Source organism: Vagococcus salmoninarum (assembly GCF_003987495.1).
In the GTDB taxonomy this organism is placed as follows: domain Bacteria; phylum Bacillota; class Bacilli; order Lactobacillales; family Vagococcaceae; genus Vagococcus_D; species Vagococcus_D salmoninarum.
In genome coordinates, this window is the sequence record NZ_NGJU01000024.1 from 1 (window position 1) to 40696 (window position 40696).

General features: G+C 38.9%; 38 protein-coding genes, 1 pseudogene and 1 riboswitch. All 39 genes and pseudogenes read right to left on the reverse strand.

The window, feature by feature from the left end:
- Window positions 1–147: 147 nt before the first annotated feature.
- Complete coding sequence (locus CBF35_RS13050) at window positions 148–849, reverse strand: Crp/Fnr family transcriptional regulator (RefSeq protein WP_126781936.1); 702 nt, start codon at window positions 847–849, stop codon at window positions 148–150.
- A gap of 53 nt (window positions 850–902) precedes the next feature.
- Window positions 903–1847, reverse strand: a complete 945-nt coding sequence (arcC, locus tag CBF35_RS13055; RefSeq protein WP_126781938.1) for a carbamate kinase — start codon at window positions 1845–1847, stop codon at window positions 903–905.
- Window positions 1848–1871: 24 nt separating this feature from the next.
- Window positions 1872–3308 carry an arginine-ornithine antiporter gene (gene arcD, locus CBF35_RS13060; RefSeq protein ID WP_126781940.1) on the reverse strand — a complete coding sequence of 479 codons (1437 nt, stop codon included), beginning with the start codon at window positions 3306–3308 and terminating at the stop codon, window positions 1872–1874.
- 39 nt (window positions 3309–3347) lie between these two features.
- Entirely contained in the window at window positions 3348–4361 is a 1014-nt protein-coding gene (argF, locus tag CBF35_RS13065) for an ornithine carbamoyltransferase (RefSeq protein WP_126781942.1), read from the reverse strand.
- Window positions 4362–4385: 24 nt separating this feature from the next.
- Window positions 4386–5620: pseudogene (gene arcA / locus CBF35_RS13070) on the reverse strand (arginine deiminase).
- 256 nt (window positions 5621–5876) lie between these two features.
- Window positions 5877–10214 (reverse strand): PolC-type DNA polymerase III, encoded by a 4338-nt coding sequence (locus CBF35_RS13075; protein ID WP_126781945.1) that lies wholly within the window; start codon window positions 10212–10214, stop codon window positions 5877–5879.
- Between the two features lie 190 nt (window positions 10215–10404).
- Window positions 10405–12120 carry a proline--tRNA ligase gene (locus CBF35_RS13080; RefSeq protein ID WP_126781947.1) on the reverse strand — a complete coding sequence of 572 codons (1716 nt, stop codon included), beginning with the start codon at window positions 12118–12120 and terminating at the stop codon, window positions 10405–10407.
- Between the two features lie 46 nt (window positions 12121–12166).
- Window positions 12167–13453, reverse strand: coding sequence for an RIP metalloprotease RseP (gene rseP / locus CBF35_RS13085; protein ID WP_126781949.1), 1287 nt, complete (start codon window positions 13451–13453; stop codon window positions 12167–12169).
- Window positions 13450–14610, reverse strand: coding sequence for a 1-deoxy-D-xylulose-5-phosphate reductoisomerase (dxr, locus tag CBF35_RS13090; RefSeq protein ID WP_126781952.1), 1161 nt, complete (start codon window positions 14608–14610; stop codon window positions 13450–13452). Before dxr ends, rseP begins: the two co-directional genes overlap by 4 nt.
- Before the next feature lie 57 nt (window positions 14611–14667).
- A complete protein-coding gene (locus CBF35_RS13095) occupies window positions 14668–15474 on the reverse strand; it encodes a phosphatidate cytidylyltransferase (protein ID WP_126781954.1) in 807 nt (268 codons plus the stop codon).
- Between the two features lie 6 nt (window positions 15475–15480).
- Window positions 15481–16299 (reverse strand): undecaprenyl pyrophosphate synthase, encoded by an 819-nt coding sequence (locus tag CBF35_RS13100; protein WP_126781956.1) that lies wholly within the window; start codon window positions 16297–16299, stop codon window positions 15481–15483.
- Between the two features lie 212 nt (window positions 16300–16511).
- Window positions 16512–17069, reverse strand: a complete 558-nt coding sequence (gene frr / locus CBF35_RS13105) for a ribosome recycling factor (protein WP_126781958.1) — start codon at window positions 17067–17069, stop codon at window positions 16512–16514.
- Window positions 17070–17071: 2 nt separating this feature from the next.
- A complete protein-coding gene (gene pyrH / locus CBF35_RS13110) occupies window positions 17072–17794 on the reverse strand; it encodes a UMP kinase (protein WP_126781960.1) in 723 nt (240 codons plus the stop codon).
- Between the two features lie 141 nt (window positions 17795–17935).
- Window positions 17936–18814 carry a translation elongation factor Ts gene (tsf, locus tag CBF35_RS13115; protein WP_126781962.1) on the reverse strand — a complete coding sequence of 293 codons (879 nt, stop codon included), beginning with the start codon at window positions 18812–18814 and terminating at the stop codon, window positions 17936–17938.
- 126 nt (window positions 18815–18940) lie between these two features.
- The gene (rpsB, locus tag CBF35_RS13120; protein ID WP_126781964.1) at window positions 18941–19726 is read right to left on the reverse strand and encodes a 30S ribosomal protein S2; all 786 of its coding nucleotides are present in this window, start codon (window positions 19724–19726) and stop codon (window positions 18941–18943) included.
- 326 nt (window positions 19727–20052) lie between these two features.
- Window positions 20053–21363 (reverse strand): SNIPE associated domain-containing protein, encoded by a 1311-nt coding sequence (locus CBF35_RS13125; RefSeq protein ID WP_126781966.1) that lies wholly within the window; start codon window positions 21361–21363, stop codon window positions 20053–20055.
- 104 nt (window positions 21364–21467) lie between these two features.
- Window positions 21468–23381 (reverse strand): P-loop NTPase family protein, encoded by a 1914-nt coding sequence (locus CBF35_RS13130; protein WP_126781968.1) that lies wholly within the window; start codon window positions 23379–23381, stop codon window positions 21468–21470.
- 547 nt (window positions 23382–23928) lie between these two features.
- Window positions 23929–25014, reverse strand: coding sequence for an ethanolamine utilization protein EutH (eutH, locus tag CBF35_RS13135; RefSeq protein ID WP_126781970.1), 1086 nt, complete (start codon window positions 25012–25014; stop codon window positions 23929–23931).
- A gap of 43 nt (window positions 25015–25057) precedes the next feature.
- Complete coding sequence (locus CBF35_RS13140) at window positions 25058–25318, reverse strand: EutN/CcmL family microcompartment protein (RefSeq protein ID WP_126781972.1); 261 nt, start codon at window positions 25316–25318, stop codon at window positions 25058–25060.
- A gap of 9 nt (window positions 25319–25327) precedes the next feature.
- Window positions 25328–25927, reverse strand: coding sequence for a hypothetical protein (locus CBF35_RS13145; protein ID WP_126781974.1), 600 nt, complete (start codon window positions 25925–25927; stop codon window positions 25328–25330).
- 5 nt (window positions 25928–25932) lie between these two features.
- Window positions 25933–26565, reverse strand: a complete 633-nt coding sequence (gene pduL / locus CBF35_RS13150; protein ID WP_126781976.1) for a phosphate propanoyltransferase — start codon at window positions 26563–26565, stop codon at window positions 25933–25935.
- Window positions 26566–26639: 74 nt separating this feature from the next.
- Window positions 26640–26918: a BMC domain-containing protein gene (locus CBF35_RS13155; RefSeq protein WP_126781979.1), complete on the reverse strand. Its 279-nt coding sequence runs from the start codon at window positions 26916–26918 to the stop codon at window positions 26640–26642.
- Between the two features lie 32 nt (window positions 26919–26950).
- On the reverse strand, window positions 26951–28441 hold the full coding sequence (locus tag CBF35_RS13160; RefSeq protein ID WP_126781981.1) for an aldehyde dehydrogenase family protein: 1491 nt from the start codon (window positions 28439–28441) through the stop codon (window positions 26951–26953).
- Window positions 28442–28453: 12 nt separating this feature from the next.
- Window positions 28454–28867: a BMC domain-containing protein gene (locus CBF35_RS15080; protein WP_126781983.1), complete on the reverse strand. Its 414-nt coding sequence runs from the start codon at window positions 28865–28867 to the stop codon at window positions 28454–28456.
- Between the two features lie 54 nt (window positions 28868–28921).
- The gene (eutL, locus tag CBF35_RS13170) at window positions 28922–29578 is read right to left on the reverse strand and encodes an ethanolamine utilization microcompartment protein EutL (RefSeq protein WP_126781985.1); all 657 of its coding nucleotides are present in this window, start codon (window positions 29576–29578) and stop codon (window positions 28922–28924) included.
- On the reverse strand, window positions 29568–30512 hold the full coding sequence (gene eutC, locus CBF35_RS13175) for an ethanolamine ammonia-lyase subunit EutC (RefSeq protein ID WP_126781987.1): 945 nt from the start codon (window positions 30510–30512) through the stop codon (window positions 29568–29570). The genes eutL and eutC overlap by 11 nt, the downstream gene beginning before the upstream one ends.
- A gap of 18 nt (window positions 30513–30530) precedes the next feature.
- Window positions 30531–31895: an ethanolamine ammonia-lyase subunit EutB gene (locus CBF35_RS13180; RefSeq protein WP_126781989.1), complete on the reverse strand. Its 1365-nt coding sequence runs from the start codon at window positions 31893–31895 to the stop codon at window positions 30531–30533.
- 18 nt (window positions 31896–31913) lie between these two features.
- On the reverse strand, window positions 31914–33347 hold the full coding sequence (gene eutA, locus CBF35_RS13185; RefSeq protein ID WP_126781991.1) for an ethanolamine ammonia-lyase reactivating factor EutA: 1434 nt from the start codon (window positions 33345–33347) through the stop codon (window positions 31914–31916).
- Between the two features lie 40 nt (window positions 33348–33387).
- Complete coding sequence (locus CBF35_RS13190) at window positions 33388–33951, reverse strand: ANTAR domain-containing response regulator (RefSeq protein ID WP_126781993.1); 564 nt, start codon at window positions 33949–33951, stop codon at window positions 33388–33390.
- A 24-nt stretch (window positions 33952–33975) separates the two neighbouring features.
- Window positions 33976–34323 carry a BMC domain-containing protein gene (locus CBF35_RS13195; protein WP_126781995.1) on the reverse strand — a complete coding sequence of 116 codons (348 nt, stop codon included), beginning with the start codon at window positions 34321–34323 and terminating at the stop codon, window positions 33976–33978.
- Between the two features lie 232 nt (window positions 34324–34555).
- Window positions 34556–34700, reverse strand: a riboswitch (adenosylcobalamin (AdoCbl) riboswitch).
- Between the two features lie 150 nt (window positions 34701–34850).
- Window positions 34851–35408 (reverse strand): cob(I)yrinic acid a,c-diamide adenosyltransferase, encoded by a 558-nt coding sequence (locus tag CBF35_RS13200; protein WP_126781997.1) that lies wholly within the window; start codon window positions 35406–35408, stop codon window positions 34851–34853.
- A gap of 18 nt (window positions 35409–35426) precedes the next feature.
- The gene (locus tag CBF35_RS13205) at window positions 35427–35873 is read right to left on the reverse strand and encodes a EutP/PduV family microcompartment system protein (RefSeq protein WP_126781999.1); all 447 of its coding nucleotides are present in this window, start codon (window positions 35871–35873) and stop codon (window positions 35427–35429) included.
- Between the two features lie 25 nt (window positions 35874–35898).
- A complete protein-coding gene (locus CBF35_RS13210; RefSeq protein ID WP_126782001.1) occupies window positions 35899–36237 on the reverse strand; it encodes a BMC domain-containing protein in 339 nt (112 codons plus the stop codon).
- A 142-nt stretch (window positions 36238–36379) separates the two neighbouring features.
- On the reverse strand, window positions 36380–37399 hold the full coding sequence (tsaD, locus tag CBF35_RS13215) for a tRNA (adenosine(37)-N6)-threonylcarbamoyltransferase complex transferase subunit TsaD (RefSeq protein ID WP_126782003.1): 1020 nt from the start codon (window positions 37397–37399) through the stop codon (window positions 36380–36382).
- Between the two features lie 27 nt (window positions 37400–37426).
- Window positions 37427–37885: a ribosomal protein S18-alanine N-acetyltransferase gene (rimI, locus tag CBF35_RS13220; protein WP_126782005.1), complete on the reverse strand. Its 459-nt coding sequence runs from the start codon at window positions 37883–37885 to the stop codon at window positions 37427–37429.
- The gene (gene rimI, locus CBF35_RS13225) at window positions 37885–38436 is read right to left on the reverse strand and encodes a ribosomal protein S18-alanine N-acetyltransferase (protein WP_228026026.1); all 552 of its coding nucleotides are present in this window, start codon (window positions 38434–38436) and stop codon (window positions 37885–37887) included. Before rimI (CBF35_RS13225) ends, rimI (CBF35_RS13220) begins: the two co-directional genes overlap by 1 nt.
- Window positions 38420–39148, reverse strand: coding sequence for a tRNA (adenosine(37)-N6)-threonylcarbamoyltransferase complex dimerization subunit type 1 TsaB (tsaB, locus tag CBF35_RS13230; protein ID WP_126782007.1), 729 nt, complete (start codon window positions 39146–39148; stop codon window positions 38420–38422). Before tsaB ends, rimI (CBF35_RS13225) begins: the two co-directional genes overlap by 17 nt.
- A 90-nt stretch (window positions 39149–39238) precedes the next feature.
- On the reverse strand, window positions 39239–40378 hold the full coding sequence (locus tag CBF35_RS13235; protein WP_126782009.1) for a hypothetical protein: 1140 nt from the start codon (window positions 40376–40378) through the stop codon (window positions 39239–39241).
- A gap of 145 nt (window positions 40379–40523) precedes the next feature.
- Window positions 40524–40696, reverse strand: a 173-nt coding sequence (locus CBF35_RS15145; protein ID WP_148112177.1) for an IS3 family transposase, incomplete at its 5' end; no start/stop codon positions are given.

Here is a 40696-nt window from a genome sequence, read left to right on the forward strand (position 1 = left end):
GACTGACACCTCAAAAATATTACGAAACATTCAAAGTATAAAAAAGATGATCCCCAAATTTTGGGAATCATCTTTACACAATTCATACCACTTTTTTTATTATGTCCTTGACATGGGGTACACTTTACCACTGGAACTGCCGCCTTTTTAATTTACTTTTTGAAAATAGCTAGGATCAAGAATCACAAATTTTTTATACTGATACGTGATCTTTTTTTTAGCTTTCAACTCTTTTAAAATTTTCCCTGCAGTTTCTCGACTCGTACCACTTAAATAAGCAATTTCTTTTATTGTTAAAGGATAAGGTAAGGCAATTTCTTGGGAATTAAGAGGTTCACCTAACTTAGTCATTAACATCTCTAGAGTTTGTTTAACTCGTAAGTTCCCACTTGAAGTTAAACTACTCTTTAACCGTTTCTCATGTTCCATCAATAACTCTGACAGTTTTTTTAATAATGTCAAAACCGATTGAGGGTTATTGCGAAGAATTTCCTCAAACAAAGCCATAGGGAAATAAAGTAACTCTATTTCCGACAAGGCAATCGCCCTGTAATGATAACTTTCATTTACGAAAATGCCACTTAAAGGAAATAACTCTGGTCCTTTTAAGTAATTAAAGTAATTGTAACTTCCTTCGAAATCAAAACGTTCAATCCGAATTCCCCCACTTAGTAAGAAGTACATCTTTTCTCTTTTATCTCCTTCATCAAATAAAACCTGACCTTTATTGTAAGTACGAATGTAAGCATGGGCGATTAAAACATTAAGCTCCTCTGCCGTTAATAATTTAAACAAGTCATGACTTAACAAAGCGTTTTTCTTTTCAATCTCAAGTTGTCTTTTATCCACTTAGCCATGCACCTACTTTCACTTTCAGGCTAATACACCCCTTGACTAAAGGCCTAATTACTTGAAATCAACGTTCCACTTTCACCTTTAAGGGCTGGCTGAAGATTATCCAAGGAAGTAATTATTCCTTGGCCTTGAGGATTTTCTTGCAAGAAATTAATAACAGCTGCTACTTTCGGTTCCATGCTCCCACTAGCAAAATGCCCCTCTGCCTGATACTTTACTAACTCTGACAGCGTGACTTTTCCTAGTTGCTGCTGATTTTCTTGTAAGTAATTTAAGTAAACATGGCTGACATTCGTTAATATGACTAAGCGATCAACAGCTAAGTCGGAAGCTAACTTTTGAGAAGACAAGTCTTTATCAATGACCGCCTCAACCCCTTCTAAGCCTTCTGCACTATTAATAACTGGAATGCCACCACCACCTAAAACGATTGGAACAACTTCTTGGTTCATCAATTGACGAATGACTGGCCCTTCAATTATTTCTAGAGGCTGTGGCGAAGGGACTACTCGGCGCCAGCCTTTGTTAGGTTGTTCTTTAAAGACTACTTTTTCTTTCGCCATCTCTTTTAAAGCTTCTTCTTTTGAGATAAACGGACCAATCGGTTTTGTTGGCTTTTGAAATGCTGGATCAGTGGCTGCCACAAGGACTTGAGTTAAAGATGTTAGAGCTTTAAGTGGCAAGCCTTCCTTGATGAGCTCCCTCGTTAAATTTCTTTGTAACCAGTAACCGATACTCCCTTGAGTCATGGCTACACAACTGTCTATCGGTAAAGCCGGGTTCTCTTGACTAGGCCTAGCTAGTTGTTGGAGATGTAAGTTCCCAACTTGGGGACCATTCCCGTGAGTAATGACTAGTTGAAAACCAGCCTTTATCAAGGGAATTAATTGCTTCACAGTCTCTTGAACGACTTGATTTTGGCCCTCAGCACTCGGGTCCCCTTTTAAAATACCATTGCCACCTAAGGCAATCAGGATTTTCTGATGATTCATCGACTTGCCCTCCTTTTTCTTCCCTTATAAAATAGTTACGTCTAATTTACCGATTATCATTTGATAAATACAAAAGATAAACAATAAAATAATTCCGAAGGCACTTACAGCTTCGCCTTTTGTAAACAATCGCTGACGATTTTCCTTTTGAACCCAAGCAAATAAAATAATCCCTGGTCCATAAAGCAGCATCGTTAATAAAAAGTAATCCATGCCTCCAGCATAAATCAACCAGAGACCGTAAAGGCTAGTTAAGGCTCCTAACAAAATGTTTTTTTGGCGACTATGGTCATCTTCAGCTAATGAATATTTTAATTGGTAAAACCCTGTAAAGGCGTAGGGAATTAAGATCGCCGATGAGGCCAAAGAAAAGGCTAAGCGGTAGGCACTGTCATTAATTAAAAAACTAAACAAAAACAATTGGATTAAACCATTTGTAAAGAACAAGGAATTAACAGGGGCCCCTTGCTGATTTTCCTTTTTGAAAAAAGCTGGAAACGCCCCTTGTTTCGCTGCTTGATAAGGCAGTTCTGCTGCAAACATCGTCCAAGCTAACCAGGCTCCTAAAACTGAGATGATGACCCCTATATTAATAACTACCGCCCCCCATTTACCAACGACTTCTTCTAGTAGATAAGCCATGGCTGGTTGGGGTAGTTCTGCTAAATCACTTCTTAACATTACCCCCATAGATAAGATAGTAATTAATAAATAGATGCTAATAACTGTCACTAAGCCGAGAATCGTTGCTTTCCCCACATCTTTTTTATTTTTCGCTCGACCTGAAAAAACAACGGCTCCCTCAATCCCAATAAAAACCCAAACCGTTACTAACATCGTTCCTTTGACTTGCTCTAATAAACTACTAAATTCAAAATTACCAGAAAGGGTGCCCCAAACGTCCGCTGTAAAAATATTCAGTTTAAAAGCTAATAATAAGCTGACTAAAAAAATAAACAGAGGCACTAGCTTACCAATCGTGACAATGATATTAATATAAGAAGCTGTTTCAACCCCTTTTAAAATCAAACAATGGACTAGCCATAACATGATCGATGCACCGATGACCGAAGCTAAGTTTTGACCTTCCCCAAAGACTGGAAAAAAATAACCAACAGAGCTAAACAACAAGGTGCCATAAGCTACATTCCCTAATAAGGCTGACAACCAATACCCCCACACTGCATTGAAGCCCACAAACTTCCCAAAGCCAGCTTGGGCGTAACTATAAATTCCCGCATCTAAATCCGGTCGTTTTGCTAATAAATTTTGAAAACAAAATGCTAACATTCCCATACCTAATCCAGTAATAAGCCAACCGACAATCACACTTCCAAGGGAAGCTTCTTGTGCCATGTCACTCATTAAGTTAAAAATACCGCCGCCAATAATTGAGCCAACAACAAGAGCTACTAATGAGACTAAGCCTAATTTTTTTTGAGTGGTTCCCTTCTCTGCCATTTCTTGACCTCCTTAACAAGGTTCTAATGTGACTAATTGTTAAAGCTCGGGAATAAATAAGTGACCTAATGTTGCTGCCATCACACTTTTAATTGAGTGCATGCGATTTTCAGCTTGTTGAAATTGACGACCAAAATGACTATTAAAAATATCATCACTTATTTCCATCTCTGACAACCCATATTTCTCTTTGATTTCCTGGCCATAAGCCGTTTCAGTATTATGAAAGGCTGGTAGACAATGTAGCACAATGACTTGAGGGTTATTCGTCAAATTAACCATTTGGCGATTGATTTGGTAGTCTTGAAGTAAAGTAAGCCGGTCATTTATCTTGTCTTCTTCCCCCATGGAAAACCAAACATCAGTGTATAACACATCTGCCCCGTTAACAGTTGGTTCGATGTCGGCTGAGATTGTCACTTGACTACCGGATTCTTTAGCAAAACTCTCTGCTAACTCACGGATTTCCCCAGTTGGTTGAAGGGCGGCTGGCGCACAAATACTAACATTAACCCCTAAGATTGCCCCAGTCACTAATAAACTACTGGCCACGTTATTCCGACCATCCCCAAGGTAAACTAAGTTAATCCCTTCTAAATAGCCGAAGTTTTCTTTAATCGTTAAATAATCAGCTAGCATTTGAGTCGGGTGCCAATCATCAGTTAAACCGTTCCAAACTGGTACGCCGGCATAACTAGCTAATTCTTCCGCATGGCCTTGGCTAAATCCTCGAAATTCAATCCCATCAAACATGCTCCCTAAGACTTTTGCCGTGTCTTTGACTGATTCTTTTTTACCAAGTTGAATGTCATTTTTACCTAAGTATTCAGGATGGGCCCCTAAATCAATCGCTGCTGTCGTAAAAGCTGCTCGGGTTCTAGTGGAAGCCTTTTCAAAAAGTAGGACGATATTTTTACCTTTTAAATACTGGTGGGGTAGCCCCGCTTTTTTTAACTCTTTTAAATGGGCTGAGAAATCGATCAAATATTCTAATTCTGCCTTACTAAAATCTTTTTCCGCTAAAAAACTTCTTCCTTGAAAATGTTGATTCATCATTTCACTCCTTTAACTTGCTCCTTAAGTGACAGACATTGGCTCACGGTGTAAAGGCATACTCATACAGCGGGGACCGCCACGTCCTCGGGAAAGTTCTCCTGAAGGGATTTCCAAAACTTTAACACCGACACTCCGTAAAAGGTTATTAGTAACATAATTCCGATCATAAGTAATCACTATCCCTGGGGCAATTGCTAAAGTATTTGAGCCATCGTTCCACTGTTCCCGGGGACCAGCAATAGGATCACCACCGCCACAAGGAACGAGAACGAGCTCACTCAAGCCTAAGACCCTTTTTAATAACTGTTGTAAATCACGTTCAGAAGTAATTTTAACTCCTGGGGCTTCAATAGTTGGTTCGAGTAAATAACAATCAATCTCCCCGTTCTGAGATAAAATATCTGGATGAATCGTAAACTTATCTACATCAACCATCGTAAAGACAGTATCTAAGTGCATCATTGCTCGTTGGTTAGGAATTTTGATAGCAATGATTTTCTCCACCCCTTCTTTCTTGGCAAATAACTTTTTAGCTAAAGCTTCTACCCCTTGAGCTGAGGTTCGTTGGGAAATTCCCACAGCGATAACTTTTTCATTTAAAATTAAAATATCACCACCTTCGATTAAAGATTGACTGTTAATCTGGTCGTACACTAAGATATCAAAAAAACTGGATGTGCGGTCATCACTAGTTTGATAAAGAGACTTTCTCGTCGTCGCGCCGTAAAGGTCATGCGATTAACTACTACGCCGTCACCGATGACTGCCCCTGGGTCCCGAGTAAAGTATAAATTAGGTAAGGGGTCTAACAAGAAGGGATAATCCTTTGACTGACTGTAATCTGCTAATTGTAACTTGCCTAAGTTCAGTTCTTCCTTGCGAATGCCAGACATCAGCTTTTCGATAGTTTCTTCCAAACTTAAACTTAATAAATACTCTGTCAACGCCTCTCGTAAGTTAGTCGAACTGAGCTGGGCCAAACTTAACATCTCTTGGACAAAACTCAAGATTCCTTGGTTACTTTTCAAGGCTTCTAAAACTAGTTCCTCTAGATAGAGAACTTCCGTGCCATTTTCCTGTAGGACTGTTGCAAAAGTGTCGTGTTCTGTCTGAATGACTGGCAAATATGGGATATCATCAAATAACAATCGTTCCATAAATTCTGGAATAATGTTTTCAACTTCTCTGCCTGGTCGTTTTAACAAAACGGTCTTGAGTTTGCCGATTTCCGAGTTAACTGTCACAATTTTTTTCATAACGTCCCCCTTAAAATCTTTTACTTTCCTCTATCATACCGACTAAATTAAAACTTTTATTTGAAAAACTTCTCTTTTGAAAAGAAAAGTTTCTCTCATTATAAATAAAAATCGTATAATTATACTGATTTCTCTTTTTAATTATTTGTCGAACGAAAGTTAATCAATTTTTAGTTATTTTTATTCACACTTTTCGGCAAAAAAAAGAGGCATGACTCTCGTCACACCTCTCTGTCGCTATTTTCTCACAAACATCTTACAACATGTCGAATAATGACAATTGGTTTTCATCTGGTAAACCATCTAAAACACCGTTTTCCGTCATATATTCAATCAAAGTTTTTGAGACTTTGCCTCGTGTTGCCACATCTTCTTTTGAAAGAAATTCTCTTTCTTCCCGAGCGATAATAATTTGTTTCGCCACGTTTTGCCCTAAACTTGGGACTGCTCTAAATGGGGCAATTAACGTATTACCCTCAATCACAAAGTTTTCTGCATCGGACTTATAAAGATCAATCATACTAAAGTTATACCCACGTTCAATCATTTCATTACATAGTTCAAGGACTGTCAGTAAGTTTTTCTCTTTAGCTGAAGACTCCATCCCTTTATCCATAATTTCTTTCATCCGCGCTTTAACAGCATCTTTCCCTTGTGCCATTGCCACTAAGTCAAAATCATCGGCCCGAACGGAGAAGTAAGCGGCGTAATAAAGAATCGGATAGTAAACTTTAAAGTAGGCTACCCGCAAGGCCATTAACACGTAAGCGGTGGCATGGGCTTTCGGGAACATGTACTTGATTTTTAGACAAGAATCAATGTACCATTCAGCAATTCCAGCGGCTCGCATCTCGACTTGCCAATCATCAGGAATCCCTTTACCTTTACGGACACTTTCCATAATGTTAAAGGCTAAGCCATCTTCTAAGCCGTTATGAATTAAATAAACCATAATGTCATCACGACAACCAATTACTTCTGCTAAGGTTTGTTTGCCTTTACGAATTAATTCTTCGGCATTGCCTAACCAAACGTCAGTCCCATGTGACAGTCCGGAAATTTGAACTAATTCTGCAAAGGTCGTTGGATGGGTTTGTTCTAACATTCCTCGGACGAACTTCGTACCGAACTCAGGAATCCCAAAGGAACCAGTCTTAGAATGAATTTGATCTGGTTCCACTCCTAAAACTTGTGGACCAGAGAAGATCCGCATAACTTCTGGATCATCCGTTGGAATAGTTTTTGGATCAATCCCTGATAAATCTTGCAACATTCTAATAACTGTCGGATCATCATGACCTAAAATATCTAATTTTAAGACGTTATCATGAATTGAGTGGAAATCAAAGTGAGTCGTCTTCCAATCAGCATTTTGATCATCTGCTGGGTATTGGATCGGTGTAAAGTCATAAACATCCATATAATCGGGAATAACAATAATTCCCCCTGGGTGTTGACCAGTTGATCGCTTAACTCCAGTTGAGCCTTTCGCTAAGCGGTCAATTTCGGCATTACGTAAGTTCATATTGTTGTCACGTTCGTAGCCTTTAACGAAGCCGTAAGCTGTTTTATCAGCTACCGTTCCAATCGTTCCCGCTTTATACACGTACTCTTCTCCAAACAAGTCTTTCGTATAATCATGGGCTTTCGCTTGATAATCACCAGAGAAGTTTAAATCAATATCGGGAACTTTATCCCCGTGGAACCCTAAGAACGTTTCAAAGGGAATGTCATGACCGTCTTTAAACAAACGCGCCTCACATTTTGGACACGCTTTTTCCGGTAAATCATAACCTGAACCGACGGAACCATCTTCAAAGAACTCTGAATATTGACAGACTGGACAACGATAATGAGGGGCTAAAGGATTAACTTCAGTAATCCCAGTCATCGTCGCTGCAAAGCTGGAACCAACGGAACCCCGGGAACCAACTAAGTAACCATTTTCTAAACTCTTATGAACGAGTTTTTGGGAGATTAAGTAAATTACTGAGAAACCATTGCCAATAATACTATCTAATTCTTTTTTCAAACGTTTTTCAACAATCTCCGGTAAGGGGTCACCGTATAAGCGTTTCGCTTCGTTGTAACTTAAGTCGGTAATCTCTTGTTCCGCCCCTTCAATCTTCGGCGTGTATAGTTCCGTTTTAACTGGACTAATTTCATCAAACCAAGAAGAAACTAACTGACTGTTATCGACAACAACTTTTTTAGCTAAGTCTTTGCCAAGAAAGGCAAACTCATCTAACATTTCATTTGTCGTTCTAAAGTGGACATCTGGTAAAGAGTGACGATTTAACGGATTGGCTCCACCCATTGAGTTAACTAAAATCTTCCGGTAAATGGCATCATTTTTATTAATGTAATGGACATTCCCAGTAGCAACGACAGGTTTGTTTAAGTCATCGCCAATTTTAACTAAGTTGCCAATAATTTCTTCTAAAGCGGCTTCGCTTTTTACAAGCTCTTGCTCAATTAAATGGGCATAAACTGGTTTCGGCATAATTTCAATGTAGTCATAGAAAGCTGCCCGATTTTTGGCTTCTTCTAAGCCTTTTTGCATCATCGCTTCAAAGATTTCACCGTTATTACAGGCGGAACCAATGATTAAGCCTTCCCGTAATTTACTCAGTTGGGAACGGGGAATTCGTGGCACACGATAATAAAAATCAATGTTGGACATTGAAATTAACTTAAAGAGATTTTTTAAACCGGCTTGGGTCGTTGCCATAATCGTGGCGTGGAAAGGTCGGGCCCGTTTGTAAGAGTCCCCTTCCCCTACATGTTCGTTTAACTCATCGTGGTAGTGAATGTCATGCTCTTCTTGGGCCTTTTTAACGAAAATCCAACATAAGTGACCTGTTGTTTCAGAATCATAAACCGCTCGGTGATGTTGTTCTAAGTTAACGCCGTATTTTTTAGCGATCGTATTTAAACGATGGCTCTTCCATTCTGGATGTAAGAAGCGGGACATCTCTAAGGTATCAATGACTGAGTTAGGTGCTTCGGGTATCTCATACTTACCATAACTAGTGTTCAAGAAGCCCATATCAAAACTGGCATTGTGGGCAACTAAAATATCTTCCCCACAAAAATCTCGAAAGCGTCTCAAAACCTCTTCTTCAGACTTGGAATTTCGAACCATATCATCAGTAATCCCTGTTAAATTAATTGTTGTTTGGGAAAGGGGATGACCGGGATTAATAAATTCTTCAAACTGTTCAATCACATTCCCTTTATGCATCTTAACGGCAGCTAATTCAATAATTGAATCGTAAACCGCCGAAAGTCCGGTAGTCTCCACGTCAAAAACCACATATGTGGCATCAGTTAATTCAATGTGCCGTGGGTTGTAAGCAATTGGTACGCCATCATCAACGATGTTGGCTTCAATCCCGTAATGGATTTTAATGCCATGTTTTTTACCAGCACTGTGAGCGTCAGGGAAACTTTGAGCCCCTGCGTGATCGGTAATTGCCACAGCTGGCATCCCCCATTTAGCCGCTTGAGTAACTAAATCAGTGGCACTACTAATGCCATCCATCGTACTCATATTCGTGTGTAAATGTAATTCCACTCGTTTTTGATCAGCTGGGGCAGTATCTTTCCGACCAGCCTTTTTAACTTCCATAAAGTCCCGAGCATTCATGACTAAGTCTTTCATGAAAGTATCTTCTTGGACACTTCCTCGAACTTTCAGCCACATGCCCGCTTTAATTGCTGCGAAGACCGCTTCGTCTTGAGGGCCATTAGAGAACTTTTTAAAAGCAAACGATGAAGTGTAATCTGTTAATTTGACGACTAAAATTTGTCGACCTGAACGTAAGTCCCGAACATCCACATCAAAGATAAAGCCTTCAATAATGACACTCCGTTCCTCATCAAGAATCGCACTCATCGGCATTACCGGTTCATCGTTATTAATTTGACGACCCATTTGAACAGGCCCTTCTAGGGCAACTGGATCATTTTTCTTCTTCTCTTTTAATTGTTCATTTTTTTCCATCGCTACGGCTGCTTCTTCCATCATCCGAGCTTGTTGTTCTTGTTGGCGCAAAGCGAAGGCTTCTTGGTTCGCAGCGGCTTTTTGTTCATTAACTAAGGGCTCGATTCTAAAACGGGGAAAGCCAAATTCTTGGTAAGCGACTTCCACTGCAGGTAAGTACTGTTGTCTTAAATACTCGATGATCCCTTCATTATCAACTAATAAAGCAATCCGATCCCCATCGATATGAGGCAATTGATCTTTTAAAGCACCATTGACAATCGCTTTATTACATTGGGCATTTTCAACTGCTAAAGCCCAATAATCTTGGAGTTCACGATCAGTAAACTTAGCTTCTGGCACAGTCACATACAATTTAATTCTTGCAATGGCTTCAAAAGCAGTTACTAACCGTGTGCCTATTAAGTGATATAAATTAAAAGGCAATATTTCTGGAAATTCTAAATGAAATTCCCATAGACGGCTTTGCTTATGGACAACAACTTTACTGACTTGCCCTTGTTTTAACAAAGGTTCAGCTTTTACAGAATCATCTAACTGCATTTGATCCATTAATTTTTGAAAAAGTTCTACTGGATTCAACGACACACGATTCCCTCCTTATTTCTTTACAAACGGCTATGTAGAAAAGCTGAACAAGTTTTCCTCTAACAATAAAATGACTGGCAGACGTTAATCTGCCGATAGTGACTTTATTATTAGATGGGACTTGTCCAGCTAGTTATTTGTCTGTCATAGCTTCATTATACGCTTTCGCGCCTACTTTTTCCAATCAGACTTATTCAGTTGCTTCAGGATTTAATAAAATACTCAAAGTGCTAGCTAACTCTTCTTTACGCACTTCTAAAGTTTCACCTGTTTGACGAATTTTCACTTCAACAATTCCATCAACAGCTTTTTTACCAATAGTAATCCGAATTGGTAAACCAATCAGATCCGCATCAGTAAATTTAACACCGGCACGTTCTTTACGGTCGTCAATTAAGACTTGGTAACCGGCATTAACCATACCTTCTTCAATTTCTTGGGCTAATTTCATTTGGTATTCATCTTTAACGTTAATTGGTACGATGTGTAAGTCAAATGGCGCAATTCCTTTTGGCCATTTCATGCCTGATTCATCTGCGTATTGTTCAACAATCGCTGAAACTAAACGGCTGACGCCGATGCCGTAACAACCCATAATAACTGGAATATCACGTCCGTTTTCGTCTAAAACAGTTGCGCCCATTGACTCACTGTAACGTGTGCCTAATTTAAAGATATGACCGATTTCGATCCCTTTAGTAAATTTCAGAACCCCTTCGCCATCAGGAGCTAAATCCCCTTCTTGGACGAAACGGAAATCTTCATAAGCTAAAGCCGTAAAGTCACGACCTGGGTTAGCATTAATTAAGTGAGCACCCGTTTCATTCGCACCAACTACAGCATTTTCCATGTCTTCCACGTATAAATCAGCATATAATTTAACTTCTTCTGGTAAGTTCACTGGTCCGATTGAACCAAATTCAGCTCCAAAGTACTTAGCAGCTTCTTCTGGTGTTGCTGGCTCTAAGAAATCAGCATTTAAATAATTTTTCAATTTAACATCATTGACTTCATGATCGCCACGGACTAAAACTAGTACTGGCTCTTCATCGGCCATAAATAAAACTGACTTAATAATTTCTTTTGCTGATACGTTTAAGAAATCAGACACTTCTTCAATCGTTTCAACTGCTGGTGTCGCAATTTTTTCTAACTCTAAAACCGTAGCATGAGAATTATTTGGTGTGTAGAAACTAGTTGCCATTTCTAAGTTAGCCGCATAATCTCCCGTTGATGAGTAACAAATAGTATCCTCACCTTTTTCAGAAATCGCCATAAATTCTTTCGAATCACTGCCACCCATTGCGCCACCGTCACCGATGATGCCACGGAATTCTAAGCCACATCTTTCAAAAATACGGTTATAGGCTTTTTCATATTCACGGTAACCTTCGTCTAAACTTTCTTCTGTTGCGTGGAAAGAATAACCATCTTTCATAATAAACTCACGGCCACGTAATAAGCCAAAGCGAGGACGTTTTTCATCACGGTACTTCGTTTGAATTTGGTAAAGTGAAAAAGGCAAACGTTTGTAACTAGTTATTTCATTTTTGATTAACTCAGTAAAGGTTTCTTCATGAGTTGGGCCTAATAAGTAGTTACGGCCATGACGGTCTTTTAATTTCATTAATAATGGACCGTAAGTATCGTAACGACCAGATTTTTCCCATAGTTCTGCGGGAATTAAAGCTGGCATTAGCATTTCACTCGCATTAATCGCTTCAAACTCTTCACGCATGATTTGTTTGATTTTTTCTAACACTCTTACTGCTAAAGGTAAGTAGCTGTAGACACCACTTGAAACTTGGCGAATATAGCCTCCTCTTAATAACATTTGATGACTGATAACTTCTGCGTCAGTTGGTACTTCACGCAAAGTTGGTATTAACATTTTTGACTGTTTCATTTATAAAAATCTCCTTTTCAAACCCTAACTTTTTCTATCTATTTAATTATCTAAAGAAAAAACGCATAATATCATTCCAAGTAACTAAAACCATTAAAATCATCATAAAAGCGAAACCAAAAATCGTGATTTTCCCTTCACTTTCTGGACTTAAAGGTTTTCTTCTAACCCCTTCGACTAAGTTCAGTAATAACTTACCGCCATCTAAAGCAGGAATCGGTAATAAATTCATAATTCCTAAGTTGACACTTAAAGTTGCCATAAAGCCTAAAACAACCATAAAGCCTTGTTGCGCAACTTGGGAAGACACTTGGAAAATCATGACTGGTCCACCTAGTTTGTTTAAACTAAAGCCTGTTAACAAGCCTTTTAAAGCGACAAAAATCGTCATAGCACTAGTGATTGTTTGGCTTACCGCTGCTTTTAACTTACCGCTAAAAGACAATTTCTCTAACTTATAGCTAGAATAAATCCCTAAAACAACTTGTGTTTTACCATCATCGGTCTTTTGCGTTTCTGGTGTTAACGTAATCGTTTCAGTTTTATCTCCACGTTGAACTAACAACTTTAGTTCTTGGTCTGCCGAACTTTGAATTTTTTTAGTTAATGCCTCAAATGTGGCAATTTCTTGACCGTTAACTTCTAATACCCGATCGCCTGGTAGAATCCCAGCTTTCTCAGCTACGCTGTCAGGGACTAAACTGCCAATGGTGCTACTAGGATCCGCCGTCCGATTTCCCCCTTGAGCAAACAAGATGACGATAAAAATGACAAATGTTAACAAAAAGTTGAACATTGGACCGGCAAAGTTTGTCAGCATCCGCTTGTATAGTTTCGCCGATTGGAACTGGACGTCTAAGGGCGCAATCCGAACTTCAGTGCCGTCACTTTCAATGATTGTTGCATCATGATCGACTTGGTAAGTCACTTCTTTCCGCTCATCACCATAAATATTGCCTTTAATAAACAAGTCCTTTTCTAAATCAAAGGCTGTCACTTCAATTGGGATACTATTGGCTAACTGAACTTTACTACTAGTGTTGATCCGTTTAACGATTTGGTTTTCGTCTAATTCTAAAGACAAAGGTTGGCCTGGATTGATTTCAACTTCCTCTTCACCTAAGCCGGCCATCCGGACATATCCGCCAATTGGCAGCATGCGGATCGTATAAGTTGTACCAGCTTTTCCTTGATGAGCAAATAATTTTGGCCCCATCCCAATCGAAAATTCTCTCACTAAGATCCCTGACCATTTTGCAAACAGAAAGTGCCCTAATTCGTGAACAATCACGATCACACAAAAAACAAAAATAAAAGTTAAAATAGTTTTCATTTGCACTCTCCTTTTTTAATCATCCCTAGTACATAGTCACGTACTTTTTGATCGACAGCATTTAGCTGCTCTAAGCTTGTGACCTTTTCCGATGGGATGTCTTGAACTGCTTGTTGAACGTAGGTTTCAATTTCTAAATAACCAATCTGTCCTTGAAGAAAGCTGGCAACTGCCACTTCATTGGCTCCATTGTATACAGTTGGCAACGTTCCCCCGGCTGCCCCAACTTCATAAGCCAAAGCCATTAATGGGTAGCGCTGGTAATCCATCTCACTAAAAGTCAACTGACCTATTTTCCCTAAATCAAACCCTTGTGGCTTTTTAATAGCAATCCGATCAGGGTAAGTTAAGGCCCCTTGAATAGCGCCCCGCATATCATTAGGACCTAATTGAGCTAAGTAGCTACCATCTTTGAACTGGACTAAGGAATGAACCAAACTTTCTCGATGTAAAACAACTTTTATTTTATCATAATTCATGTCAAACAGCCATCTTGCTTCAATAACTTCCAACCCTTTGTTCATCATCGTCGCTGAATCAATCGTGATTTTCGCTCCCATTGACCAATTGGGGTGTTGCAAAGCGGCTTTAACTGTGACATGTTTCAGCTCTTCCCGACTTAAATCCCGAAAACTACCACCTGAAGCAGTAATCAATAAACTGTCGACGTTCTCCCGTCGTTGCCCTTCGAGACAGTGAAAAATAGCAGAGTGTTCACTATCAACCGGTAATAACTGGACTTTATGACGAGCCACAGCTGCCATGACTAATTCTCCACCCATGACGAGGGTTTCTTTATTCGCCAAAGCGATGTCTTTACCCGCTTCAATCCCAGCTAAAGTCGGCTCTAAACCAACACTGCCAACAAGGGCTGTTACAACTATCTCAGTTTCTGATAAGGTACTCGCTTCAATTAGCCCTTTTACGCCATAACCGAAAGTAATTTCTGGAAACTCCCGACTAAAAATCAACGCTTCCTTTGCTGATTTAACTGCCACATAGAGTGGTTTCACGTCTTTTATGATTTGCCGACCTTTGCTTAGATTGTCGTAAAAAGATAGGGCGACAACTTTAAATTTATCTGGGTAAGCAGCCACAACAGCTAACGTATTGCTCCCTATCGAGCCAGTTGCACCTAGTAACGTAATCTTTTTCATAGCTGTCCCTCCCAACTGTTGAATCTTTTTGATGCTAAGTAGTTAGTCTGAGAGGTTTTAAAAGATGCCTAATAAATGCATCACCGGAAAGACAAACAGCAAGCTGTCGAAACGATCTAAGATACCACCGTGCCCTGGCAAAATTGTGCCAGAGTCTTTGACACCGTAATGACGTTTATAGGCAGATTCGACTAAATCTCCCATTTGACCAACCATTGAGAAAATGACGGTAAATAATAACATGACCCAAGTTTTATAACCAAATGTTGCCATTGTCGGGAAAAAGATAAAGAAAATACCGGCAAAGACTACAGCACAGACAATCCCACCTAATGAGCCTTCAATGGTTTTATTTGGTGAAATCGCTGGTGCTAGTTTTCGTTGACCTAATTTACGGCCAATCATGTAAGCCCCAATATCTGTCGTCCAGACAACTAATAAAGCGTACATTAAAACCGTTAAATCTGAGGTTGTTCCTCGGGCTAATAAGAAGCTCTTAAAGCCCATGCCGACATATAAACTAACTAAGACTGGAAAAGCAGCCTCGTCAAGAGTATAAGTGTTCTTTGAAAAAACTGATAATGCTAAGACGATCATAACTACGACATAAAATAAGGCGTATGTATCAGACTTAGCTGGTAAAAAGAAAAACCATTCTTTCATTGGTAAGACTAACACGACAGCCCCAACGGCTGCTAATAAGCCTTCAATACTAACTAATTTTAAACCTTTCATGCGGAATAATTCATAAACTCCAACGACTGCTAAGGCAGCTGCTGTTAATTGGATGATAATACCTCCATAAATAATAACCGGAATAAATAGTGCCAAAGCAACTACTGCGGTAATAACTCGTTGTCTCATTTTTCTTTAATCTCCTTCTATTGTTGGTTCAATCTTAACTTCTTCAACTAGGCCGCCAAAACGACGGTTACGGTGTTGATAAGAAGCAAGGGCTTGTTCTAAATGATCTTCATCAAAATCTGGCCAAAGAGCCGGTGTGAAAAATAGCTCACTGTAAGCAATTTGCCACAATAAAAAATTACTAATTCGTTCTTCGCCACTTGTTCTAATTAATAAATCTGGGTTTTGGAGTTCTTCTCCTAAAGTTGCCGTCATTAAATAATTAGAAAAAAGCTCTTCGGTAATTGGCGTTTCAGCCAGTTCGCCAGCTTTAGCTTCAGTTACTAATTGATTGACTGCTGTTAAAATTTCAGCTCGACTACCATAGTTCAAAGCAAAGTTCAAAATCATGCCAGTGTTGGCTTTCGTTTGTTCAACCGCCTCTAAGACTGCTTTTTTAGTATGCTCTGGCAAATCATCAATATAACCAATCACTGCTACTTTGACATTTTCAGCAATTAGCTCAGGTACAAAGGTTTCAAAAAACTCAACTGGCAACTGCATTAAGAAATCAACTTCACTTGTCGGTCGTTTCCAATTTTCAGTTGAAAAAGCATACAAAGTTAAAACTTTGACTCCTAAACGGCTGGCTTTTTTCGTGATTTTTTTAACATTATTCATACCTTCTTGATGTCCTGCCACTCGCGGTAAGCGACGGTTTTGGGCCCAACGACCGTTTCCATCCATTATGACTGCCACATGGCCTGGAATTTCACCAGTTGCTTCAAAGCTCCATTGGCTTTCATCTTGAGTATATTTATCTTTTTGAGGAAATAAACGAAACATCATGTGCCTCCCTTTACTCTTAATCTATCTTAACCATTGTAGCAAAAACTTGCCTAAAAGCCTATAAAAAGCGTATATTCTCATAAAAATTCAGGGAAGTTAAAGTTATTCTTAAGATTAATTTGCTTTTGGGCCAGTTATCTGGAAGACAAGTCCTTTTTCTTAGCTTTTACTACAAAAAAAAGAGCCTCTTTAGGCTCTTTTTGACATGCTTAAACTTCTAACAATTCTTCTTCTTTAGCAACAGTAATTTTGTCAATTGACTTAGTACTATTATCTGTTAAAGCTTGAACGTCTTTTTCTAATTTGTGTAATTCATCTTCAGAAATATCTTTCGCTTTTTCCATTTTTTTCAATTCATCAATGGCATCACGACGGATATTACGGACGACAACTTTCGCACTTTCAGCATATTTGCCGACTTCTTTAGCGAGTTCTTTACGACGATCTTCGGTTAATTGTGGAATGACTAAACGAATCACAGTTCCATCATTAGCTGGTGTAATACCGATTTCACTTTGCGAAATAGCTTTTTCAATGTCTTGAATTGAGCCTTTATCAAAAGGTGTAATCATTAAAACCCGAGCTTCTGGGATTGTAATAGACGCTAAAGCATTCAATGGTGTTGGAGCACCGTAATAAATTACTTGAATGCGGTCTAAAAGGCTGGCATTGGCACGGCCGGCACGGAGTTGTCCTAACTCACGTTGTAACCCTTCTTCTGCTTTAATCATTTTATCTTTGGCTGAATCTAATACTTCTTTGACCATTCTTATTTCCCCCTAACTGTAGTTCCGATATTTTCACCAAGACAGACACGTTTGATATTGCCAGTTTGGTTTAAATTAAACACAACTAGTGGAATATCGTTATCCATACTTAGTGAACTTGCGGTAGTATCCATAACTTGTAAGCCTTTAGAAATAACATCTAAATGTGTTAATTCATCAAATTTAGTGGCATCAGCATTGTGTTTTGGATCAGATGAATAGACTCCGTCAACATTGTTTTTCGCCATTAAAATAACGTCAGCACCAATTTCAGCAGCTCTTAAAGCGGCTGTCGTATCAGTTGAAAAGTATGGGTTCCCTGTTCCAGCTGCAAAAATAACTACGCGTCCTTTTTCTAAGTGACGAACAGCTTTGCGGCGAATATATGGTTCAGCGATTTGACGCATATCAATCGACGTTTGAACTCGTGTCGGTACATTTAAATTTTCTAACGTATCTTGCAGGGCTAAGGCATTCATGACAGTTGCTAACATTCCCATGTAATCGGCTTGGGCACGTTCCATTCCCATTTCAGCGCCAATGTTGCCACGCCAAATGTTCCCACCGCCAACAACGATGGCAATTTCCACACCTAATTCATGAACTTCTTTGATTTCTTTACCGATTTCTTCGATAACAGGTGGTTTAATACCAAAGCCTTCATTGCCGGCTAAAGCTTCTCCACTGACTTTCAAAATAACGCGTTTGTATTTTGGTTTAGACATCAATTTTCCCTCCATTATGGTACTACTTATATTTTAGCATAGTTTCCCATGCTTATCAGTTGCTTTTACCTTAAAATTGCCTAAAAAAAGGGAGCGCAATCCACAAAAAATTGCGTTCCCACTGTCTCGGAAGACAGTTATTTATTTCATTTGGTTTGCTACTTCTTCAGCAAAGTTTTCTGATTTTTTCTCCATGCCTTCGCCAACTTCAAAACGGACAAATGACTTAACTGTTGCGTTTTTAGCAGCAACAAATTTAGCAACTGTCATGTCTGGGTCTTTAACGAAAGGTTGGTCAACTAAACAGATTTCAGCTAAGAATTTTTGCATACGTCCAACAACCATTTTTTCAACGATGTTAGCAGGTTTGCCTTCATTTAAAGCTTGCTCTGTTAAGATTTCTTTTTCTTTTTCTAATTCTTCAGCTGGTACTTCATCTTTAGTGATGTAACGAGGGTTGATTGCTGCAACGTGCATCGCAACGTCTTTAGCAGTTTCTTCGTCAGTTGTACCGTCTAAAAGAGTTAAAACAGCAATACGGCCACCCATGTGTAAGTATGAACCGAAAGCTTGAGCGTCAGTTTTTTCAACTAATTCAAAACGGCGGAAGCTTATTTTTTCACCAATAACAGTGTTAGCTTCAAGAATGTCTTTTTCAAGAGTTTCGTTGTCTGTTTTGATTGCAAGTGCTTCTTCCATTGTCGCTGGTTTGTTATCAACAATTGCTTTAGCAACTTTTTTAACTAATTCTTGGAACATTTCATTTTTAGAAACGAAATCTGTTTCAGAGTTAATTTCAACGATAGCAGCAAAGTTGCCATCGATATGAACGTTAGCTAAACCTTCAGCAGCAACACGGTCGCCTTTTTTAGCAGCTTTCGCCATACCATTTTCTCTTAAGTACTCAACAGCTTTCTCCATTACACCTTCAACTTCAACTAAAGCTCTTTTAGCATCCATCATACCAACGCCTGTTGCGTCACGTAATTCTTTTACCATAGCAGCAGTAATTTTTGACATAATCTATATTCCTCCAATTATAATTGTTCGATTTTTTTAGAAAAAACTGCCCCAAAGGAAATCTGGGCTACTTATTTTCGCCAACGGATCAATAGCCTTTGAGACAGTTTCAGTTTTTAATGTTAATTAAGCGTTTTTGCCTTCAACGACTTCAACGATTTCTTCGATTGAAGTTGCTTCTTCTGCAACAGCTTCTTCTTTAACAAATGTTTCTTCAACGACTTCATCTTCACCTTGACGGCCTTCGATGAAAGCATCAGCCATTTTGCCAGCAATTAATTTAACGGCACGAATAGCATCATCGTTTGATGGGATAACAACGTCGATCTCATCTGGATCACAGTTAGTATCAACCATAGCTACGATTGGAATATTTAATTTGTGTGCTTCTTGGACTGCAATACGCTCTTTACGAGGATCCACGATGAAGATTACATCTGGAATTCTTGGCATATCAGCGATACCGCCTAAGAATTTTTCAAGACGTTCGCGTTCTTTGTTTAAACCAGCTACTTCTTTTTTAGGAAGTACTTCAAAGATACCGTCTTCTTCCATTTTAGTGATGTCTTTCAAACGACGGATACGTTTTTGGATAGTATCCCAGTTAGTTAAAGTTCCACCTAACCAACGGTGGTTTACGTAGTATTGACCAGCGCGGATAGCTTCATCTTTAATAGCTTCTTGAGCTTGTTTTTTAGTACCTACGAATAAAGCAACTCCGCCGTCTTCAGCGATGTTCTTCATGTAGTTATAAGCGTCATCTACTAGACGTACAGTTTTTTGTAGGTCGATGATGTAGATTCCGTTTCTTTCTGTAAAGATGTATTTCTTCATTTTTGGGTTCCAGCGACGAGTTTGGTGTCCGAAATGTACACCAGCTTCTAATAGCTGTTTCATTGAGATTACTGCCATGATTTTGTTTCCTCCAATTGGTTTTTTATTTTCCTCTCTCAAATTCAACTGTATGAAGAACTTTAGTTGCCTAAAGCACCGCTCCACGCATCCTTTGAGATGTGGTTTTGTAGTTATACGATTCGCATAACCTTTAACAGTATACAATAGGGGGGAGGGAAATGCAAGAGTATTTTGGGAGTTTGTGTGTGGAAGATTCGTTTTAATAAGGTTCAGCAGATTATTCCATGACACCCCCATTTGATAAGTTAATATAAATACTCTTGCTAGTGATTTAGTAGTGATAATGGTTATGAGGAAAATAATCCCTTTTTCGTGTAGAAAAATCACTTCACCGCAAGCGATTCACGATATTCCTCAGCATCGACATCAGCTCTAAAATCAATTGTTAGTTCTCCATACTCATCCAGTTTCTTTTGGACCTTATCAATTGGCACCTTAAAAAACTCTTTTCTACTGTTAACTTTATTAATTCGATATGAATCAAAATATCGATGTAATTCTGACTCCAGTTTATATGCATCATAACTAAATATTAACGCATGGACATCAAATTTGAACGGAACAGAAGCACTACTCAATTCACTAATGCGTTCTAAAGGATCTATACGTCGTGTGACACCAATCTTAACAACCTCCTTACCAAAAGCGCCAATATTGCTAATCACATATACATAACCAGCCAATGCATGTGCTGTTCGATAATCTAGCTCTTCTTTTTCATCTTCACGTTCTTGTACTTTAACACCTAAATCGATAATTTGATTTTCAATTGATTGCTTTTCTTCGTCGGAAGTTGCTGTTTCTAATTTTAGTTGTAAATCAACGATTAAATTTTGATAATGCTTTATGTCCTTGTCAATTAATTTCTTCTTGCTCTGAATTTCCTTCTGCAAAGCTTTTTCTTCTCTTTCACGTTCGCGTTGCTCTCTCAATTCTTCTTTTTCATCTTGTTTTTTTCGTTCATATTCGTAAGCTAAATACAATTCTTCTAATTTTAAAGTTAAAAATTGGTTCGTCAGTGAGAGTCGATTTGAGTGATTCAATTTGTTTAACTGTTCAAAAGATTTATTAATTCTATTTTCAACTGATTGTATATTATTATATTTGATTTTGTTTATCGAAGCTTCACATTCGTTATTAAATGACCTAAGAATTTGTTTTACATTATCATTTGTCATTTTTTTACCTTTTGCTTTACTCCCATCTACAGTCCAATTTTCAAAATAGTTCACTGCACTTTTGTCCTTTATCATCTGCTTTTGGTGAGAACGAACTTGAGCTAATTTATCTTTATATCCTAATGAACTAGCAAAATTATACTTTGGTAGATATAATCCAAATGACTCCATTAAAAGATCGTCTTCCGCTACTATAAACTGTCTTCTCAGATTGTTTAACTTTTCTTGTTCCGTACTAATATCATTAGTAATTTGTCGTGACTTACTTTCATGATTTTTAAAATCTTCTTTAATTTGTTTTAAATCTTTTTCTTGATTTAAAATTTTTTCCTGTAATTCCAACACCGTCATTTGTTCTATTGTCATTTCTTTTTTTCTTAGTTCATCTAAATCATATTTTAGTAATTCAATCTCTCTTTTATAATCATTTACTTTCAAAAAATCAAATATCCCCATCAAAATTCTCCTCTTCACTGAAATTCGAGTAAAAATACATATTAATTTAAAGTTATCTTAAAAAAAATCTCTTAATACATTTAAAATTATATTGAGCAAAAAAATTAATCGCTACTCTCATGGAGTTCTCCTGCATACTCATTATATTGTTTCAAAACAAGCGAGCCTTCTTTATTTTCGATGTATTTAATTTTTGTAGTCTCATAAATAAGCTCTATCCATTTACTATAAAAATCTAAATAAAACGCTCCACCCAGTGATTCATCAAGAGAAAGTAAAAACAATTTTGCATCATTCATTAAATTGTCCGATTCAGACAATATTTTTACTAAGTCCGATACACATTGATCAATTACCAAGTTTAACTTCTCTGACCGTTTTTTCAAACTAATATGAGCTTCTTTTTTTATTATATATAAAATATGCGCAAAATATAACTGTTCAAAATCTAACCTACTATTCTCAAAATCCGTTAGTTGACATTCCAATAAAACAAAAGGATAGTCGAAATAACTTCTACTTATTTTTTTTATATTCTCTGGATTTGACATATTAAGTAACCAATATCCTGATAACGAAATTCCTAACCATTTTAACTCATTAACATACTTACTTTTTTTTATCGCTTCCGCTTCTTTATCTTTACCATAAAGCTCTAAATGAAAAAGCAAGTGTCCTCCGATTGGAAAATGTTGATATTTATCAACATTAGATTCTGACTTAGAAATCGAAATAACGTAGATACTGTAAAATAAAGACAGCATGTTTTCTAAATTTATTTTAAAATATCCTTCAACCTCATTGACAGTATCAAGAAATGCTTGAAATATTGATTTTGCCTCTCTAAGATTATTCGTTCCTTCTGAAAACCAGATAGACTCAAAGTCGTTAATAATAGTATTCATTATATCTAGAAGTTTTATTTTCGTATCGTTATTCTCATATATCTGATTTTCTAAACTTTTATTAAAAATGTGAATTAGTGATTTCTTATCTGCATTTTTACGATAAGTTATACAATCAAGTTTTCCACGAAAAACCTTATCCATATAGTTATTTCCTATTATATCTGTGTTACAAATTATTATTACCTTTACATTATTATTTTCTATTAATTCATTTATAAGTCCTGTTACAATATTATATTTTTGTAAATTAAAATTTATAATTTCATTATTTCTTTGTGATAGTATTTTAATAAAAGTGTCTTGTATTTTTTTAAATTCATCATCTACGTTTTTAAGCTCAGGCTCAGATGAAAGCCCTTTAATCCCTTTAGTAATCTTCTTTCTATCGTAATAGTTTTTTCCATCCAACGATGTAACTATCCCTGATGGTGTTATTCTTTCAAAATCATCAAAAATAAAAATCGAGTCAGATGATATATTTTGTAAATTATATGTTTTTTTTAAAATGCCAAAAATTGGTAATCCCACCACCGGTATATACTGAACCCAATTAAATACAGAATTATCATTTACTTCAATTTGTGTTTCTATCTCTTTTAAAACTAGCTCCCTAGAGTCTAGTCCAAAACAAGATATTTTGTAAATTGGGCGCTTATTGAATCTGAAATGTTTATCAAAAAAATCTTCGATAAGGTATGTTTTCCCACTTCCCCATTCTCCAGAAATTAAATAGCCTTTGTTAGAAAATTTTCCAGTTGTATCCATTAAATAATTTGAAAGACTTTTCTCAAAAGAAGTTACTGGATTTACTTTTGCTAACTTTTCAAACCAAGGTCTGAATAAATAGTGTAATACAAAAATCACAATACAAAAAAAAATAATAATGATCGAAATACTTCTGCTCACAGTATAAATAAATGTATATTTTCTTATTGAAAAGCCAAATAATAATTTTTGTTCTTCTATGAAACTTAAAATATTGATAATTACTTTTTTAAAAATAGTAATTTCTGTTACCAAAACTATGGCAACACAGGTCACAAATATTTTTTTTAGTTTGTTTCCATAATTTGAAAACATCTTAGATAAATCTGTATAAACCTTATTCATTTATGCCATTGACCTCATCTCTTTTTTTTTATAACATCTCACGTACTTTCCCATAGATTACACGCTTTTGCTTATCTACTGAGCTAGCACTACAAGCCAAAGGTTCGTCCCTTATCCTTTCCCTTTTTCTTGTTAGCCTAAACACCTTTTATTTGCTTATCAAACATCTGCTTAGGCTCATTTTCAGCTGTATCTTTAAACAATTCAATAATTAGATTATTTAAAACTGTCGTCCTATATATCACTTTAAAAATCCCGATCAGGAACCTCTAGTATCTAATTTCTCCCTATATCAGATTCATGATATAAGTGACTTCATCGTCATTGAGTACTATACAGCCCATCCTAGTCACAACTATTATATCACTTTCTCCGATATAGTTTAACAACTCTTTTAATTATGGGTGTCTATTATCTTTTCCACTCAATTTATCCGAAACTGCCTTTGTTACCGCCTATTGCGATTCATCTATTAGGTACACTACAACGCAAAAAAGAAGACGAATAAATCCGCCTTCTACCTTAACAACTTCTTATATTATCAATCCTAAACCTTCCGATCAATCTTCCGGGTAATTAAAATCGCCACCCAGACAGCAGTAATCCCACCGACTAACTTACCAGCGATCATCGGGACAATCATCTCTCTGGCAACCCCAGCGGTAAAGCCTAAGTGATCACCTAAGACAAAGGCTGCCGAAACGGCGAAGGCAATGTTAATAATCTTCCCACGTTCGTCCATTTTTTTCAGCATTTGAAACATCGGAATACTATTAGCTAGTGTCGCGACGAGTCCCGCGGCAGCAATTTCGTTAATACCTAAAATTTTACCAAGACTTAACAAAGGTTTTTTGGCTACGCGAGTAATTAGCTCAACTAAGACAAAGGCGCCTGATAAGGTTAAGGCAATTTCTCCGACAATTTCTAGCCCTTCCGTTACTGGGGTTGTGCCAGGAATTAAGGTAATCCCGACTAGTAGTTCTAAGGCTCCCACAATCAAGCCAAATATTGCCACTACGACGACACCTTTACCAAAGATAGTAAAGCCTTTAATCATCTGATTAGGAATAAACCATAAGCCTAACATAATTAAGACAGAAACTAAGACAATCGGAATTAAGTTCGTCAAAATCATAGTTAAATCAAAGCCTGCCACTACACCACCGACAAATGTTCCTAAAGGAATCGTAATCATCCCTGAAAGAATCCCTTTAGCTAAATAAGGTTGGTCACTTTTATCAATAATGCCTAAAGCCACAGGAATCGTAAAAACAATCGTCGGTCCCATCATCGCTCCGAGAATCGTCCCGGCAAAAAGACCAGCTTCTGGCGTTAAACTCATTTCCATCGCTAAAGGAAACCCACCCATATCATTGGCTAAAATCGTTGTGGCAAACATCGCTGGATCAGCATTTAACATTGTATAGATGGGAACGATGACTGGTTCTAAAATAATTGCTAAAATCGGGGCTAGAGTAATAATTCCCACCATCGATAAGGCTAAGGCACCCATGGCCATTAATCCTGCTTCAAACTGACTGCCGAGTTTCAAAGGTCCGCCTAATGCATAATCAATGCCACCAACAATTAACATTAGGACAATGCCATACATCACTAATTCGTTAATGTTCATTTCATTACCTCCATTTTTAACTTGTTCATTACAGCTTTTTTACTTAACTTTCCAGATCGATAATGCCGACAATCAAGGCATCAATCGGAACATTCCCTTTAGCTAAACCAACTCTCGCACTGTTACCGACTGTGACTAAGACACGGTCACCTAGGCCTGCTCCAATATTATCTACAGCAACTAACCTTTGTGTTCCAGTTCTTCCCTCACTACTTTCAATGTCAACTAATAAAAACTTTAAACTATGGAGCTGATCGTGTTTGCGAGTTGCCCAGAGCTTATCGACTACTTTTCCAACTAACATCCTGATCCCTCATTTCTGATTCCTGTTTAAACGGTGATAATCGGCGATTAACTCCCGGGCCAAAGGAGTGACAATTCGCTGAGGTTCGCCTTCAAAATTAACATTCCCTTTTTTTAACTGCTCTTGGACTTTTGCCGCCGTTAAGACGTTAGCTTCCTTAGGCACTTTAGTTTCTTTTAAGAAAATCACACCAAAAGCTTCCAAATTAGCTTCCCATTTACGAATTTTTTGTTGCAACTTAAAGGGGGCTGCCCCTAACTGTTGCCGGTATTGACAGCCTTTGCGACTAACAAATACAGGGTTTTTCGACCACAAATGGGAAATAATTAGCTCTTCTTGCCAATCTTGTGGAGCTAAGTTTGCCACTCGACTAAGTCTCCCAAAAGTCAATTCAGTCAAACAAAGTCCGTGGCTAGGGCCGCCTTTAGAACTTAGCTGAAAGCCTCTGCCTTTTAGATCCTTAGTAATTGCTAGTTCCTCCTTGCCAAGGAGTTGCAACGGAATTAATGATGACTCTTTAGCTTTGACTTTTGCCAGTCTTCCTTCTTTTGCCAAAATATCGAGAATTTCAAAGAGGAGCATCTCTCGTAAGTCTTCAAAATTAGTCATCTTTCTCACCTACTTGGCAAAACAGTGCCTAGATCGCCTGGTTCAAAACCACAGGCATTCGCCTCATCATAATCAATATGCAAGACACTTCTGAACTGAGAACTTACCCGAACCTGCACGTCTTCAAAAATCACCGGTCGCTGACTTGCCATTTTAACTCGTACCTTCTGGCCCGTCAGGAGTTGATGTTGCTGGGCATCTTCTGCCGAAACATGAAGATGGCGTTGAGCAATAATCACCCCTTGAGGTAGACTAACTACCTTTTCCCCTACAGCAATAATAATTCCTGGAGTATTGGCTAAATCACCACTTAGTTTTACTGGTAACCTTAAGCCTAGTTTAAGAGCGTCTGTCTTCGATAACTCGACTTGGCTTTGTTCCCGAGGTGGGCCTAAGATTGCCACATTTTCCAAGACCCCTTTCGGACCGATTAGACTGACTCGTTCTCGGTAACGGTATTGACCAGGTTGAGATAACTCTTGGACAGGTGTTAATTGGTAATCTTTACTAAACAGTTCATCAATGGTCTTTTGACTAAGATGGACATGTCGGCCACTGGCTTCAACTTTAATCTGCCAAGTCCTTTTAACTTGTTGGACTAATTGGCTGACTAGTTCATCAAATAGTTGCTCTGTCATCTTTCCCCCGCCTTTCCCAAACCTTTTTATAAGAGAAAGAGGTCAGTCCAGTTGAACGACCTCTCTTCTCTAAGCTATTTCGTTTTCGGTAAAATTTCATCGACTTCAGAATGGGGTCTTGGAATAACGTGAACTGATAATAAGTTACCTACCCGTTCAGCAGCTGCCGCCCCAGCATCTGTTGCAGCTTTAACAGCCCCAACATCCCCACGTACCATGACTGTCACTAACCCGCCACCGACATGTTCTTTCCCAATCAACGTCACATTGGCCGCTTTAACCATGGCATCGGCTGCTTCAATCGCTCCGACTAATCCTTTTGTTTCAATCATTCCTAATGCATTGGCATTCATTTATTTTCCTCCTAATATGATGTTCTTGATTTTTACAACTTAGCTAAGACTGCTTTGACAATTTTGTTAATAATTTCTTCACTAATTTCCGGCGTTAGTTCTTTAACTGGGCCTTCTTCCATGATTTCTTCAATAGTTTCACTGGCCATTAAGTCCCCTTGTTCAACTAAGCCATATGCCACTCGCCGCCGATTAAACAAATGTTCTGGGCCGATGTTGTCACTGCTCGAACTGCCACCTACTGCCCCACAACCTAAAGTCATAGCCGGCATTAATGCCGTTGTCCCACCAACTGCGCCTAAAGCACTACCGGCATTGACGATAATTCTAGAAACAGGCATTTTCAAACTAAACTTCTTAACCACTTCTGGCTGTTCCGAATGAATCGCCATCGTATGACCTTGCCCTTGGAAAGTTAGTAACTTAAAAGCTAACTCACTCGCCGCCTCTTCATCAGAGACAGTATAAAAGGCTAAGATAGGTGCTAACTTTTCCCGAGAGAAAGTAAACTCCCAACCAACATCACTTTCTTCCACCATTAAAACTTTTGTCCCTAGTGGTAACGTAATATTAGCCAGTTCAGCAATTTTCAAGGCAGATTGACCGATGACTTGCCGGTTGAAATGACCTTCCTCGTTAACTAAAAGATTCCGTAAACGTTGGCTTTCATTGCTACTTAAAAAATAACCTCCTTGCCGTTCGAAAGCTTTAATGACTGTAACTTTACTGCTTTCTTCAACGATGACTGATTGTTCTGAAGAACATAGTAAACTATTGTCAAAGGTTTTCGAGGCAATAATCCGTTCGACAGCTAAGGCGATATTCGCTGACTTTTCAATAAAAGCGGGACTATTCCCTGGGCCGACACCAATCGCTGGGTTCCCAGAAGAATAAGCAGCTTTCACCATGCCAGCACTACCTGTGGCTAAAATCAATTTAGTTAAGTCATGATTCATCAAAGTGGAAGTACTTGCTAACGTGGGCTTCGTTAAAACACTAATACTATTTGGTGGCCCCCCTGCTGAAGCGATCGCTTGACGTAAAATTTTAACTGTCGCAATCACGCAGTTCACTCCTTGAGGATGGGGGGAAAAGACGATACTATTCCCACTTTTCAAAGCAATTAACGTTTTATAAATGACTGTCGATGTTGGATTAGTGACTGGTACTAAGGCTGCGATCACACCAACTGGCACTGCGATTTCAGCGACTTTTTTTTCCTCGTCAACAGCAATCTGACCGACCGTTGGCAACTCGCTAATCTCAGCAAGTAAATCTTTCGAAGCAAAGGTATTTTTAATAACTTTATCTTGCCAACGGCCGTAATTCGTTTCTTCCTGGGCTAACTTAGCTAATTTCACCCGGTTGTCATAGGCAGCGTGACTGACAGTTTTACAAATTCGATCAATTTTGTCTTGAGAATACGTTCCTAATTCCGCCTGGGCCAGCTTAGCTTGTTCTAACAGTTCAGTAACAACTTGCTCTTCAGCACCTTGGGCTCTTTGAGTAACCTCACTACTCACTTGTCATTCCTCCTATCTTTTGCTCTTTTTTTTACTAGCTTTTGATGGACTAGACTGACTTTCCGCTGGTTCAACTGCAACGGTTTGGCTGTCTTCGGCTGTTTTAAAGTTAACAGCTTCTGGCAATTTTTTGACCTTTTTCTTAACTAAAGGTTCTTGCCAAAGCATGGCTTTCGCTTCATTCGCAACTCGAGGAATCACGTGACTACTAATTAAGCAGCCTAACTCTTCCGCCAGCCCTGCTCCAGCTGCCACAGCGACTTTGACCGCACCAACATCACCGCTTAATTGAATCGTCGTTAATCCACCTTGAATTTTTTCGGCATTCAGTAACTCGACATTGGCGGTTTTCAAAGCCGTATCGGCGACGACAACTGCTCCTAAAAAACCACGAACTTCTATTAAACCGAGGGCTTGATTATCCAAATAATAACCTCCTTGTTTTTTGACTTTAATAATAACTCTCGACTACGAAACTAATTAAAAGCTCAGAGGTCGGCTAGCAACTTCCTTAACTCCTTGGGCGAAAGCCTCACAAGCCACTTGGCAGGCACTTTGACTGCCAGTTAATAAGCCGCCACCAAAATTCGTCTCCGATGGTGGACCGTAAAAACTAACTAATTTAACATCTGCTGCTTTGAGGGCCACATCTAAGGCGTAAATACTTTCTAAAGGTGGGGCAATTAAATACGCTAACGGTTGCCCTTCTGGAATCTGGGCTAACTCAGCTAAATAAGGGCCACTGCGAGAAATTAGTTGGGCGTAGTAAGGAATACTATCATCTTCATTGGCACTAATGAAGCCAGTACTTTGACTAACTGACTGCTGGATAATCTCTAAACCACTTTTAACTTCTGCTGGTGTCGGGCCGGCAATAATTCCAATAACTTCCCCGGCTAGTTTAGTTGAAGCGTTCCCTGCCCCGGCATAGAGACTTTTAGCATACACAACGACAACATCTGTTTTTTTCGTCGCCTCATCTAAAGCAACGTACAACACATCGTCACAATCCGCAGTGACTAACCCAAAACTTTGATGCTCTTGAGTCTTAAGGTTAAAAGCTTCAAGCAACCCTTCGTCACCTTTAGCAATCAACTTTAAACTTAAAATTTTCGCTCCTAATGGATCATTCAACATCGTTACTCACCTCCTGCTCTTCTTTTAAGGCTACGCCGGATTTCTTTTTAGCAACAATCGTGGCAATCACTTCTGCAATATAAGCCCCGGCTTCAACAGCCGGTGTTCCGCCTTTTTGAATATTGGAAATAACTGTGCGACGGGCTTCTGGCATCCCACTAGTTGGACGGTAAGCAATGTAAGCACTCATCGATTCTGCCGTGACTAAACCAGGGCGCTCACCGATTAACATGCAGACACACTCGGCTTCCGTTAACTCGCCAATGGGGTCCATTGCTCCTACTCGGGAATATTTAATAAAGAGAGTTTCGGTATAAGCTAAATCAAAGAGTTTTAGCCCTTGCTTAATCGCTGGTAAGATCGTCGCTAAGTTGGCTTCAATTGCCGCCGAACTCAAACCATCTCCAACAACAATTTGGACTGGTTGCTGCCCTTTAATCCGCTCCTTAATTTCAGCTTGAACCTCTTCACTAAACTCACGTCCAAGGTCTGGACGAGTAACGTACTCGTCTTTATCCTGACATTTCGTTTGAATCGGAATCAAATCGAGTTCTTCAATTAACTTCGTTGAAACGTCTGAGAAAACAGCATCTTGAGCTGCCGCATGATCTGCCCGGAAACGCAACATTGACTGGGTTTTATATCGTGGACCAGCTCGCCACAAACCTAAGCGGGCTGGGGTAAAAGCTTTCATCCGTAAATAGCCTTCTTCATCTGAAGCTTTTGGCACAAAAAATTGTTTTTTAATATCGACTTCCGTAATATCCGGTAAATAAGCTTCCTCGCCTTCGGCCTCTTCTAGTGGGAGGACTTCCTGTTGATTGCCAGTTTCTAAGCCTTCACCTAAGCTTTCTAAGATCGTTTGCCGTTCCTCAGGCGGTAATTTAGCAAAGTAGTCACGAATTAAGGATTCAACTTGACCTGCCTTTTCCATTCTTATTCCAACCCCTTTCTATTTTAAGAAGATTGAGCCATCGCCAGCTCGTTCCGTTAAGCGACCATCAGCCATAATGCCCATTTTTTCTAACCATGTTTCAAATTCCCGAATCGGTCGTTTATCCAGCAAGTGGCGCATCGTCGCCGTTTCATGAAAACCAGTTGTTTGATAATTAAGCATGATGTCATCTGCGTGAGGGATTCCCATAATAAAGTTAACATTGGCAACACCTAGTAAGGTCGTTAAGTTTTCGGCATCATTTTGATCGGTTTTCATATGATTCGTATAACAAATATCACAACCCATAGACAAGCCAGAAAGTTTCCCCATAAAGTGATCTTCTAAACCTGCTCGTAAGACTTGGGGTGAATCATACAAGTATTCTGGCCCGATAAAACCAACAACGGTATTGACCATAAAAGGATCATAGGCTTTAGCAAAACCATAACACCGCGCTTCCATTGTGACTTGATCCGTATCATAATGGGCATTTGATGACAGTTCTGACCCTTGGCCGGTTTCAAAGTACATCACATTAGGCCCAACAACGGCACCAGTCTCTAAGGCTAAGGCTTGGGCTTCGACTAAATCTTGACTATTAAACCCAAAGGCCGTGTTGCCTTTTTCAGAACCAGCAATCGATTGAAAGACTAACCCAGTTGGACTCCCCCGACGCATCGCTTCAATTTGCGTTTTAATATGAGCTAAGACACAGGTTTGCGTTGGGATTTCCCACTTATTTTTAAAATCATCAAATTTATTTAAAATCCGCATCACACTTTCCGTTGAATCATCCACTGGGTTTAAACCAATTAGAGCATCCCCAATTCCAAAAGAAAGACCTTCCATCACCGTGGCCATAATGCCATCGATATTATCTGTCGTGTGATTTGGTTGCAGGCGGACAGACAAGCGACCTGGTTCGCCGATTGTTGTATTCGCTGTTTTAATGACAATTATTTTTTGAGCGCAGTAAATCAAGTCTAAGTTCGACATGATTTTAGTGACTGCAGCTACCATCTCTGAAGTTAAGCCCCGAGCCAGCTGCTTAATATCGTAATCTGTCGTCTTGAAATCGAGTAAATACTCCCGTAACTCCTCTACTGTCCAATGTTTAATTTTTTCGTAGGCCCGGCGATTGACACCGTCGATGATCACCCGAGTGACTTCATCTTCTTCGTAGGGAACGACTGGGGCATTGAATAAATCTACTAACTGCAACTGACTTAAAACAACTTTAGCTGCCACCCGCTCTTCTGCTGATAAAGCTGCTACCCGGGCTAACAAGTCCCCGGATTTCAACTCATTGGCTTTCGCTAACACTTCTTTAATCGTTTGAAAACTGTACATCTTTCCAAAAAGTTTTGTTTTTAAAATCATGGGATTTTCCTTTCCAACCTAATTAAAAATTAAGGTTTTAACAACAACAGGCAAGACATCCCCAGCCGCAACTGGCCGTCCAATATCGAGATAGTCACCATTTTCAATGGCTACCCGGTCAAAACAGACAAAGGGATAACCTTTTGGCAACAACATCCCGATAGATTGTCCCAGGGCCTTTGCCATATCTTCTTCAACACTAATAACTAAAGTTTCTTGATTCTCGATTAGTTCTCCTAATCCAGCCAACACCCCTGCTGCTAGTTCACCGACCCTTTGAAAAGACGGGTCAACTTCCCCAACTAAGCCTAGGGCGATTGCTTGTGAGCCTTGACTTAATTTAAACCAATTGAGTTTTTGGCGAATGGCTTGACCAATCTGCTCCGAACTTCCTTCCTCGTCTGCTAAACTTAGCTTCAGAACTGGTCGGTTTTTGATTGGTAAAATTTCTTTCCGATAAGTAATCGTGCTGCCACTAATGGAAGTCGCATGGGATCCTGCGCCAACCACTGTCGCCCGCAAAGTTTCCCGCGCCTTCAAGACGTTAAACGCTTTCATAATCTCTGATTGAGCAATTTCTACCCCTAGTAATAAGCCAATATCTCCGTATTTAAAAGGCTCTGTTAAGGCCTCATCTTTAATATAATCTGCCACTCCACCGGAAAAAGACACTGCTTTGATTTCCCGTTGAATTAACAAACTTTCTGTCGTTAAGATCCCTTGATAATAAGGACTGACTGGACCTAAATTCAGACTATTAGCTAACAGTTGAACCATAATCTTTAGTAATGGTTTTAAAGCTTTGGGGCTAACAGTCTTTCCTAAAATAAAATCAAAGCCTTCGCCTTCAATAATAGTTTGTAATTTGGGAGCGATATAAGTAATCCGTTGAGTCTCTTGATCAATTTTAATTAAACGACCGCCAATGTCTAAACAACTTGTGCTAATCACCTCATTGTCATAAAAGAGGGCTAAATTAGTCGTGCCACCACCAATGTCTAAGTTAACAATCGTTGTGTGGTGTTCTTTCGAATAACTTTGAGCTCCCGCCCCACGACCAGCTAAGATACTTTCCAAGTCAGGACCAGCTGTCGCCACTACAAAATCCCCAGCGTACTCACTTAAAGCTTGAGTGACAGTCTCAGCATTTTCTTTCCGAGCAGATTCCCCAGTGATGATAATCGCGCCAATATCAATACTTTCTTTGCTAATGCCAGCTAACTTGTACTGCTGGCTAATAAAACGTTCTAAAGGAATAACGTCAATTAAATGATTGCTACGTAAAGGTGTAAATAAACTTGGGCTTTGATAAATCACTTCTTTTTCGGTAATCGTGACCCGGGGGACCGTATAGACAGTCGCCATATTTTTAATCGAAAGTTTAGCGATAACCATTTGGGTAGTTGCCGTTCCTAAGTCAATGCCGACACTTAATAAATAATCTTTTCCCATGCTAGCTCCTCCTTAAACTGATTGAGCCTTTCAACAACAGCTAGTGAGACAAGATTAACATCTCAGCAATGTCAATAATCGGACAGCGGTTTTCCATACTTAAACGGCGCATCTTTTGATAGGCTTTTTCTTCTGTTAATCCTTGACGACTCATCAACATGCCTTTCGCTTGTTCGATTTTAATTCGTTGACTTAATTTATCATTGAGGGTGGCGATTTCCTTTTCTAGTCTCTTAATTTGTTGTTGTTTTTTAGTCACTAACTTGAGAATTAAAGCCAAGTTGTGCCCTTCATAAGGCGCCACTATAAACCCATCAACTTCATCAGTTATTTCTTTGGCTTCCTTTAGTTCTTTTTCATTTCGACTTGTAATAATCAAGCTTTCAGTCAACTTTTTTTCAACAATTATCTTAGCTAAATTTAAGCTATCCTTCTGCAATAAGGTACTACTTAAAAAAATCACATCTGCCTGTTGTAAGTCAGTCACTTCTAACAACTTAAAGACACTGTTAACTTTAATTACTTGAAACTCCCGATTTTCCAAGAGCTTTTTTAATTGCTGACTTTCCTCTGAATCATAATCGACAATGATTATTTTCCCCACTTCAATTCCCCTTTTCTATCTAACTTACGTTCGTGTCACCTCAGTGCAAGTAAAGTTCAAAGTCTTTGCTAGCTCTTTAACTACTGCTGTTAAAGCAACTTCCACCGCACTAATTTCACCAGTAATAATCACGGAGCCACTAAACCGATCAACTAAACTTAGACTGACTTGACTGGCTTTTAAAGCGACGTCTGCCGCAATAATCGCCCCTTCACTCGGAGTAATCGTAAAAACTCCTAAGGCTTCCTTGTTACCTTCGATAATTCCTAATTTTTGATAACTATCTTCCGTTGGATTAGCCATTAAGTGAGCTAATGTGACTTGTTTACCTGGAACATATTCTTGAATAAAACGTTGTTTTTCCTCTGCCATTTAGCACCTCACTCTCTCCCCATAGAAATTAAAAGGATTAAAAAAAACTGCCTAAAAGACTAACTTAGTCTTTGGGCAGCCTCGTTGCTGAAAATAGTCTTCACATCAAAAAAACAGGAAGCACCTTATTGTGCAACTAACGCTCCCTGTTTGATTCTTAGACAATTTAACTAAAAAAGTCTCGTATCATCCCAGGCTTACGTAAACTAAGGCGCGTTAAATAAACTTAGTTCACTTTTGCTGTTTTACCACGAAACAGTCCGATTATACTCAGTTTAAATCGAAAGACCTGACTTTAAGCTCGCGCTTTTCACAGTGGCGGGACCGTGTTGGATTTTCACCAAACTTCCAGCGATTTAGACCTTTTACTAGCTGAATTCTAACATAAAAAAAAACAGCCTGCAAACATAATAATTGACTTCTAATAAAGATATTTATTGTTCATTTGACGCGAACAGAGCTGATCTTTGTATTACGTTTAAATAGTTTAAAATAACAACGCAATCGTCTCTTTCCGTTTTATAACTTTAATTATAAAAGACTTGGCTATTCCGTCGGTAATTAATATCTTTACGACCTTCTCGATAGTTAATCAACCGAGCGGCTGCATAAAAATAATCTGATAAGCGATTTAACACTTTTAAAACATCTGGATTGATTTCCCCGGTTAAACTAGTAGCGACTACTTCTCGTTCCGCTCGGCGCGTAATCGTCCTGGCAATGTGTAACTGGCTAGCGACGACAGTTCCCCCAGGTAAGATAAATTCAGTTAATTTCGGGGGATGGTGTAAATAATAGTCAATCTTACTTTCAAGCCAAGGCGTTACCCCTTGTTCAGTCCGATAACCTTTTTGACTTGTAGGTGTTGCCATATCAGTGCCACAATCAAATAACACTTGCTGAACTTCTATTAAATCATGTTTTAAGTCGATGTCATGTTGCAACTGACTAATGATCAAGCCCACATAAGAATTCAATTCATCAATCGTTCCATATGCACTGACTCTAATCGCCGATTTACTCATAATTTCGCCACCGATAATACTTGTTGTACCACGGTCACCGGTTTTCGTATAAATATTCATCCTCTCAACTCCTTTTAGTCATTCTTTAACTGTCTCTTCTTGTAAAAAGGCGAGCAATTGACTGATTCCTTGCTGGTTCACGGCTGACACTTGGAAAATTCGCCTTGCACCAGCTACTTTGAGACGGCTTTCTAGCTGGCTTAATTGCCTTTGGCTGACTGAGAGATCAGTTTTCGTAATAATTCCAATTACTGGCCGTTGAAACAAGGTGGCAAAAGCGGGTGGGTAAGGGTCTAGCTGATCCGTTAAACTATGAACTAAACCAACGATATCAGCTTCCAAGGCTGATATTTGTAAGGCACTGTATAATTGACGCCTTTGGGTAAACTCCCCAGCAGTATCGATTGTTAATGGGTAAAATTCAATGCCTTGGGTTTTCTGGTAACTCATTTTCTCACCAGCCAAAGCTTGGCATAAACTCGTTTTTCCTGAACTGACTGGGCCAACTAACATTAACCGTTTCATCTGCAACCTCCTCTGACTCTGTCCTTTAAGTTTTAGTAATCGCTGTACTCGTTATTTTTAAGCGTTGATTTAAGGCTTTTAAAACTGCTTCAAGGGCCACTTCCACTGCCGCTATTTCACCAGTTAACATGACCGCTCCACTAAAACGATCCATAAAAGCAACGTTGACTGGCCCTGCTTTGGCAGCAATGTCTGCCGCGATTATCGCACCTTCCCCTGGGGTGATCGTTAAAATTCCTAAAGCCTGGCCTGAATGTTCACTGAGACCAATCTTAGTGTAGAGTTCTGGCTGAGGTTGAGCGACAATATGGGCAATCGTCACTTGGCGACCTGGCACTGATTCTTGAATAATTCGCTTTTTCATAAGTTTTTCCTTTCTTAAATCACAAAAAAACAGCGCAAAAGAAGTTATCTTTTGCGCCGTTGCATCTCTCGTCACATCGTTGTGACCTTTTTTTTAGTTTAACAAATCTCTTAGCCCAGGTCAAAATTTTAAGTTAATTCCCTTATTCTGATAAGGTTAAGCTTGGATCAGCATTTAAGTTCCAGCCAGCATAGTTACCTTTAGCTAGTTCAATACTTGCAGCCGCCCCAATCATTGCGGCATTGTCACCACAAAGTCTTAAAGGTGGCACGATTAATTTCACTTCAGGTAGTTCTTCAAGAACAGCTTGACTTAAGGCAGCTCGCAACCCTTTATTAGCCGCTACTCCCCCAGCCATAATCAGTTGCTTAACGTCGTAAGCGTGACAAGCTTTCAAGGTTTTAGTAACTAGGACTTCCACGACACTAGCCTGAAAACTAGCTGCTAAATCTGCTTTATCTAAGACTTCGCCCTTTTGTTCGGCATTGTGATACCGATTAATAAAGGAACTTTTTAAGCCACTAAAGCTAAAATCATAATTTGGCTCTTTAAGCATTGCCCGAGGAAAATTAAATGTATCTTGACCTTGATGAGCCAATTCGTCTAACTCTTTCCCACTTGGGTAATTTAAGCCTAACACCCGCCCAACTTTATCGTAAGCTTCTCCTGCAGCATCATCTCGGGTTTCACCAATCACTTGATACTCCCCATCAGCCTTCATATAAACGAGTTCTGTATGACCGCCACTAACGAGTAAGGTCATTAATGGAAACACTAACGGCTCAACAAAGCTAGCAGCATAAATATGGCCAGCCATATGATTAACTGGGATTAACGGTAAGTCATGAGCCCAAGCAAACGCCTTAGCGGCACTAATGCCAATTAATAACGCCCCAACTAAACCAGGTCCTTCGGTGACGGCTACTGCTGTTAACTCTGAAACAACCACTTTCGCCTCACTTAAAGCTTCTTCCATACACAAAGTAATTTGCTCCACATGATGACGACTGGCGACTTCTGGAACGACACCACCAAATCGGCGATGGCTTAAAATTTGGGAAGCCACAATATTTGATAAAATGTGATTGCCATTTTCAATCACAGCAACGCTAGTTTCATCACAACTACTTTCAATTGCCAGAATTAACTGTCTCTTTGTCATTTTGTTCTTTCTCTCCAGTCTCCATAATCAATCCACCTCATTGACTATTTTTTGCATCATAATCCCATCTTCACGAGGATTGTGATAATAATTTTTACGGATGCCGATTTCTTGAAAACCAGCTTTTCGATATAAGCCAATCGCTGCCTGATTGGTTCGCCGAACTTCTAAGAAAAAGCTCTTAACTCCTTGACTAGCCATCGTTGCCAAGGCTTTTTCAAATAGTTCCATTGCGACTTTTTGCCCTTTAACACTAGGATCAACGGCGATATTGATGATTTCTGCTTCATCTAAGACTTGATGAAAAATCACATAACCTAATAAGCCCTTAGGTGTTTCTGTCAAAAAATAAAAGCTCCGTTCATTTTGTAAATCTGCTAAAAATTGAGCTTTTGTCCAAGGGGAACCATAGTCATAAGCTAATTCACTTATATCCCAAAATTTTTGGGCTAAGTCGGTTTGAGGGGTTTCAAAGTCTTGATTCATTATTTCCGCTCCTCAAAAACATAAAGCATATCTAAGGCATCTTCCCCATTGCTTAAGTAATAATTCTTTTTAACCGTTCGAGAAACAAAACCTAGTTTCCGGTACAAGCGTTGAGCGTCCATGTTACTGATTCGGACTTCTAGTGATAACGATGCGTACTCACTGCGTTTAGCTGCTTCGATGACTTCTTCTAATAAGATCGTTGCTAAGCCACGGCCTTGGTACTCGTGTAAAACTGCAACGTTAGTAATATGGCCGTCCTCTTGTTCAAAGCGAACACCGATAAATGCAACAGCCTGCCCCTCATGTTCAACAATTAAGTACAACACTGGTTGGGGACCATTTAATTCTGATAAAAAAGCGGTTTTCCCCCAAGGAACATCTCCTTCATAGGCATCTTTTTCAATCGCAATTAACTGACGAATGTCAGTGTAGCGGACTTCGCGAAAAAGAAATGTTTCCTCACCAACTTTTTTTTCGCTAGTTAAATAAATTAACTGTTTCGTCATTACGACGCGAACTTTATCAAAAAAGTTAGATTTTTTCGACATAACTTTCCCTCTGTTCATGATTATTATTATTGGCTAACCAATTTTCTTCCGCTTCAACTAATTTTAAATAAGCTGGCACAAAGTCTTCAACTGAGGGGACAACTTCCCCAGTTAAGCCTAACTTAGCTAGGCTTAAACTGTTTACTTCATGATAAGCAGCTGTGAGATCGATAGTTGTTTTAACAAGCGATTCCTCAATCAACTGACTAAATTTGCTAAGATCACTACCGACAAAACGCATCTCTTGGTCATAGTTCTCTAACTCAAGCAACCACTGCTCAAAACTAATGTGTTTATCAGGAACAATCGTCACTAACTGACTGCCTTGCCACTGATAAATCCCGGTATAAACATTATTTCGACGGGCATCAAATAAAGGCACGATCAAGCCTTGATAATCTAGAGAATTAGCAGCTAGACTCGCTAAACTTGAAATCCCAACTAACTCGACACCTAAGGTCCACGCTAAGGTTTTAGCGGTTGTCACACCAATTCGTAAACCAGTGTAAGAACCTGGTCCTTGGGCCACAACGATTCGTTCAATTCCTTGAGGTGAGATTTGATTTTCTTTCATAATAAAATCAATGGCCGGCATTAAGGCTAAACTATGATTTTTATTTGTTGTTCCTGTATATTGACCGATTAATTGTTGGTCATTGCAAATCGCCACACTTAATGTTTGATTAGAAGTGTCAATTGCTAAAATCTTCATATTCTACCCATTCCTTCACTTTGAATTCTTGACTATTATAGCATAATTTCTAAAACAATAAAAAGGAGCTGAATCACAGCTCCTGATTACTTATAAACTAGCTAAAAATTGTTCTGCTTCCGTCGTCGATAAGCTTGTTTTAGCTAGTTCGGCAATTTCCTCTTGATCATTAATAAAGCCTAAGGCTGGGATTAAGTCACAACTTTCTGATTTAAAGATTAAATACAACTCGTAAGTACCGTCCTCTAGTCTAATTAAGCTACCAACTTGCCCTTGGGCCTGACTAAAATTACGCCACTGCTCTGATAAGTAAAAGGCTACTTGGCTTAATTGTTGAGCATTAGTACTGCTTAATTTGATTGCCAACACCGGCCATACTAGAACTTCTCCAGAAACTGCCTTAAACAACGGCAATTCTAAGGTTCTAAGAACTTGAGCTTCAGTAATCGGCGCTAACCCTTTGCCGCCTTGATAATGACCGTGTTCACCACGACCATCACTAAAAATATAATAATGAGGGAAAACTTCTAAAAGATCAGTCAATTTACTAAAATAGCTTTGATCTTGGACTAAGGGGTGATGTTCTTCCATAACAAAAGCACAGTGTTCCAGGACTTTTGGTTGCTCTAAGTAATGATAAATCCAACTTTCGCCAGCTAAATTCATCCGAATCCCCCGGCGGTTAGCTTGGCTTCCTTGATTGGCTGACCCTAGATAGCCTTCATTTTCTAAACATAAAGAACATTGGGGATAGGCTGAAGCTTCCTCTAAGTCACGCTCCTTCAAGGGCTGCTGATTAAGTAAAAAATCACCTTGAGGACTAGACAGCTTAACTAATGTATCAGCTAACTGCACTTTGACGTAACCATTATCAACCATTAACTGATAAAAATAATTAGTTGCGCCTTCAGGGTCCTTAGCATGGTGTTCTGCGAACAAGGCATTGATGACTGAGGGTGGTGGTGTCAGAAAATCTCCTAGTTTGGCTGCAAAATCAGCTTGCTCTTGCAGTGAGTCACTAATGACTTTTTGCTCCGTCGCAACTGCTGTTAAACCTTTAATTAGTTGACTGACTTCTAAGTAATCTGTCGTATTAACAGCTAAGGTCTCTGGGCTAACTTTTAATAGTCCTCTTAATTGATTCGTTAAATACAAGCGATCTAATTCCATCCAGCCACCTGCTTGAATGGCTAATGTTACAAATTCATTAATCATTTGATTATTTGTCATTGTTAAAACTCCTTATATCATTAAATTATTCCCGGTGCTTATCTTCTTAATCATACACTTTCTAAAGATTATTTCAATAAACTGGCAACAAAAAAAAGACTGGCAAGGGGACTGAACCCTTAAAATGAGACAGTAATAAAAACACCTATGCGGTTGCTTGTTTTCGATAATCTATCGGAGATAAGTAACCGTATTTTTGTTGAATTCTCTTTTCATTATAATACTTGATGAAATTTTGTACAGTTTCGATTACACTAGTAGTAGAGCATCCAAGCTCTGACTGTATTGAGAACGTTTCAGACTTTAGAGTGGAATGAA

Excerpts from the sequence above, each read along its gene's own strand:
- rimI (WP_228026026.1), bottom strand. The coding sequence starts at position 38,436 with ATGTCGAAAAAATCTAACTTTTTTGATAAAGTTCGCGTCGTAATGACG.
- rpsB (WP_126781964.1), bottom strand. The coding sequence starts at position 19,726 with ATGGCAGTAATCTCAATGAAACAGCTATTAGAAGCTGGTGTACATTTC.
- frr (WP_126781958.1), bottom strand. The coding sequence starts at position 17,069 with ATGGTCAAAGAAGTATTAGATTCAGCCAAAGATAAAATGATTAAAGCA.
- CBF35_RS13195 (WP_126781995.1), bottom strand. The coding sequence starts at position 34,323 with ATGGCAGAGGAAAAACAACGTTTTATTCAAGAATATGTTCCAGGTAAA.
- arcD (WP_126781940.1), bottom strand. The coding sequence starts at position 3,308 with ATGGCAGAGAAGGGAACCACTCAAAAAAAATTAGGCTTAGTCTCATTA.
- tsf (WP_126781962.1), bottom strand. The coding sequence starts at position 18,814 with ATGTCAAAAATTACTGCTGCTATGGTAAAAGAATTACGTGACGCAACA.
- eutL (WP_126781985.1), bottom strand. The coding sequence starts at position 29,578 with ATGTTGAATGATCCATTAGGAGCGAAAATTTTAAGTTTAAAGTTGATT.
- pyrH (WP_126781960.1), bottom strand. The coding sequence starts at position 17,794 with ATGTCTAAACCAAAATACAAACGCGTTATTTTGAAAGTCAGTGGAGAA.
- CBF35_RS13145 (WP_126781974.1), bottom strand. The coding sequence starts at position 25,927 with ATGACTAATTTTGAAGACTTACGAGAGATGCTCCTCTTTGAAATTCTC.
- eutH (WP_126781970.1), bottom strand. The coding sequence starts at position 25,014 with ATGAACATTAACGAATTAGTGATGTATGGCATTGTCCTAATGTTAATT.
- CBF35_RS13100 (WP_126781956.1), bottom strand. The coding sequence starts at position 16,299 with ATGTTTCGTTTATTTCCTCAAAAAGATAAATATACTCAAGATGAAAGC.
- CBF35_RS13125 (WP_126781966.1), bottom strand. The coding sequence starts at position 21,363 with ATGGGGATATTTGATTTTTTGAAAGTAAATGATTATAAAAGAGAGATT.
- CBF35_RS13080 (WP_126781947.1), bottom strand. The coding sequence starts at position 12,120 with ATGAAACAGTCAAAAATGTTAATACCAACTTTGCGTGAAGTACCAACT.
- CBF35_RS13180 (WP_126781989.1), bottom strand. The coding sequence starts at position 31,895 with ATGATTTTAAAAACAAAACTTTTTGGAAAGATGTACAGTTTTCAAACG.
- eutA (WP_126781991.1), bottom strand. The coding sequence starts at position 33,347 with ATGGGAAAAGATTATTTATTAAGTGTCGGCATTGACTTAGGAACGGCA.
- arcC (WP_126781938.1), bottom strand. The coding sequence starts at position 1,847 with ATGAATCATCAGAAAATCCTGATTGCCTTAGGTGGCAATGGTATTTTA.
- argF (WP_126781942.1), bottom strand. The coding sequence starts at position 4,361 with ATGAATCAACATTTTCAAGGAAGAAGTTTTTTAGCGGAAAAAGATTTT.
- CBF35_RS13210 (WP_126782001.1), bottom strand. The coding sequence starts at position 36,237 with ATGAAAAAGCGAATTATTCAAGAATCAGTGCCAGGTCGCCAAGTGACG.
- eutC (WP_126781987.1), bottom strand. The coding sequence starts at position 30,512 with ATGGAAAAGGCAGGTCAAGTTGAATCCTTAATTCGTGACTACTTTGCT.
- CBF35_RS13140 (WP_126781972.1), bottom strand. The coding sequence starts at position 25,318 with ATGTTAGTTGGAAAAGTAGTCGATAAGCTCTGGGCAACTCGCAAACAC.
- rimI (WP_126782005.1), bottom strand. The coding sequence starts at position 37,885 with ATGAATCAAGACTTTGAAACCCCTCAAACCGACTTAGCCCAAAAATTT.
- CBF35_RS13130 (WP_126781968.1), bottom strand. The coding sequence starts at position 23,381 with ATGAATAAGGTTTATACAGATTTATCTAAGATGTTTTCAAATTATGGA.
- CBF35_RS13095 (WP_126781954.1), bottom strand. The coding sequence starts at position 15,474 with ATGAGACAACGAGTTATTACCGCAGTAGTTGCTTTGGCACTATTTATT.
- rseP (WP_126781949.1), bottom strand. The coding sequence starts at position 13,453 with ATGAAAACTATTTTAACTTTTATTTTTGTTTTTTGTGTGATCGTGATT.
- CBF35_RS13200 (WP_126781997.1), bottom strand. The coding sequence starts at position 35,408 with ATGAATATTTATACGAAAACCGGTGACCGTGGTACAACAAGTATTATC.
- dxr (WP_126781952.1), bottom strand. The coding sequence starts at position 14,610 with ATGAAAAAGATTACGTTACTAGGTGCAACTGGCTCGATAGGGAGCAAT.
- CBF35_RS13205 (WP_126781999.1), bottom strand. The coding sequence starts at position 35,873 with ATGAAACGGTTAATGTTAGTTGGCCCAGTCAGTTCAGGAAAAACGAGT.
- CBF35_RS13235 (WP_126782009.1), bottom strand. The coding sequence starts at position 40,378 with ATGACAAATAATCAAATGATTAATGAATTTGTAACATTAGCCATTCAA.
- CBF35_RS13155 (WP_126781979.1), bottom strand. The coding sequence starts at position 26,918 with ATGAATGCCAATGCATTAGGAATGATTGAAACAAAAGGATTAGTCGGA.
- tsaB (WP_126782007.1), bottom strand. The coding sequence starts at position 39,148 with ATGAAGATTTTAGCAATTGACACTTCTAATCAAACATTAAGTGTGGCG.
- pduL (WP_126781976.1), bottom strand. The coding sequence starts at position 26,565 with ATGACAGAGCAACTATTTGATGAACTAGTCAGCCAATTAGTCCAACAA.
- tsaD (WP_126782003.1), bottom strand. The coding sequence starts at position 37,399 with ATGACAAAGAGACAGTTAATTCTGGCAATTGAAAGTAGTTGTGATGAA.